The organism is Roseibium sp. (genome assembly GCF_965232425.1).
In the GTDB taxonomy this organism is placed as follows: domain Bacteria; phylum Pseudomonadota; class Alphaproteobacteria; order Rhizobiales; family Stappiaceae; genus Roseibium.
In genome coordinates, this window is sequence record NZ_OZ246971.1 from 5,169,110 (window position 1) to 5,225,696 (window position 56,587).

Below are 56,587 nucleotides of genomic sequence, written 5' to 3' on the forward strand. Positions count from 1 at the left end.
AACGAGCTGACGCTCAGAAACGCCGATCTTCCGGAAATGAACCGCATGGAATTTCGTGTCGGGATCAATCTCGGCGATATCATGGTCGAGGGAGACGACATTTACGGCGAGGGTGTCAACGTCGCGGCGCGGCTGCAGGAACTGGCTCCGCGCGGCGGTATCATGCTGTCGCAATCCGTCTACGATCAGGTGAAGGCGAAAGTGGCGCTCGGGTTCGAACCGCTCGGGCCACAGGTCGTCAAGAATGTCAGCGAACCGGTCGAGACCTACGCGGTGCGGCTCGGAGGGCGCAACGCGCCGGCCGAACCTGTCATGGATCCAGGGGACGCGGAGCCGGAGACCCGGGCAGACAGCCATCCGCAATGGGACAAGGACACCCAGGCGGTTGCCAACGGCTTCGAGCAGGCGCGTCGCTGGTTGCGGATGCAGCCCAGGCGCGTGCGGATGTGTTTTCTTCTGATCGGCTTTTTCTTCGTCTTGAACCTCCTGACAACGGGACTTTCGGCCCTTTGGTTCGTGTGGCCCTCGCTGCCGTTCGCCTTTCTCCTCGTATGGCATTTTTTGGTCGGGCACAGGAATGACGACGTTGACGAAAGCCCGCGTCACGGTAAATGAGCAGCGTAATGCGGCGATGTTCCCAGATTGATAACTCTTTTCGGTCTATTCAGGCTTTCAAGGTTTGCGAGCGGTCGTTTGTTCGCATACACATGGTCAAAACAGGCGCGGGGTGAATGCCCGCGAATCTGCCAGATACTGTCGGTCCAGCCGGCTCAACAGCAAAGGGAGCGTAATCCTGCGCATGAAAAACTACTCAACGAATGTGCCAGCACGTCTTGACGACGATGAAGATGACAAACCCAAGAGCCAGCCTTCGATCCAGGTCGACAAGCATCTGTTCGAAGCCCGCACGGTGCTGATCACCGGTCCGGTCACCCAGGACATGGCGCGCGACGTGTGCGCGCGGATGCTCGCCTTGGCGCAGGTTTCCAACGACCCGATCACCGTGATCGTTTCCTCGCCCGGCGGTCACGTCGAATCCGGCGACATGATCCACGACACCATCAAGTTCATTGCGCCGGAAGTCCGCATTCTCGGCATGGGCTGGGTGGCCAGCGCCGGCGCGCTCATCTACGTATCGGTGCCCAAGGAAAACCGTTTCTGTACGCCGAATACACGGTTCCTGCTGCACCAACCGTCCGGCGGCGCCGGCGGCATGGCAACCGACATCGAGATCCAGGCCAAGGAAATCATCAAGATGCGGGACCGGTTGAACAAGATCTTCGCCGATGCGACCGGCCAGCCGATCGACCGGATCGAGAAAGACACGGACCGGGACTACTGGATGAGCCCCGAAGAGGGTATCGAATATGGTCTTGTGGGGAAGGTTGTCACCAGCGTGCAAGAGCTGGGCTGACACTTTTCGGACTTGCAAAACAAAACGCCGGTGCTTTGTCGCCGGCGTTTTTGTTTGAAAACCTGGATTTCAGGATCAGGCGCTGATCAATTCCTGTTCCACCGAGTAGACCATGATCGGGTCGACCGGCCTCGGATCGAGAACCTGCGGACGCAGGGTTTTCATCAGGTCACGGAGATCTGATTCATCGTCTTCGCTTCTTTTTCCCGCGAACAGCACCATGACCAGATGATCGACGAACCGCTCGTAAACCTCCTTGCATGTGCAAATCGGGGACAGAAGTTCACAGATCGGCTTGCCGTCGTAGAACGGAGCACCGCCAACCAGGAAGATGAGGAATTCCGTGAAGTCTTCCGCGCGCTCGAATTCCTTCTGGAGCCGCGAGAGGTCGAAACAGGGATCCTGTTCAAGTCTGGCACGCAAACGCGGCATTGCCTTCACCATCGCTTCGCGTCCACCGAGTTTCAAATAGAGTGTCATTTGGCTACCCTCGACTGTGTCTTGGTTCAACACACACAGCATGCCTCACTTCTGCTCACGCCCCTGTGACCTCGATCACGGTTATCGCCTTTGTGAAAAACGACAATCATTGCAGGGGAAAACCCGTGGCCGATTCTCATCGTTTCACTTCATGTCAAACCAGGAAATCGACTGCACTTTCGCTGTAAAGTGTGACAATTGATTTACAGATCCGTTCCGCCAGCTTGGAACTTAAGTGTTTGGCTTATTTTGTTTTTTCCAGAACATCCTTATTCGATCTTTTTTTGAAACCACTGTGAAACGAATTTCCGGAGCCACCCGCCACACTCTTGTTTTAGTTATGGAAAACAGTCTCATCCGGATGCGCGGAAACAACAGGTCCGCTTCGCGGAATCGCGATCCGAAGCTAGATTTCAAATGCGAAAAACCAAGGTTGGACTGCCGGAGTGTTCTTTTACATTGCAAAGATCGGCTATTTTTTCATGCAGCCGTCGAATCTCCTGATCGCGGTCGCGCTGATTGGTCTGGTGCTCAAGAGCTTCAACCGGTGGCCGGTGACCGGGATACGTCTGGTCTGGCTGGCTGTGTTCGGATTGGCGGTATGTGGCCTCTCGCCGGCGGCGAACTGGCTCATTCTTCCCCTCGAGGACCGGTTTCCGCGGCCGGACGTGACCAGATCCTACGACGGGATCATCGTTCTGGGCGGGGCCGTCGATACGATCGTGACCGGCGGCCGGGGCGATACGGCACTCACGACATCAGGCGAGAGAATCACGATCGCGGCGCGGCTTGCTGCAGCGCTGCCGGATGCGCGCGTTGTTCATACCGGCGGCAAAGGCGTCATCATCCAGTCCCAGGCGACGGAAGCCGAGGGGGCTGCAAGACTGTTCGAGGATTTCGGCATAGCACCGGATCGGGTCGTTCTGGAAGACGCGTCGAGAAACACCTGGCAAAACGCCGTGCTGACCAAAAAGCTGATAGATCCGCAACCCGGACAGACCTGGCTTCTGGTGACGTCTGCCTATCACATGCCGAGGGCCATGGGCGTTTTTGAGCAGGCCGGCTGGACCGGTGTCACCGCTTATCCGGTCGACTACAGGACGCGTGGGATCGAGGACAGGGGGCTTGGCTTTTCCGGCGCCTCGAAGGGATTGCGGCGCTTTGACCTGGCATTCAGGGAATGGCTCGGACTTCTCGTTTACCGGATCACGGGGCGCACACCTGTGCTCTTGCCCGGGCCGGAGGAAGGAAAACCGGCAAAAGATTAACGCTGTCCGTATTTTGCCTCTTTCACTTTGCGTTGCGACGCACCATATCAGGGATATCTCAGGGAACAAAAGGGCTTGGGCAGATGGTCCTGGAAGCACCGCTTGTCGCGGCAGACGTTGTGCAATGGCTTTATAGCGACGCGTCGTATCTCAACGACACCTTGGAAGTGGTCAGTGAAATGGCCGTCCGTCTTCGCGACGGACATGTGCCGGTGGACAGGGCAACCACCGGGATCTGGGTCGTTCATCCGAATGTCAGGGCGGAAGGCTCCGTCTGGACAAGTGAAGGAACACGCGAGCTGCGTCTCTACACGGCCGAGAACAGCTCGGACGAAGACTATCAGTCCAGTCCCATCAAGCGCGTACACGAGACCGTCAGACCTGTGCGCGTCAGGCTCGCGGAAGCGCCTGACCAGGCAGAGGAGTTCCCGATCACGCTCGAACTGCGCGATGAGGGCTACACAGACTATATCGCGCTGCCGATGCCGTTTTCCGACGGCTCGGTCAAGGTCGTGACATTCGCCACGAAGGCACCCGCAGGCTTCACCAAAACGCATATCGGCGTGTTCGATTCGATCGTCCGGCCCCTGGGGCTCGTGTGCGAGCTCAAGACGTTGCGCCGGACCGCAGAAACGGTTCTCGATACCTATGTGGGCCGGCGCGCGGGCTCGAAGGTTCTCGACGGAACCACCCGCCGCGGACAGGGCGAGACCATCAAGGCGGTTGTCAGTTTCGCCGACATCCGCGGGTTCACCCGGCTTTCCAACACGCTTCCCGCCGACATGATCGTGTCGTTCCTCAACAAGTATTTCGGGGCGATGACGGCGGCTGTCGAGGCACATGGCGGCGAGGTGCTCAAGTTCATCGGCGACGAGGTGATGGCAATCTTCCCGTACGAAACGGAAGAGGAAGCGCGCGATGCGGCCAGGAGGGCGCTGCTTGCGGCACGGGAAACGCTCAAGCGGATCGAGACGATCAATACGAGCAATACCTGTGCGGTCACACCGGATCTGAGTGTCGGGATCGCGCTTCATGCCGGCGACGTCTTTTACGGCAATGTCGGCAGCGAGACACGCCTTGATTTCACGGTCGTCGGCCCGGTGGTCAACCTGGCCGCACGGATCGCCGAGCTTGCGAAAGACCTGCATCGCGAGGTGCTCGTCTCCGACGCGCTTTCTGACATCATGGGCTGCCGGTCGGGTCTATACGGCCGCTACCGGGTGAAAGGCTTCGATGATCCGGTTTCCGTCTATTCTCCGGACTTGTCCGATGACAGCAAGCTCGGGTATTGCCCGGAGAGCACGGCTGCTCTTGCGCGCGAGGCGAACTGACGCCGCAGGAGAACCAGCAGGACGGCAAGCGTGCAGGCCGCAAAGACATAGGGTCCCGCGAACCAGCCCAGAAATCCGATCGCAAAAAACAGGGCTCTCTGGCCGCGGTTGAAATGCCGCCCGGCCAGAACATTCAGCTCTGCGGCCTTGCGTGCCATTTTGCGGACGTCTTCCCGGTTGGCCCTGCCGTGCTCGGGCACCGCGCCCATGACGATGCTGGCATAGTTGAATAGCCTGTACGCCCAGCCGAACTTGAAAAACCCATATGCAAAAATGAGCATGAGGCCGAGCACCTTGATTTCCCACAGGGCTCTGCTGCTTTCCACCGGGATCGAAAGATCGCCGGTAATCTGTACAATCCGGTCCGTCGCCTCCAGAAGCGCAAACCCGCCGCCGATCGCCAGAAGCGCCGTCGAGGCGAAAAACGCCGTTCCCTGCTGCAATCCGGACATGATGGCGGTGTCCATGATGCGCACCTCGCGGTCGCACATGGAGAGCATCCATTCACGCCGGTAGTCATCCATCGCGCTGGACAGCGTCTTGTGCCTCAATGAGGTGACATCGACGACGAGGTTGAAACCGAACCAGGCGACAAGAAACCAGACAGCGGCAGCGATATCCAGGTTCGAAAGAGCATGCATGGTGAAACTTTCTGTTGGGCACAACGAACCCAAATAAGCATAAGCAGCTGAAAAAATGAAAGGAATTCTGCTCTGCAAAAATCGGTTGGCAGCTGCACCTTTTTTGCGCTTGCGAATTGGTAAAGGTTCGTTTACTTCGTCGCCCCAATGGCGCCACATTTGAAAATGCAGGGGATCGGCGCCGCAAAAAAGTGTAGGGCTTGAATGGACGAAAACGTGCAGAAATCCTGTTGGAGCGTCACTCTCTGGACTGTCGCTGCGGTAGGTCTCGCTTTGACTATGATCCTTCTCTTCAATGATGTGGAAAGCGCGAACAACGCCGTCGCCGTCGCACAGTAAGACGCCGGTCGCGTAACCGAATGAAAGGTGTGGTCAGTGACCACGCCTTTTTTGATTCCGCTCCGCAAAAAAACGAGCAGGTATCCTAGTCAGGTCTGTCCCTGGGGCCGGGAACCCGTCTGAACTCCATTTGCCGAACGACTTTCCTGTCCTGCGGATGACTGATCAGGAAACCGACATAGGCATCCGCACCCAGGGGAACGAGCACCAGCCTTGCAACGCCCAATCCCGGCCAGGCCATATCGGCTCCCCACGCCGGGACTTCTCCCGGCAAGAGGGGATGATTGAGCGCCTTGATATCCTTCTCGTGAAGGAGGCTGACCCCTTGCGGGTTCCAGGTCAGGCCTGCAAGGCCGCCTGAAACGGGGTAAAGCACGATTTTCGTGCCGCCTATCGTCAGGCCAAGCCGATCTCCCGTCTGAAAGTCAATGATGGCCTCGGCAGACTGCCGTTCCAGGTCAAGAGACGTTCTTTGACCGTTCCGTTCCGAGAATGCAGCCGTATTGACCATGGAAAACGCACCTTCGGCCCACTCCGCGCAGGCGGGGACAGATCCGAGCGTGATCGTCAGAACCAGAAAAAAGGCCGCAAGTCGTTTCATGTGGCATCCCGTGAATTGGTTGTCCGCATGATATGGGCGACAGGTTGAAAAAGCCTTGTCCCGGATCGGTCTCACTTGGCCCGTTTTGACATGCGCCGTTAACGGGAAAGAGAAACGACGAGATCCTCTATGGTGGCGAATTCCGGCTCCCAGCCGACGGTGCGCCGGGTGTGCGCGGTGTCGACCCGTTGCGACAGCGCGTAGCCCGCGTCGAAGTCGGTTTGCTGATTCTGATCGGTCCCGGTCCCGGCTGTCTCGATTTCCAGCGGTGCGCCGTGACGGGCGGAGATGTGCGACGCCAGGTGTCCGACGGAAATGCCCGGCACGGAGCTTGCCAGAAGCGTCATTCTGAAGCGGGCGTGCTGGAGCGCAAGGCTGTAGAGCGACGCCAGATCATTTGCTTCGACAAGGGGCCACATGGTTTCCGGCCCGGCGCTCGTCCGGAAGGGCACGCCGTCCCTGAGGGCCTGTGTCATCCGGGCAATGGGCCCCTCCGTCAGACTGCAGACCAGCGCGGGATGAATGACCACGAGATTGAGATCGGTCCCGTGAGACAGGGTGCGGATCGTTTCCGCCATGAAGCGGAACGCCGGAATGGGGGCAAATGCCGTCTTCTCGGTGATTGCCTGCGATCCGGTGGTAGAGGGGAACAACCAGATACCGCCGGTATAAACAAGTTTCAGCGGCTGCTTCCTGTGCTTTGCGGCCTGTTTCAGCGAAAGCATGGACAGGCGGTCAATTCGTCCCATGTCGTCGGTGAATGTGGCTCCCGCGTGCACGACGGCATCGCAGGAGGCGGCTCTTTCAACCCAGCTTTCCGGATTTTTCAGATCGCCGGGGAACGCGCTTGCCCCGAGTGCGCGCAACCTGTCCGCGGAAGCCTCGGAGCGCGCAAGCGCAATGACGCGGCATCCTTTCGAGATCAGGTTTTTCACGACGGCTGCGCCGATTGTCCCGGTGCCGCCGGTTACAAACACGTCCATAGACATAATGAGACCCCTGTTCGGTGTGGGGTGCAAGGATTTGCTGTGCGCGCCTGTGCACAATCCACCGAGTTTCGGCGGGTTGGCTTGACGTCGGGAGCAGGCCTGCTAGTTCAGAAGGATGACGTTAAATCTGGTGAAATTATGTGTGGGGGCGGACAGCGCGGAATCTCTGCAGGCGTGGGTCGACTACCGCGTCGAGCAGGCCAGGTGCGCCGGGCGGGAGGAAGTGACCACGCATACCACGCGGATGGTTCCAACCCGCAGGGATGACCTGCTTGACGGCGGATCGCTATATTGGGTCATCAAGGGCAAGATCCAGGTCCGGCAGCACCTCGTCGACATTCGTCCCTTCACCGATGAAGGCGGCATCAAGCGGTGCGACCTGGTGCTTGAACCGCGGTTGATCCTAACGCGCTACCAGCCCAGAAGACCTTTCCAGGGCTGGCGCTATCTGAAGCCGGAAGATGCCCCCGAGGACATGCGCTCCACCGGCGACACGCGCGCTATCCCGGACGCAATGCGGCGCGACCTCGTTGAGCTGTGTCTGCTCTAGGTCATACCCCTGGGAAGTCGGATAAACTTGCCAAGAAGCGCTCGCATGCCCACTTTCTTGGAGAGCGAGCGAGGCAGGGAACAGGCAGGATGGCAAAATCCAAAGACGGTATGGTGGAAACACCTCTCAGGCAGGGCTCGCAAAGCCCGTCCACCGTTGATGATGTTTCCGCTTTTCTGGAAAAAGCGAAGACAATCAAGCCCCAGCCGGGGAGCGGCGGGCGCCTGATTTTTGCCCTGGATGCCACGATGAGCCGCCAGCCGACCTGGGACAGGGCCTGTCACATCCAGGCGGAAATGTTCCAGGAAGCGGGCAAGATCGGCGGGCTGAAAATCAAGCTTGTCTATTTCCGCGGCTTTGGCGAATGCAGGGCATCGAGATGGTTCGAACGGAGTGATGAGCTTGCGCGTGCGATGAGCCGGATCTCCGTCCAGGGCGGGCGCACACAGATCGGCAAGGTCCTCTCCGCCGCGCTCCAGTCCGCGTCGGATGAGAAAATCGCAGCGGTTGTCTATGTCGGCGACTGCATGGAGGAAGATGTGGACATGCTCTGCGACAAGGCCGGTCAGCTCGGCTTGCTCGGCGTGCCCATGTTCTTGTTCCAGGAAGGACGCGACGCCGTCGCCGAGCAGGCCTTCCGCGAAATGGCGCGTTTGACGAAAGGGGCGTATTGCCCGTTTGACGCCGGTTCTGCGCAGCAGCTTGCCGAGCTCTTGAAAGCGGTCGCGGTATTTGCAACTGGTGGGCACAAGGCGCTTCAGGCGCTTGAAAAGAAAGGCGGGCAGGGCGCCCGTCTGCTGTTGCAGCAAATCAAGCCTGGCTGATGTTCTATTTTCTCTTTGGATTGGTCCTGCTTGCGGCCGTCGTTTTCGGCGCCCGCAGCTTTGTTCAGGCGAACCCGGCGGACCTTGCCCGCAAGGTGCGCACCTTGGGCGGCGTCGCGTTGCTGCTGCTCGGGGCTGTTTTTCTCGTGACCGGGAGGTTCATGTTCGCCATTCCGACGATCGGCTTCGGCCTGTCACTGCTCGGACTGGCGGGACTGGGCGGACTGACCGGAACATACAAGCCCAACAAATCGTCCGGTCAACGATCGCGGGTGAGGACGGCAATGATCGAGATGGAGCTGGATCATGATACCGGTGAGATGACCGGCGTTGTTCTGACCGGCAGCCTTCAGGGCCGCAATCTCGACGACCTTACGGAAGAACAGCTTCATGCCTTCTGGCAGGAATGTCTGCAGGACGACCAGAGCCTGAAATTAATCGAAGCTTATCTCGACCGCCGGTTTTCCGGATGGCGTGAACACTTCGAGTCGGATGGAACAGAGGGGCAGGGAAGCCCGGCGAGCTCTGGCCCCATGACAGATGAGGAGGCCTACGAGATCCTGGGGCTTTCTCCCGATGCCGGGGACGCGGAAATTCGAGCCGCGCACCGCAGGCTTATGCTGCGCGTTCATCCCGACAAGGGGGGATCCGGTTTCCTCGCGGCGAAAATCAACGAGGCTAAAGACACGCTTCTCAGAAGACATTGAAGACATCCGTTACGCTGTTACTGATAGATGGCGAAGCAGGCGAATTTTGCCTTTTTGAGGGTTCTGCAGGCCCTGCGGGCTGCAGTCTTGTTTTCGAAGCCGACGAACCGTGCCCGATAGAGCGTTGTTCCGTTGGCATCGACGGGTTCGGTGTAAGGCGAGCGTCCACGCAGCGCCGCGCCGGTTCTGGCCTTTGCCTTCTTCAGAAGAGCGACGGCCTGGTTCTCCGTTTCCGAGGCAGCGATCTGAACCTGCCAGCCCGGTTCGATATCGGGCCTGTCGCTGGTGGCCACGGTCACACTGTCTCCGCGCGTTTCCGGCTCGACCTGCGGAGCTGCCGTCGCCGAAGCGATTGCAATCGCCTGAGGGGCTTCGACGGCTTCGGGCGCCGGGACGGTCTCGATCCGCACCGTTTCGACGGTGATCGTCTTGGCGGGAACCTGGCTGTTGTCGCGTGCCAGTGCGCTGCCGGCTGTCTTTGCCGCTGCGCCTCTCGCCGCCGCCAGCAGGGCCTTGTTGCCGGTCGAGTTCGTCGTCAGGTCAAGCCCGGGGCTCTCACGCGGGATCGGCGGCAAAGCGGTCGCAACCGCAAAGGTTTCGTCAAACCGCTGTTTGACCAACTTCGGCGGGACCGGGACGGCTTCACCGAAGCCCGGGATTGTCTTGGGTGCGGTGTCCGCAACGGTTTTCGTCACCGCCGGAGCGCCGGACGGGGCTGGAACCGGAACAGCGGGTTTCTGGGTTCCGGCGTTGAAGGCCAGAACCATCGGCGCACCTGTTGCAGGCGCCTGTCGGCTGCCCGGTTTGGCTTTAGGCAGCGGCGGCGACTTGAGGGCCGAGGCGACAAAGGTCGGAGCTGCTCCGCCCTTGGCGATCGCCGGAACGGTCTTCTTGCCGCGACTCGCCTTGGAGAGATAGCGGCCGATCAGCTTGGTCATCTGCGCGTTCCTGGAAGCGCCGGAACGTCCGCCCATGACAACGGCTACAATCTGACGTCCGTTGCGGTTGACCGATGTCACGAGATTGAAACCCGACGCGCGGATGTAGCCTGTCTTGATACCGTCCACACCCTTGACGCTGCCAAGCAGTTTGTTGTGGTTGCCGTAGGTCCGGCCTCCATACTTGTAGGAACGCGTCTTGAAGTAGCCGTAGTACTGAGGAAAGTGTTCCTGGATCGCACGTCCAAGGGTCGCCATATCGCGAGCTGTCGTGCGTTGTCCGGAGTTGGGAAGACCGTGCGGGTTGCGGAACGTCGTCTTCTTCATTCCGAGCGCGCGCGCCGTCCGCGTCATGCGCTCCGCGAATTTTTTCTCCGAACCGCCGATGTTCTCGGCAACCACGGTTGCAACATCGTTTGCCGACTTGGTCACGAGCGCGAGGATGGCATCCTTCACCTTGATCGTCTTGCCGGGTTTCAGGCCGAGTTTGGATGGTGGCCTGCCTGCTGCGTATTTCGAAACCTTCAATCTCGAGTTCAGGGACAGCCGTCCCGCCTCGAGCTCTTCGAAAACGACATAGAGCGTCATGATTTTGGTGAGGGAGGCCGGGTAGCGATACGCGTCGGCCGACGACGCGTAAAGGGTCTTGCCCGTTTTGGCATCGACGACGATTCCCGCATATTTCGGGTTGGCATTCGCCGTTGCCGGCAATGCAAGCACCAACGTGCTGAGAGCGAGAATTTTGCCGATCCGAGCCATCGACCGAACAATGCGAAAAGAACGCATACCAAACACTGTTACAATCCCAATCCGGGTCACATATTTCAGTCTGGAGAATTGCTGGCTGAATCTTCCTCCCTGCGATCCAGCGCGATGCTCCGTGATGTCCGGTTTATTTGATGGAATCACGGTTACGAATGTGTAAATGAATTGCAGAAAAACCACTGTGTTTTGTAGTTTTTCGTTAGAGTTAATGCTTCGTTAAATTCAATTTTATTTGTTAATTTCCAATTAATATCAAATGTTGCTTATTCTTATTCTCTCCTCAATAGTAAAAATAGAAAATTAATTGTTAATCTGCGGATCATGCAGCTGTGATGATTAGCACTCGGTCGTGCACTATTCAAACTCCTTGCGGGATATTCTTCAAGTCATGAATTCTGATTTTCCGGTCGACGTGCAATCGGCAATTGAGTCTCGATGATGCGATTCCCTTTATGGGATAGGTGGCATTAAATTCTCGTAAGAGTTGTTGTTGCAATGCAAAATAATCTTGACAGTTATTGTGCAGTGCATTACGAACCCTTTCCTATAGGTAACGCTATACGCGCACCGGACGTCTTATCAAGCCACGCCAAAAGGCTTCTGGATCCGGTCCGCTGGATGAGGTCAGTGAAATGATGAACAACTTTGATGACTTGCAGAAGTTGAGCAAAGACAACATGGACATGGCGATGGAATCCTTCGGTTCCATGAGCAAAGGTTTCCAGGCGATTGCGGCTGAAGTTGCCGACTACCAGAAGAAGTCCTTCGAAGAAGGCACTGCTGCTGTCGAAAAGCTGGTTGCGTCCAAGTCTCTGGACAAGGCTTTCGAAGCCCAGGCCGATTATGTCAAAACCACCTACGAAGGTTTTGTCGGCGAAATGACAAAGCTCGGTGAAATGGTCACCGACATGTCCAAAGACGCCTACAAGCCTTACGAAGGTGTGCTCGGCAAGATGGCGAAATAAGCCAGCACATATTCCGTATTACGACGGAGTGATATGAGAACCCGGCTGACTGCAGCCGGGTTTTTGTTTTATATGCACAGATTTACCCAATTTTCGAACACCGCGCACAAGTGAAATTCCATTGACACCGAATTGTGTGGCATCCGCATCTTTTATTCGAATTTCAGGCACCTACATTCCTGAATGACGGGGACGCTCCTGTCCCAAAAGAGGCGTTCACCTAAATCTTGATGAAATCGACCATTGCGCAAGCGCCGCTTGCGCGGCAGGATTATCAACGAAGATCCAACATCCACGGAAAGATGCCGTGGGTACCCGTGGCCGGACAGCGCGCCATTCGGCGCCTGTCACGAGAAATGATTACTGGTAAATGCCGGAATGAGTGAGGCGATAGATACGGCAATGTCATCGGGCTCCGATCGTGACAACGACGGCGGCGACACCGGAACGGTTGTCGTTACCCGGACAAAAACAGTCACCAAGCGGCCCAATCTCTATCGCGTGCTGCTCTTGAATGACGACTATACTCCCATGGAGTTTGTCATCCACGTCGTGGAAAGCTTCTTCCAGAAGAACCGGGAGGAAGCGACCCGCATCATGTTGCATGTTCATCACCACGGTGTCGGGGAATGCGGTGTATTCTCCTACGAAGTCGCCGAAACCAAGGTGACCCAGGTGATGGACTTCGCGCGCAAGCATCAGCACCCTCTGCAATGCGTCATGGAAAAAAAGTGAGGACCAATCTACGTGCCTTCCTTCTCACGCAGTCTTGAAAAAGCTCTTCATCAGGCTCTTGCTTTCGCAAATGAACGGCAGCAGGAATACGCAACGCTGGAGCACCTGCTTCTGGCCTTGCTTGATGACCAGGACGCGGCGGCCGTCATGCGCGCCTGCAACGTCGATCTGGACACGATCCGCCGGAACCTTCTCGAATACATCGAGACGGAGCTGGACAATCTCGTCACCGACAGCGACGAGGATTCCAAGCCGACGGCTGGCTTCCAACGGGTGATCCAGCGCGCGGTCATCCACGTTCAGTCCTCCGGACGCGAAGAAGTGACGGGCGCCAACGTGCTTGTCGCGATCTTCGCCGAACGCGAAAGCCACGCGGCCTATTTCCTTCAGGACCAGGACATGACCCGTTACGACGCGGTCAATTACATTTCCCACGGTATCGCGAAACGCCCGGGCATGTCGGAAGCGCGCCCGGTCGATGGTGCCGAAGAGGAAGATATCCTGCCGGGCTCCGAAGGGGAGAAGAAGTCCAGCCAGAAAACCGATGCGCTCGAAGCCTATTGCGTCAACCTGAATGACAAGGCGACCAGCGGCAAGATCGATCCGCTGATCGGGCGCGACAGCGAGATTCAGCGCACCATCCAGATCCTGTGCCGCCGGTCGAAAAACAATCCCCTGTTTGTCGGCGACCCCGGGGTCGGCAAGACGGCGATCGCCGAAGGGCTCGCACACCGGATCGTCAACGAGGACGTGCCGGACGTGCTCATGGACGCCACCATCTTCTCGCTCGACATGGGTGCTCTGCTCGCCGGAACACGCTACCGCGGTGACTTCGAGGAGCGTTTGAAACAGGTCGTCAAGGAAATCGAGGATTTCCCGGGCGCCGTGATGTTCATTGACGAGATCCATACGGTGATCGGCGCAGGTGCCACATCGGGCGGCGCAATGGACGCTTCGAACCTGTTGAAACCCGCACTTGCGTCCGGCGCGATCCGCTGCATCGGCTCGACCACCTACAAGGAATACCGGCAGTTCTTCGAAAAGGACCGGGCACTGGTGCGCCGGTTCCAGAAGATCGACGTCAACGAGCCGACGATTCCGGACGCGATCGATATCCTGAAAGGCCTGAAGCCCTACTTCGAGGACTTCCACAAGGTCCGCTACACCAACGACGCCATCAAGACGGCGGTGGAACTGTCGGCGAAGTACATCTCGGACCGCAAGTTGCCCGACAAGGCGATCGACGTACTCGACGAGACAGGGGCATCGCAGATGCTCGTGCCCGAGGCACGCCGGCGCAAGACGATCGGCGTCAAGGAAATCGAAAACACGATTGCCACGATGGCACGCATCCCGCCGAAATCCGTTTCCAAGGATGACGCGGAAGTGCTGGAGAATCTCGGCAAGGACCTGAAGCGCGTCGTCTACGGCCAGGATTCGGCCATCGAGACGCTGGCATCCGCCATCAAGCTTGCCCGTGCAGGTCTGCGCGAACCGGACAAGCCGATCGGCAGCTACCTATTCTCCGGTCCGACCGGTGTCGGCAAGACGGAAGTTGCCCGGCAGCTGGCGTCTTCGCTCGGTGTGGAGCTTATCCGCTTCGACATGTCCGAATACATGGAGCGGCACACGGTGTCCCGCCTGATCGGCGCGCCTCCCGGATATGTCGGCTTCGACCAGGGCGGCCTGCTGACCGACGGCGTCGACCAGCATCCGCATTGCGTGCTCCTGCTCGACGAGATCGAGAAGGCGCATCCGGACCTGTTCAACATCCTGTTGCAGGTCATGGACCACGGCAAGCTCACCGATCACAACGGCAAGCAGGTCGACTTCCGCAATGTCATCCTGATCATGACGACGAATGCCGGTGCTTCGGACATGGCGAAGATGCCGGTCGGCTTCAATCGCATCAAGCGTGAGGGCGACGATACGGAAGCAATCAACAAGCTGTTCACGCCCGAGTTCCGGAACCGTCTCGATGCGATCATTCCGTTCGGCAACCTGCCGATGGAAGTGGTCTACAAGGTTGTCGAAAAGTTTGTCATGCAGCTGGAAGTGCAGCTCGCAGACCGGAACGTGACCTTCGAGCTGACCGACGATGCCGTCAAATGGCTGGCGACAAAAGGCTACGACAACCAGATGGGCGCAAGGCCGCTCGGGCGGATCATCCAGGAGCACATCAAGCGACCGCTTGCCGACGAGGTTCTGTTCGGCAAGCTCAAGAAGGGCGGCATGGTCAAGGTGTCCGTCTCCGAGGACAGCAACGGGCTGTTGCTTGAAAGCGTCGAGGAGCGGGCCTCTCCGCCCAAACCGAAAGCCAAGACGGAAGCCAAGCCCAAGCCGAAACGGCGCCGCAAACCGGCCGCGAAAGCGACGGCGGCAAAGCAGTCAAAGTCGTCCGGCGGCGGCAAGGGCGGATCTTCCAAGAAGAGCCTCGTACCAAAGGTACCGCTGGCAGACTGATCGGCGACAGAAACAAGTCAAAGCCCCGGACCTCGTCCGGGGCTTTTTGTTGAATGACACACTGGCAATTCCCGCCAGTCACCGATTCCACCCGGTAATTTTGTTTGTGGCTCCGCTCACCAACTCCTAGAGCATTTTCCGACCAATTTGGTTCATTTGATGAGGATATTCGGTTCATTCGGCCAGGCGGGTTACGAAGCGCGATGCGGTGCATCGTGCAAGTGGCACAACGCAGCCGAGGGGCTGGATATCCTCACCCGTTGTGGAACGCATTCAAGCGACAAGCATTAAGATTGGCCGGGCCCTTTTACGCTCTTGCATCGTTGGTCCGCCCTTGTGGTGGGCAACACCGCGGCGCGCGAACCGTCTCGCCAGCGCGAAAAAGGGCCTCGGTCAAATGATCCAAATTGGTCGGAAAATGCTCTAGTTTGTGGGCAACAAAAGGAGTCGGACATGACCGAGAAAAAAGTTGCCCTTGTCACCGCAGGCGGTTCCGGAATGGGCGCGGACGCTGCGCGCCGTCTTGCCGCAGACGGTTTCAATGTCGCGATCCTGTCGTCATCCGGAAAGGGAGAAGCTCTCGCGGAGGAGCTTGGCGGTGTCGGGTTTACCGGGTCAAACCTTGAACCCGAAGACTTGAAGTTGTTTGTTGAAAAATCCGTCGAAGAATATGGCCGAGTTGATGTTCTTGTGAATTCCGCGGGACATGGTCCCAAGGGTGATATCCTCGATATTTCCGATGAGGACTGGCACAGGGGCATGGATTACTACCTGCTGAATGTGATCCGTCCAAGCCGGCTGGTTGCGCCGATCATGGCGGAACAGGGCGGCGGAACGATCCTCAACATCTCGACCTTCGCCGTGTTCGAGCCCGATCCCATGTTCCCGACATCCGGCGTGTTCCGGGCGGGTCTTGCAAGCTACACCAAGCTCTTTTCCGACAAGTTCGCCGCGCAGAACGTGCGGATGAACAACATTCTTCCCGGTTTCATCGACAGTCTTCCGGAAAAGGACGGCCGGCGCGCGCGTATCCCGATGGGCCGCTATGGCCGATCCGATGAGGTCTCCGGCCTGATTTCCTACCTGGCCAGCGACGCGGCCGCCTACATCACCGGTCAAAACATCCGGATTGATGGCGGGTTGACGCGGTCGGTCTGATGCCGACCGGCTGCCGTCAGTAGAGACTGCCCAATGCGCGCGGCCGGACAGGGCGTTTGCCCTGGGCGTAGTCGAGTTGCGCGCGCAGCCACAGAAGGCTGTTGAGAAACGGGTCTCTGGAAAGTTCCTCCGGACGGCCCCTTAGAACGCCCGTGACCTTAACGTAGTCCCGGCAACGGGAACGGTCCGTTTCGCTCCCGTCCGGGGCTATCGGGCACCACTGGTTCTGATCGCGCGGCACGCCCCATGCGAGGCCGCGCTGGTAACAGGTCAGGGCAAGGTATCTCGGTTCGATCAGTGTTTCGCCGTCCGGTCCTTTCATGCCCCAGAGCCCGTTTTCCTCGAATCGTTTCAGAACCTTTCCGCAGGTCAGAATTTTTTCCCGCTCCGCCCGGGACGGCGGTTCCTGAAAGACCTCGATTTCGTTGTTCTCGGAATCGATCCAGAATGTGCGCTTGTCCAGATTGACGCGGTATATCGGCGGCGTCTTCGCCCCGTCGTTTTCCTTGGTGGCGACCAGCTTTTTTGACAGTTCCCAAGCAATGTGGTCGTAGATCGGCGGAATGATGTATTCGCCCGCCTTGTTGATGACGCCCGCCTTGCCCTTCAGCGAGACGATGGCTGCTTCCAGACCAAAGTAAACATCGCCGTCGAACCAGCCCGTCGGCGGAAGCACCAGGCCATCCTGGCTGATGACCTTGTACTGATCCTTGCCGAACCTGAGCGAAAGGTGTTTCTCGCAATCGCGGCTGGAATACAAATAGTTTCTGATTGCCTGTCCGGTCACCAGAGGTTTCGGGATTCTCGGATGCGAGACGGCAAGGAACCCGTGTTGTTCGAACAGTTTCAGTCCGCCCGGGCAGGTCAGGTGCACAAATCCGTGCCGCTCGTCGGTCACGAGTTCTCCGGCCGGGGTGAGACTGTGCCACCGGCCTTTTTCAAGAACACGTGGAAGGCGGCCGTCTTTAGGAATTGAGACGCCATCGAAGTACCGACCGGACAGAAGGGCGCCGTTCCGCGAAATGACCCCGAACCTGTCGTTCTCTCTGGGGTGGCGGACGCGCGCGAACTGTTCCGACCAACCGGATATTTTCCCGAACTCCAACGGTATGATCAGTTTCCCGGTGTCGTCCACAGCGCCATAAAGGGCGGGTTCGCCGTCCTTGTCCGGAAAACCCTGCACGACGGCAAGGCCATTGGATAGCTGTGAAACCGAACGGTATCGTGGCGTGACCTGCCATGTGCCGTCGGATCGCAGCAATCCGTATCTGGCTTCCCTGAGCCTGTTTTCGGAAGCCCAGATCAGGCCCCTGGAAAAGTCGTCAAATTTTTCGACGTAGTAGCGTTTGTCCGAAAACCAGCCATTTTCGATGTGGTAGAGACCGACACCGTCAGTGAATTCCTGGTACAACTCCGGTCCCCAGTTAAGCTGATACGCCATCTCGACATTGGGGCGGCGGGGGGTGTCGGTAACGAGAAGCGTGTCGCTTGAGAAATGGTAGACGCGCCCGAACCGGGGTTCGACGACAAAATTCCCGCCGCGGCCGATCACACCGGCCAACGGGCCGACCAAGACCTCTGCCTGTCCGTCTTTGAAACGCCCTGCAAGATCGTAGCGGGGGGTGATCACCATTTCGCCGGTTCGGTCGATATAGCCGTATTTTCCGTCGACCCTGACAGTGGCGAGACCCTCACTGAACTGGCCTGCATCCTGAAAAGTGTTTGGAATTCTTTGTTTTCGAGAACCCCATTCGATATAGCCACATAGTTCGAACGCACCTCCGCAACTTGGTATCAATACCGGTTCCTCTGCTTCCGCACTGCGCGGAGCCAGCAGAAGTGCCGTGCAAAACAGAGTCTTGATCAAGACATTTCCCGCCACCTTGGAACCCTCTGATTGTCACTTCTCGGCTTCAATCTAGTGTGGTGAATTTGGCAAAATGCGGGCAGGGGTTGTGGGTTGGTGCCGCCATCGTTGACAAAGGATAAATGTTCTCCGGCGCTGCGGAATTCCCTTGTGTGATTGGCGGCGGTCTGGACTCGTTGTACGGAAAAATGTAAGGCTTCCTTATTATCTTTGAGTCTCGAGTGCCCCTCCCATGACCGTTCCTGAAGGAACTGCGCAAACGCCCCCGCCTGAGCTTCCGGCGCGAACCGGGAGAGAGTGGTTCTTCTTGGGTATGCGTGCGTCGATTTCGATACCGGCCCTGATCCTGACGGCGGCCTTTGTCGGATTTGCAGGACTGGCGCGCGAGACCGGCTTGTCGCTTGGCGAAACGCTGGCCATGACCGGCCTCATCTGGGCCTTGCCGTCCATCGTGGTTCTCACCGGCGCCCTCACGTCCGGCATGGGACTGGTGCCGGCGGCCATTGCCGTTGCCCTGGCTTCCGTCCGTCTGATGCCGATGACCATGGCGCTTATGCCGATGGTCAAGGTGCCGGGGAAGACCAGAACCTGGCACCTTTTGATCGCCTCGCATTTCGTGGCGGTCACGGCCTGGGTGTTCGCCATGCGCACCTTGCCGGAGCTGCCGCGCGCGGCGCGTCTGCCGTATTTTTCCGGGTTTGGGTCCGGCGTCACGAGTTTTGTTTTCTGCATGACAGGCATCGCCTACATGGCCGTGGAACGGTTGCCGGATGTTGTCGCCGGTGCGCTGGTCCTGGTGACGCCGGTCTATTTCCTGTGCTCGCTGTGGGGGGCTGCGCGGCTCAACGTGGACAAGGCGGCGATGGTGGTCGGGCTCGTGCTGGGACCGGTTGTCTATCTGTACCTGCCGGGCCTTGACCTGTTGTGGACCGGGCTGATCGGCGGGACAGCGGCCTTTTTCGGCATGAAGATCTACCGGAAGGGGCTGTCATGACCGAGGCCCTTGTCCACGACACCTGGTGGTGGCCCTATGTGATGATCCTGGTGGCCGGATGGTTTGCGACGGATGTCTGGCGCTGGATCGGGGTGTTTGCCAGTGGGCGGCTCCGCGAAGACAGCGAATTGCTGATCTGGGTGCGCTGCGTTGCCACTGCGCTGGTTGCCGGCCTGATCTCCAAGCTGATCCTGTTTCCGCAGGGCGTCCTGAGCGAAACGCCGATGTGGCTGCGCGTTGCCGCATCCAGCGCCGGATTCGCGGCGTTCCTCGCGTCGCGGCAGAAGGTCATTGTCGGCGTTCTTGCCGCGGAGGCGTTCCTGATCGGTGGCTGGTGGCTTGTCGATCAGGTAGGCTAGAGGTTACTTGGGGTACGGACCCAAAAAGAAGCCGATTTGGCGGCAGAAATGGCAAAATCTCGCAAGAAAGTGTGCGCAGAGCGGGCTTTATGTCCGGTCAAGCGCGGTGACGCCGCGGGGTGAAGCCATTTTGCCGTCCTTCGGATTTGACCGTTTTGGCCATCTGCCGCGTCGCGAAAGGCTTGAAAATGAACCACATTTCCTGCGCTTCCGCTTCTCGCAGCTGGTCAAAACGATCCAAACCAAATTGACTTCATTTATGAGTCCGTACCCTAGAGTACCGGGACCAGGAGCGCGACATGTCACAGCAAGTGGAACTCTTTTATGCCCCGCAGACCCGCGCGACGGGTGTGCGTGTCCTGCTCGAAGAACTGGGCGCGCCCTACATCCTCAATGTCCTGAATTTCAAGCTGGGAGAGAACAGGAAACCCGATTTCCTGGCGATCAACCCGGCCGGAAAGGTTCCGGCTGTGCGCCACGGCGACACCGTGGTCACCGAGCAGGTGGCCATCTACATCTATCTTGCAGATCTCTTCCCGGAAAGGGGATTGACCCCGGCCGTTGATGATCCGCTCCGGGGTCCATACCTGCGCTGGTTCGTCTACATGGCGTCCTGCTTCGAGCCCGCGCTGGTTGATCGGGCGCTGAAGCGGGAAGAGCCGCCGCAATCGATGTCGCCATACGGGAGTTTCGACACGGTGATGGAAAACATGCGCGAGCAACTGTCGAAAGGACCCTATGTCCTGGGCGACAGTCTGACCGCGCTGGATGTTCTCTGGGCCATGGGGCTTCGATGGGGCATGGTGTTCGGCATCGTGCCGGAGTTCGGCGAGTTCAAGGACTATACGGCGAGTTTCTTCGAGCGGCCGGCCGCCGTGAAGGTACTGCAGGAGGACCAGAACCTGGCCAGAGAACAGGAAGAGGCGGCCAAGGCGGCCGGTGTTTCCTAGCAAATGTGCCTGGACGGCTTTGACGGCAAACTCGTTTGGTCTTCGAAATTTCAACCTTGCATGGCATGATGGTTGCGTTGAAACCAAGTGGGGGCATATCCATGACAACCGAAGAAGTCGTTCGCACGGCGATCGAGTGCTACAACCGCGGAGATGCCGAAACCGTCTCCTCGCTTCTGCACGATGACATCCGGTATCGCATTCACGCCGATGTGGAAACCGGTCCCTATTGCGCCGATTGCACCGGCAAGAACGCTTTCTGGAATACCATCGGGCAGATACAGGCGGACTGGCAGATCGATGAATACCGTCTGACGGACATCATCGTTTCAGGCGATCGGGCGGCAACGCAGATCAGTGTGAAGATGACGAGCCGCCACACCGGCGTCTCCCGTGAAACGGAGTTGGCGCTGTTCTTCACCGTGAAAGACGACCGTGTTGTGGAACTGCACGAGTACCACGACACCGCGGCGGCAGCCCGGGCGAGATGAGCAGTTCACTTGAGGTTGGAAGTAAGGGAAGATGCAACCTCGTGAACGTGGATAGGGTACACGGAGAAACGCTCACGAGGTTGCGAAGCGATTTTGGGGATCGCTAATTAACGTTACGGTACATTTATTAATAAACCACTTAAATTTAACATATCAATCAAGCGGCGGAACCTTCAGCGACTCGACGCTCAAGATCCATTTTTTCAGAACAAATGGCAGGATGGCCTGCGTCGTGTGCGATGGATATTCATCGACCGGACTGCAAGCCAGCCATTTGCCGTCGTCTTCGATCCGTCCGGTCTCGAGACAGGAGAAATAGAGCTCGCACCACGCACCGTAGGAGGTGCGCAGGATCAGGTTCTCAGGAACGCTCAGCTCCAGCGTGACATAATCGGATTGCGAAAGTTCGTGATCGGACAATAGCATCGTCGCGAACAGGTCGAGTTCGCCGGGGTCTGCTTCGAACGTCCAGACAGGCGGCGTCAGGCTGTCCGACAGGCCGATCTCGCACATGTGTCTGCCGACAAATTCATACGCAATTCTGAGCCTGCCGGCGATACCGGTTCCTTGCCAGGTCGGGCGGTAGCATCCATCGGCGTCAAAAAGGTCCAGAACCGGCGTCCGCTGAAAGGTGAACAGCCGGATCGTTTCGCCGGAGCGCGACACGCTCAGGCGAGGACCGCGCGGATCTTTTCCGCGTTGGCGGCAAGCGTGTCGTTGTCGGCCATCTCGCCGGTATGCGGTCTGAGCGAAACACCGTCAAAGCGCGGGATGATGTGGACATGGGTATGAAAGACGACCTGTCCGCCGGCGGGTTCCGAGAACTGCTGGATGGTCGTGCCATCCGCGCCGAAGGCCTCGATGACCGTGCGCGCCATCTTCTGGACCGTTGCCATGACCGCGTTCAGGTCGTCCGGTTCGATATCCAGGATGTTGCGCGATGCGGCCTTGGGGATGACCAGGATGTGTCCGTCGCCGCGCGGCATGATGTCCATGATCACGAGGGTCTTTTCGTCCTCGTAGATCTTGTGGCTCGGAAGTTCGCCCCGCAGGATCTTGGCAAACACGTTCTGGTCGTCATAGGCGGGGGTGGTCATTCGGGACAAATCCTGTTTTGAAATCAATCGAACGGTGCCGGCCACCGCTGGTGGAGATTAGGGTACGGATTCATAATTGAAGCCCATTTGGCGGCAGAAATGGCAAGATCTCGCGAGGAAGCGTACGCAGAGCGGGCTTCATGCCCGGTCAAGCGCGGTGACGCTGCGAGGTAAAGCCATTTTGCCGTCCTTGGGATTTGGCCGTTTCGGCTATCTGCAGCGTCGCGAAAGGCTTGAAAATGAACCACATTTCCTGCGCTTCCGCTCCTCGCAGCTGGTCAAAACGATCCAAACCAAATTGACTTCAATTATGAGTCCGTACCCTAGTCTCAGTTCCCCCGGCGGGGCAAGAGCCGTATGTCCCGGCTGTTCCCGGGACACACTGGCTTGCTGCGTCGGCGCCGGTCAGGCGGCGTCGGGGACGGTTCCTTCACCGGTGACCAGTTTCGTGACACCGCCAAAGTCGATCTTGCCCGTGCCGAGCAGGGGAACCGCATCGACCGTGCGAACTTCTGCCGGGATCATCAGGTCCTGCGCGCCGCGCGCCTTTGCGACCTTGAGGAAATCGTCCCTTGTCGCGTCGGGGCAGTCGGTGATCAGAACCAGCTTCTCGCCCTTGCGCGGATCCTTCACGGCGGCAACGGCTGAAAGGTTGTCCGGCCAGACCTGGGCGGCGACCGCCTCGACGGCTGCCAGCGAGACCATTTCGCCGCCGATCTTGGCGAAGCGTTTTGCCCGTCCCTTGATGGTGATGTAGCCTTCCTCGTCAATGGCGACGATGTCGCCCGTGTCATGCCAGCCGTCGGCGAGCGGCTGGATTTCGCCGGGCTTCTCCGCCTTCAGATAGCCGACCATCACGTTCGGGCCGGAAACAAGCAGCCGTCCGCCGTCCTCGACACCCGGCACGGGCTCCAGGCGTGCCTGCATGCCAGGCATGAGTTTGCCGACCGTGCCCGGCTTGCTGAACATCGGCGTGTTCAGGGCAATGACCGGTGCGGTTTCGGTGACGCCGTAACCTTCCAGAACGCGGACGCCGAAGCGGTCCATGTAGATCTGGCGGGTGGACTGCTTCACCGGCTCCGCGCCTGCAAAGCAATAGCGCAGGGAGCGGAAGTCATAGGCATGCGCCACGCGCGCATAGCCGTTCAGGAACGTGTCCGTGCCGAACAGGATCGTTGCATTGGAGCTGTAGATCAGCTCCGGAATGATCCGGTAGTGCAGGGGAGACGGATAGAGGAATGTCGGCACACCGGAGACGAGCGGCAGGATCGTGCCGGCTGTCAGACCAAAGGAGTGGAACATCGGCAGCACGTTGAACACCTTGTCGGAGGCGGAAAAGTCGATCCGCGAAGCGGCTTGGTTAGCGTTGGCCAGAATGTTCCGGTGTGTCAGCACCACGCCCTTCGGCGTTCCTTCGGACCCGGAGGTGAACAGAATGACGGCCGTGTCGCTGCTGCTCCGCTCCACCAGGGGACGGTTGCGGGTCAGCGCACCGCGCAGCTTTTCGAACAGCCCGATCTCCTTGCGCAATTCGTCCAGCCAGATGAGGTTCACGTGCGGTGCCAGCTTTTCGGTCAGATCCTCCAGTTTCGCCTGTCGGACGAAGGTGCGCGACGTCAGCACGGTCCTGACATTGGCCGTGCGGCAGGCCGATAGCACACTTTCCGGACCAGCGGTGAAGTTCAGCATGGCCGGCACCTTGCCCGCGGACATGGTGGCCAGAACGGTGACTGCCGAACCGTTGGCGTTGGGCAGCATGATGCCGACAGTCTCTTCGCCTTTGGTGTGCGCCATGATCTTGCGGCCGAGGACGGAGACCCCGGTCAGCAGCTTGCCGTAGCTCAAGGGGCCCGACAGCGGATCTTCCAGAGCGGTTTGCGAGCCGCCGCGTTCCTTTGCGGTGGCAATCACCTGATCCACAATGGTCTTGTCTGCTGCAAGGCTGGTTTCGAACATCAACTCTGACATGATCTGATAGAGAGAGCTGCCTGCAGCGGCACGGCGTTTGCGCCCCTTCAGGTCTTCCGGCAATTCCAGACGTTTGGGTTCCATGATGGTCACCTTTACTTTGGGAAACAAGCGTTTGCGGATCTGGTTCGGGTTGAGATAGGAAAAGGGCGTCTTTTCAAGACCGTCGATGCGGATCGGAACGATCATCGCACCGGTCTTGTCGGCGACCATGGCGGCGCCGTCATAGACCTTCATCAGCGATCCGGTGACGGTCAGGCGGCCTTCGGGAAAGATCACCATGGGTTCCCCGGACTTCACCACCTTGATCAGCGACCGTGTGGCAAGCGGTTTGGCCGGGTTGACCGGCAGAGCGTTCGCCAGGGTCAGGAACGGGCGCACCCACCAGCGCTGCGCGATGTTGTAGTCGATGGCGAAGGTCGGGCTGCGATCCGTCAGCGTCAGCGCGAGACCCGCGTCCAGATAGGACACGTGGTTGAGCGCCAGGATGGGGGCGTCGCCCGCCTTCTCGAGGTTTTCCAATCCCTTGATATCGACGCGGAAGATGGCGCGATAGAGAATGGAAATCGCGTCACGCATCGGGTTGGTTGGCAGCGCCTTCAGCATGACCACGGCGACCATTGCGTTCAGACCGCTGAGCATTGCCATGATTGCTGAAACCGAGACACCGGCCCTCTGGGCTGCCGCCAGCATGATGCCTCCCAGCGCCATGAGGGCTGCGCCGAGGGCATTGGAGCCGGCAATGCGGCGCGCACGGGTCTCCGGCTTCGCCCAGGTCTGCAGGGCCGTGAAGGTCGGGACTACCAGCAGTGCGCCGGCGATTGCCAGACCTGCCATGTCGACCGTCAGCCGCAGGGTGCCCTCGCGGCCCAGAAGTTCAAGCAGGCCTGCTGCGGGCGCAGCTTCAGGCAGCGACGAGAGGGTCCATGCAATGTCAGCGCTGAACAGGGCGATCAGCAAGGTGCCGACCGGTGCCGGAAGGAGCACCACGCGGCCTGCGGACAGCCATGCGGCGAGTGCTGAGCCGATACCGATGGAAACGGCAAAAACAGTCAGGAAATAGGTGACGGCGTTTTCGTCGCCGCCCAGGACCTCCTTGACGATCAAGGGCAGCATGGCGAGGACGATCGAGCCGACCAGCCAGAACCAGGCATTCATCAGGGCCACCTTGAACAGCTGCCTGTTGCCGGCCAGGTCGCCGAGGATGCGCCAGGTGGAGGTGAATAGGTTCCAATCCACCTTCAGATCGGGGGACGCCGCGGCCGAGCGCGGGATCTGCCGGCTCATGCCGTAGCAGGCGAAAGCAAGGACAAGCATGGCAGGTGCGAAGATCAGCGACGGGGCGCCGGCGGTGAACACAAGCCCTGCGGAAATCGTCCCGGTGAGAATGGCCAGGAAAGTCCCGGCTTCGATCCAGGCGTTCGCGCGCGGCAGTTCATCGGTCTCCAGATGTTCCGGCAACAGCCCGTATTTGACCGGACTGAAGAGTGCGGACATGGCTCCGAAGAGAAACAGGGCGGCGAAGAGGACGGGCAACGAAGCCGTCAGCATGCCGACAACGGCAATGCCCGCGCCGGCAATTTCGATGGCCTTCGTCCGACGGGCCAGAATGGACTTGTCGTATTTGTCGGCCAATTCGCCGCCAAGGGCCGACAGGAACAGGAAGGGTGCGATGAAAACCGCGCCGGCCAGTGCAATCAGAGCGCCGGTGTTGCCGGTGTCACTGCCTGTTGCAACGACCTGAAACAACACCAGGAATACCATTGTGTTCTTCAGGAAGTTGTCGTTGAACGCGGACAGGAACTGGGTCCAGAAGAGCGGGGCGAACCGCTTAGACGTGATCAGGGGTGTGCGCATGTCTGTTGTTCTCTCCGGTGGCGGGGGCGGCCGGTCCGGCCGCCCGCATTGGCTTTCAGGGTCAGTCCTGATCCGGCCTGCTGATGTCCATCAGCAGTTTCTCAGTCTTGGCGTCTTCGAGCCTGTTGTGCAGTTTCTCCGCTTCGTCCCGGTCCCGGAGTGTCTTGGTCAGGGTCACGGTCGTGTGCACCAGCATGAGGGAGGCCATGGCGTAGAACCCCTTGGCGGAAAAACTGGCCTCCAGATTGTAGATACCGAGCGCCATCATGATGGCCGCAACGCTGAAGCTGACGGCCGTGAAAATCATCCAGTTGCTGGATTGTTTGATCTGCGTGTCCTGCATGGTGTGTCCTTTCTCAGTGCTGGTTTTGAATCATCAGGGGCATGTCGGCTTTCAGCCGGGCGAGGACGTCCTCGGCCTGGGTTCTGACCGGCGCGCCGCAACCCGCATCCGCGAGCTTTTCGATCAGGGCGCCCGGTTTCTCCGCAGGGCAAAGCTCAGCGAATTCCCGGTCTGCAAGCTGGTTGCGCTCCTGGTGTTCGGAGATCACTTCCAGCTGTTCCTCGGCGCGGCTGAGCGCCGATTGTCCTGCGCCGGTGCCAAGGGAATGCGCCTTGTGAATCTGCTCGCGGACTTCGGCGGTACGTTCGCCGCGCTTCAGCGCGCGCAATCTGGCCTGCGTCCGGTGCAACTGGTCGGTCAGGGACAGAAGATCCTGGTCGAAGGAAGTGATCGAGGCTTCAAGCGCGGCCTTTTCGTCTTCCTGAACGGCGATGGCTTCCGCAGCCTCCCGCGCAAGCTGTTCGGCACCTTTCAGAAGGGCGTTGCGTGCGCGGTTTTCCAGGTCCTCAATCGCACCGTTCAATTGTCTCAGACGCTTGCGGTCCATTGCCTGTTCGGCCTTCGCCTTGGCAAGGGCAGCCTGGGCGGTGCGGACGGCGAAGGCCGCGCTGCGAATACTGGCATCCAGGTCCTGCAGGGATCTGCCGTCACGCGGCGCGAAGCCGGTGCCTGCAAACAGGGCCTTCAATTGGCTGATTAGCGGTTCGAGCATGGTGTCTCCTAAAAAATGAACGTTGTTCACTATTTGACAAAACCATACGAGTCAGGGTAGGTCAAGAAAAAAATGAACTGAGTTCACTTTTAAGCGAAGGACGTGGTTAATGGCCGGCATTCAAAAGGCTAAGAGCGAGGAGACGCAGCGGCGGGTTCTGGAAGCCGCGGTCAAGGCCGTCGAGGCAGGGGGGCTGGAGGCGGTGCAGATCCGCAAGATTGCGGCGGACGCTGGGTACTCGGTCGGCTCGGTCTACAAGCACTACGAGGACCAGGACGCTCTGGTAACCGCTGTCGATACAGTCACCCTGGCGCGGATCAAGGCGGCGATGGCAGCGGCCGTGGAGGGGGTCTCAGATCCGCTTGGGCAGTTGAAGGCGCTGGCGCGCGCCTATCTGGCCTTTGCGCAGGAGCATCGTAACCTGTGGCGCACGCTGTTTGCACTCAAGATGGCGGAAGGCGTACCGACCCCGGAGATCCATGTCCAGGAACTCGTCGATCTTCTTGCCTTCATTGCCAGACCCCTGCAGCAGCTGGAAGCCGGTCTCGATGATGACGCACTCGCCGCGCGCACGCGGACCTGTTTCGCGGCTCTTCATGGCCTCGTTGCGATCAGTCTCGAAGACCGGTTTGTCGGCCTCACGGAAGACACGCTGGACAAGGAGATGATGTTTCTTGTCGAACGGCTGGCAGGCCGAAGCTGATTGGTCAGGTCCCGCAAAATGTGCGGTAGGGGCCGAGTTCTGCCGGCGCCGGGCCGGCATAGGCACTCAGTCCATCGCGCTCGGCAAAAGGATCGGCGAGCACGCCCAGCAGCTTATGAACAGGGTCAAAATCTCCGGCCTCCGCCGAAACGAGCGCTTCCTCAACCTTGTGGTTGCGGGGGATGTAGACCGGATTCACGCTGTTCATCCGCTGCCTTGTGTCTGCGGGGCTGCCCGCTTCAAGATCAAGTCTCTGATGCCAACGGGAAAGCCAGGCTTCCATGCCGTTTTCTGACCGGAACAGGCCAAGGACCGGTTTGGTTTCACCGGCGGCAGCGTCGGAGAGCTTGCGGAAGAACCGGGTGTAGTCGATCCCGTGTTCCTGCATTTGCGCCAAAAGCGCGTCTGCCAGATCCTGATCGCCTTCGGCCTCGGTGCGCAGGCCGAGCTTGGCGCGCATTCCGGTCAGCCACGCCGTTTTGAACAGGTCCGGAAAACGACCGAGTTCTTCGCTGACCCGTTCGACGGCCTTGTCCAGATCGTCCGGATCGATCAGGGCGAGCAGGGCCTCGGCGAGACGCGCAAGGTTCCATTGCGCGATCACCGGCTGCCGGCCAAAGGCGTAGCGTCCGCCATGGTCGATCGAACTGAACACGGCCGCCGGGTCGTAGGCATCGATGAAGGCACAGGGGCCGTAGTCGATCGTCTCTCCGGAGATTGTCGTGTTGTCCGTGTTCATGACGCCGTGAACGAAGCCGACCAGGACCCAGCGCGCGATCAGGTCGGCCTGACGCTGCATGACACCGGAAAAGAGTTTCAGGTAGCGGTCGTCCGTTCCCGCCAAGTCCGGATCGTGACGGGCAATGGCATAATCGGCAAGCTGGCGCACCTTGTCGGTCTCGCCACGGGCCGCGAAGAACTGAAACGTGCCGACGCGCAGGTGACTGCTGGCAACGCGTGTCAGGACGGCTCCCGGCTTCGGACCTTCCCGGTAGATCGTTTCTCCCGTTGTCACGGCGGCAAGCGCCCGGGTCGTCGGAATGCCGAGCGCGTGCATGGCCTCGCCGATGATGTATTCGCGCAGCACCGGGCCGACGACCGCCTTGCCGTCGCCGCCGCGCGAAAACGGGGTCGGACCGGACCCCTTCAGCTGGATGTCGCGCCGGTTGCCGTCTCGGTCAATGACTTCGCCGAGCAGGAGGGCCCGTCCATCGCCGAGCTGGGGTGAAAATCCGCCGAACTGGTGACCGGCATAAACCTGGGCAAGCGGGGACGCACCTTCCGGGCTTTCGATGCCCGCAAAGATCCTTGCGCCATAGGGCGTGTCGAGGGACTTCGCATCCAGCCCGAGCTCCTGTGCGAGTTCCGAGTTGAACAGCGCGATGTGAGGCTCCGGGACTTTCGCGCCTTCCCAGGCGACATAAAACCCCTCAAGTTCGCGGGCGTAGGTGTTGTCGAATTGAAAGAGCGGCGGATTGGCGTTCATCACGAGGTCCGAATTGTGGGCGGCGCGGTGCGCGCTGGTTGGACCTATATATAGGCAAACCGATCCCGTTTCCGAGACCGGTCTGTCGATCCGCGTATCAGGCCGCAGATCTATTGCTCGAGACTGGCAACGTTCTCCCGGATCTTTGCCAGGATCTCGGGATTGTCCGAATAGTGCGCACTTGCCCTTGCCATTGCGTCTGCGGCCTTGCCCGTTTCTCCCAGGTGGGAATAGGAGCGCACGAGCATCACCCAACCGTCCGGATTGTCGGGATTGTCGTCCAGCTTGGCCGCAAGACCGGCAACCATGCCCTCGATCATCCGGGCTTGATCTTCGGCGGACATCTCCTGGGCTGCCGCGATGTCCTCCTGGCTGGGTCCGTTGGTGGTGCTGGAGCTTGGAACCAGATCCAGACCCAGGTCAGCCGCAGTCGCATCGAGTTTCGACAGGATGAAAGGGGCCGCGGCAAAGCGGTCTCTGGCGGCTTCAAGAGCAGCCTTGGCTTTCTGCGTATCGCCGAGCGCAGCCCGGATCCCGGCGAGTTCCTGCCACCCTTTGTAATCCGAGGGATCATTCTCCAGCTGTTTATCCAATGTGTCGGCCCGGCGCAGAAGCGCGAACTGGTCGGCGTCGGTCTGTTTTCCGGCCGCCTTGTTGAGCTCCGCACGGCTGGCGTCCGGCAGGTACTCCGAAACATCGCGCTCGGTAAAGCGGGCCATGTTGACGATGTCTCGCCGCACGAGCGGCATCCAGGGGGCATTGGGATCGGATTCGGCAGCGAGCGCTGCCCAGTCCTGAAGCGCACCGTCAAAGTCCTGCGCCTGTGCCTTGGCGAGCGCCAGGTAGTAGCGTGCACGCGGATCGCCCGTTTCGGCGCGGATCTGCTGAAACAGGATCCTGGCCGCCTGGGGCACCTTGTTGCCGTTCGCAAGCGTCATGGCCTCCGCGTAGGCGGACAGGACACCCGGATCATTTCCGGAAAGCTCCGCGGCCCGGCGGTAGGCATCGGCGGCGGAGGCATTGTCGCCGGTCGCCGCGTAGCTCCTTGCCAGCAACCACCAGTCTTCGAAGGAGTCCGGATGTTTCTGCACCGTTTCGACGAGGAGCTCGATCCGGCTGCCGATATCTCCGGCTTGCGCCTTTTGCACAAGTGCCTCCGTTTTGCGGGCAGCCAGCGGACGGTCCCCGGCTCCTGCCGTGCCGAGCCAGGCATAACCGGCTGCAGAGCCGACAATGAGCGTGGCAACAACGACACCTGCTGTCAGAGGGGATCTGCGGGTGACTGACATGCCGCCCACCGAATGGCGCGCGGCTTTCAGCGCCCGGGCCTCGATCTCGCGCTGGGCGGCATCGAATTCCTGTTTTGAAATCAGATCGGCCTCCAGGTCGCGCCGGATTTCGTCGGCCTGGTCCCGGTAGATGGAGAGCGCCGCGTCGGTTTCATCGCGCTCTATCTCCGTTCTCCGCAGGAAGGGATAGGCCAGCCACGCAGCGCACAGAAAAAGAGCGGTTGAAGAGAGTATCCAGAACATGGTCATGGCCGTCCTTCCTGCAGAAGTTTGCGCGCGGCTTCGCGCTCGTTTTCAGTCAAGGAGATGTCCGGGCGGCCCGTGCTGCGCGACTTCAGGTAAAGCAGCATCGCGCCGAGTCCGAACAGCAGGGCCAGGATGGGCGCGGCCCAGAGAATGGCGTTACCGATCGAGAATCTCGGCTGCAGCAGCACGTAGTCGCCGTAGCGGTCGGCGATATAGGAGAGGATTTCGGCATCCGAGTCGCCCTCGGTCATGCGCGTCCTGACCAGAACCCGCAGATCCTTGGCAAGGCCCGAATTGGAATCGAAAATCGACTGGTTCTGGCAGACGAGGCATCGCAGCTGGCGTCCGACATCCCGCGCGCGTGCTTCCCTGACCGGATCGGCGAACATCTCGTCGCCATCGACCGCCAGGGCCGGACCGGACAGCATTGTGAGTATGGCCAGGATCGACAGCAATCCGGCAAGGAATGACCCGAACAGAGTGCGCATCACAACCTCCTATTCCGCCGGTTGGGGGTGCAGGGACGCCTTGCGCGAGGGTGTCGGAACCCCAAGGCGCAGCCGCCGGTCGGCCAGGGAAACAAGACCGGATATCGAAATCAGGAACGCGCCCAGCCACATCCAGGGAACCCCGGGATTGTAGTAGAAGCGGGTCACGAACTGGCCGTTTGCGGCCGGATCGCCCAGTACGGCATAGAAATCGCCATGCCAGCGCGTCTCAATGCCGGCTTCCGTGGTCGGTTTCTGCTCCACCGGGTACCAGCGGCGCTCCGGATGAAGGGTGGTGACTTCCTGGCCGTTTCTGGTGACCGTCACTGTTGCAACGGAGGTGCGGTAGTTCGGTCCCATGCCGTTTTCCACCCCGGCAAGCGTGTACTGATAGGAGCCGACGTCAACCGGAACGCCCGGTGTCACGGTCTGAATTTCCTCGATGCTCCACAGAGAGGCAGCGACCACACCGGCAGAGGCGACAGCTAGACCGAGATGTCCCAGGCAAAGGCCCCATGCGGACAGGGGCAGGCCTGCAAGCCGGCGGGGGATGCTGGACCACCTGGCCGTTCCGGCTCCGGCTCGCCTGGCAAGATCAAAGAGGGTCGCAACACCCAGGAAGATCGCGATGGCAACACCGAAAACGCTGACCGGATCGGGCGCTCCGAACAGCATGAGCAGCATGATACCGACAAGGGCGGTGACCAGGCTCGTAACCAGGACGTCCTTGCGCAGTCTGCGGACATTGGCGCGCTTCCAGGAGAGGAACGGGCCGATCGCCGCAAGAAGGACGACACCGGCGAATATCGGCAGGAACGTCCGGTTGAAGTAGGGAGCACCGACCGTGATCTTGTCACCGGTCGCCACGTCCAGGAAGAGCGGGAACAGCGTGCCGACAAAGACCGTCACCGTGCAGGCGCTCAGGAGGACATTGTTCATGAGCAGCCCGGTTTCGCGCGAAACGGTCGCGAAGGTTCCACCCTCCCTGATCTCCGAGGCCCGGATGGCAAACAGCGTGAGTGCGCCACCGATGGCAAGGGCCAGAAGAAACAGGATAAAGACCCCGCGCTCGGGATCGTTGGCGAAGGCATGTACCGAGGACAGGATCCCCGAACGCACCAGGAAGGTACCGATCAGGCTGAGGGCGAAGGTCAGGATGGCAAGGAGAATTGTCCAGCTCAAAAGCGCAGCGCGCTTTTCGACGACGATTGCCGAATGCAGCAGGGCGGTTCCGAGCAGCCAGGGCATGAACGATGCGTTTTCGACCGGATCCCAGAACCAGAAACCGCCCCAGCCGAGCTCGTAATAGGCCCACCAGCTGCCAAGCGCGATGCCCGCTGTCAATCCGGACCAGGCGAGGAGAATCCAGGGCCTCATCCAGCGCGCCCAGCTCGGATCGACCTGACCGCGCACGAGCGCGGCAATCGCGAAGGAGAACGCCGTCGAAAAGCCGACATAGCCGAGATAGAGCAGGGGCGGATGAAAGGCGACGCCCGGGTCCTGCAGCAGCGGGTTCATGCCCTGACCGTCAAGGGGCGGATTGGCAATGCGTTCGAACGGATTGGATGTCAGCAGGATAAAGGCCAGAAATCCGACACCGATCATGGCCTGCACTGCCAGGACGATGGAACGCACGCTGACCGGGATGGCCTTGCCGAAGAAGGCGATCAGGACGCTGAAGAGCGTCAGGATCAGGACCCAGAGCAGCATCGAACCTTCGTGGTTCGCCCAGACGCCCGTCACCTTGTACAGCATGGGCTTGGCCGAGTGACTGTTCAGGGCGACGTTCAGCACCGAAAAGTCGGAGACGACATAGGCGTATGTCAGCACGGCAAAGGCTGTTGCCGTTGCCAGGAACTGGATTTCGGCCGCGTGGTCCGCAAAGCGCATGGCCGCGGCATTGTCGGTCCTGACACCCCAGAGCGGCACGACGGATTGCAAGACCGCCACGATCAGCGCCAGAACGAGACAGAAATGTCCGAATTCGATGATCATGTGAGTGCTCCATCGCGCGCGGGTTGAGGCGCATTGACCGCAGACAGGAAGTTGCTGACGTGGCTCGTTGATGAAAAATCCGGGATGTCGACCGGCAAACGGCGTTCGAGCGCTTTCGGATCGGGAATGGCGATCGCGCTGCGGGACGGAAACTGAACCAGTCTGCTCTTCTTCAGGCGGGAGAACACACGGCTGATGGTCTCCGTGTTCAGACCCAGATAGTCGGCAATGTCCTCGCGCGTCATGGGCAGTTCGAAATAGAGCGATTGCCCGACGGGACGGCCGATGCGGCTAGCCATGTCGACAAGGAACAGCGTTACGCGTTCGGTGCTGTCGAGCCGTCCAAGGGTGACCAGGTGGGCAGAGCAGGCTTCCAGCCGCTGATGAATGACGGCGAAGAGTTCGGTGATCAGCTGTTGCCCATTCCTGCGAGGGCCGCCCGGATATGCGGCTGTCCCAAGGCATGTCAGGTCTATTTCGCACAGGACGGTTTCGCTCAGGGCTTCGATCCAGGAACCATTCTGACCGCTGCTGTTCATGCCGCACATGATGTGGCCGCTGGTTTCCAGCCCGAGGATCTGCCGTCGGCCGTCAGCGAGCCCGTAGCAGATCGCCGCCATACCCTGAAGGATGATCCAGACCTTCCGGCAGGCACCGTCGTCCAGACCGAGCCGGTCTCCGCGCTGCAGAACCTTGTGCCTCTTTTCCAGATGGCCACCCATGACGTGCTGGCAGAGTCTTGATCGGCACATGGCTTCGCTGCACGCCAGCTTGCCACCCATGGAGATGTCGTGACTGTTCATATGCGCCCCGCTCGTGAGTGCGGCACGGTCTCTCCCACCGGCCCCTGTCACTCAGCTTGGGGGGAGCGTAGAAAAGCCGTTTCATACAGGCCATGACCTAGATCATTTCGTGATTGTGAATATTCGCAATTGAAACTTTAAACGCGTAATCGACCTTTCCTGCGAATTGTCAGGGAACCGGTTCCGTGACCCGTCCTACGGTCTCAAGGCTACGACTAAGCTCAAAAGGAGTCGGGTCCGTGAGATCATTTATTCTGGCGCTGGGCCTTCTGCTGTGCGGAGCGGCCCATGCACAAGAGGTCCCCGAAACGGTCGATCAGGCCGTTGCCGCCGAAAAGGGCTGCATGTCCTGTCATGAAGGGATCGAAAAGTTCACCTCAGGTGCGATGATGGAATCCATTGAGGCCATGGGTCCCGATCTGGGCGACCCCGCGGGTTGCGTGGTCTGTCATGGCGGCAACCCACAGGGGCTGACTGCTGCGGAAGCTCACCAGGGCACTCCGGCCGATCTGGCAGATGCCGGGGGGCCGCACACGTTCTATCCGGACCCGGGAGCGCTCTGGATCGCCGACAAGTCCTGCGGACAGTGCCATGACGGCTATGCCGAGCGTCTGACCAAGTCTCTCATGAACACGGAAGCCGGCAAGTTGCAGGGCAACCTGTGGTCCTGGGGCGTGATCGATACGCATCGCTCCGTCTACGGCAACTATGACCTGGTCGACGAGGACGGCAATGTCCCCTCCGTCGGCACCGATGCATACAAGGACTACATGGTCGCCTTCATCGAGGCCCATCCGGACCAGATGCCGAGTTCTATGGAACAGGTGCCTGAAGTGGATGTGGACGCGATTTCCGAGCATCCCAATTTGGCCGGTATCACCTATTCTCGCCAGCAGTGCCAGAGGTGCCATGTCGGCGTGACCGGCCGTGAGAAGCGCGGTGATTTCCGGGGCGCCGGTTGCTCGTCCTGCCACGTTCCCTATTCGAATGACGGTTTCTACGAGGGCGGTGACCCGACGATCGCCAAGGATCAGCCGGGCAAGCTCCTGACACACCAGATGCAGGGAACGCGCAAGTCGAAGGTGAAAGTCGGTGAGGTCGAGTATTCGGGCATTCCGTCGGAGACCTGCAACTCCTGCCATAACCGCGGCAAGCGGATCGGTGTGAGCTACCAGGGCATCATGGAGTTTCCCTACGGATCGCCGTATAACGAGAAAGGTGGCAAGCAGCCCAAGCTGCACACCAAGAACTACGTCTATGTCAAAGACGATCTTCACCATTCCATCGAATCGCGCGACGGCAACCCGGCCGGCGGCATGCTCTGTCAGGACTGCCACACCTCGATCGATATGCATGGTGACGGCAACCTGCCGGGCACGACCCTGGCCCAGGTGGAAATCGAGTGTGAGGACTGCCACGGAACCGTCTCCAAGTTTCCCTGGGAACTGCCGCTTGGCTACGGGGAAGAACACGCCACCGATATCGGCGATACGGCGCGCGGCCTGGCCGACGACGTGACCGCCGAGCAGTACATGGCGGAAGTTTACGAACCGGAAGACGGATACCTGCTCAGTGCGCGCGGCAACCCGCTCGGCAACGTCATCCGCCGCGGTGACAAGGTCATCCTGCACTCGGCCTCCGGTCTCGACTTCGAGGTGCCGGTCCTGCGCCAGCTCGCGCTTGACGGAAACTGGAAATCGCCGAATGCCGAAGTCGCCATGATGAGCGTCGGCAAGCACATGGAAAGCATGGAATGCTATGCCTGCCATGCCGACTGGGCACCGCAATGCTACGGCTGCCATATCACGGTAGACTATTCTGAAGGCAAGACCGATGTCGACTGGATCAACAATGCCAACTCGCGCGGCGAGAACGGCCTGACTGCCGACAACGCCATGGGCACCAATGGCCTGACCAGCCCCGGCAAGGTCGCCGAGACACGCTCCTACCTGCGTTGGGAAGAGCCGACCCTCGGCATCAACGGGGAAGGCCGCGTCAGCCCGCTGATGCCCGGCTGCCAGGTGATCACCACGGTCATCGACAAGGACGGCAACACGGTTGCGCACAACGAAACCTGGATGACACCGGATGCCGGTGGCACGAAGGGGCTCGATCATGCTGCCGTTCAGCCGCACACCGCAGGCCGTGAAGCGCGCACATGCGAAAGCTGCCACAACAACCCGAAGGCACTGGGTTACGGTATCTCGGGCGGCCGGTTCATGAAGGGCTATGAAAAGGGCTTCGTGGTGGATCTGGAAACGGCGACGGGTGAAATCATCCCGAACCAGACACAGATGCAGTCACAGGCCGTGCCGAGTCTCGATCATGACCTCAGCCGGATCGTGACGGAAGACGGCAAGCAGCTCGTCACCGTCGGATCCCACTGGCCGCTGACAGGTCCGCTGCCGCAGGACATGCGTGAAAAGATGGAGCGCACGGGCCTGTGCATGGGCTGCCACCAGAACATGACGGACGAGGACTTGTGGAACAAGGTCAACAGCCCGGCGTTCCTCAGCAATGAGGAACACCAGGACGTCATGGACCAGGCCGTCCATGCCCTTGCCGACAAGAAGAGCGCGCAATGATGCGCACACGTCCCCCGCACGCGGCCGTGCGGGGGACAGTCCGGCTTATCCTTGGAGCGAACCAATGCGTTTCAGCCTAATTTCCCTTATCGCAGCCACGCTGATGGCTGCACCCGCAGCAGCGGCCCCGGGGTCCGTCCTGCTCATCCACTCGAACTACACCGCCGAAGAACTTCTGTCTCCGTGCCAGGAAGCCGACAACGATGCGCGTTGGGGGCAAGCCGCCGAAATCGAATGCGAACAGTACATTATCGGTTTCGTCGATGCTCTGGAGGTGACCGGTGCCGTCGGTGACGGCAAGGACATCTGTCTGCCGGAACAGAACATTCCGGACGAAGTGCGCTGGGCGTTCATGCGCTGGGTGCACAGCGACTTTACCAAGCGCAAGGCCATGATGGCTGGTGAAGCGCTCATGGAAACCATGAAGCAGGACTTCCCCTGCAAGAACTGAATGCAACAGAGAGCGGCAACGGCGCGGTTTTTCGGAAGTGGAAAGCCGCGCTTGCTACTGGCCGCCGTGCTGACGTATGTGGTCGACAAACAGTCTCAGCGGCACCATCTCGCGATAGGCACGCGGGAAGTACAGAAAAAAACCGGGCACGTCGGGCATGAATTCCTGAAGAACCGGTACCAGGTTGCCACCGAGAACATCTTTCGCGACATAATCCTGCAAGAGGTAAATCAGGCCTTCGCCGCGCCGCGCTGCGTCCACGGCGACGGACAGTGAATTCACGACAAGTGAACCGGTAACCGCGACATCCGACGCCCCGTCCGGTCCCTCGACTTTCCACGGTGCGAAGTCGCCGGAGCTGTGAAACCTGTAGCGGATGCATTCATGGACCAGCAGGTCCTCCGGTGTGCAGGGAACCCCCACTTTTTCGAGATATTCGGGCGATCCAACGACCGCAAGCCGTAGTGGATCTGTCAATCTGATTGCGATCATATCCTGCGCGATCAAATCGCCGAGCCGTATTCCGGCGTGCAGGCCGGTATCCAAGATGTCCTCGAACGCGTCAGCCAGAGAGAGTTCGACGTGTATTTCGGGATAGGCGCTGCGAAATGACGGCAAAAACTCCGCGACAACGAGATCGTAGGCGTATTCGGGCAGCGCGAGTTTCAAACTGCCCCTTGCCGCATGACCGGTCGTGCGCGCGCTTTCGAAGGCCTCCGCGATCTGCTCGAACGCCGGCGACGTGCCGCGCAGGAGGGCGCGGCCCGCCTCCGTCAGGTTGATGCTGCGTGTCGTCCTGATGAAGAGTGCTGTCCCGATCCTGTCTTCAAGGTTCTTAAGCTGATGACTGACCGTTGAAGGCTTCAGGCCAAGAGCGCGCGCCGCGTTCCTCAGTGAGCCGTGATTTGCAATCGCCGTGAAGACCTCCAGGGTCGCGAGCGGCAGACGCATGACGTTGATCCTTGGCTTTTGTTGATTGTTCTATTTGATACATGAATATTGTGGAAGCGGGGGTAATTATCATCTGGTGCACAATATTCTATGTCTGCCTTGTGTCCCGTCGGACCGTGCCCCTGCACGACTTGAGCCGAATTCCCGCCGGACCGATATGGAGGGAAACTGGTTTGCGGCCGAATTCCGGGACCGTAAGGAGAAAAGCGATGAAGACAGTCATTCGATGCGCCGCTTTTGCCGGGGCGCTTCTTGCCGGAGGTCAGGTTATGGCGGCATCGCCGGAAGACAACATCAAGGTGGTTCAGGATTTCTTCGCCGCATACGGCGCCGGGGATCTGGAAGGCATTGCCGCTGTCATGGACGCGGATGTGAAGTGGCACATACCGGGGCGCCACCCGCTGTCGGGAACGAAAAACGGCCGTGATGAAGTGCTTGCCTTCTTCGGGCAACTTGGCGTTGCCGGTTTCAAGGCAGAGCCCATCTATTTCGGTGCAGACGAAACGCACGTTGTCGACATTCACCGGGGCTGGTCCAATGCGGACGGCAAGCCGAATGTCGATACCACCTGGGCGCTGGTCTACCGGATAGAAAACGGCAAGATTGTCGAAGCCACCAATCTGAGTGCCGATCAGGACGCGGCAAACACGTTTTTCTGGTCGCAATACAAGCTGGCTCCCGTGCCGGAAAGGCTGGCGCAATGACGAGAAGACGCGCACTTGTTACCGGTGCCAATCGCGGCATCGGGCTGGCGATCGCAAGGGGGCTGGCAGCCAGGGGCTGTCATGTTTTTTTGGGCGTACGCGACAAGGCCGCAGCGGCTGAAGTCGCGTGCGACCTTGACGCGGACGCGATCGCGCTCGACGTCGCCGATGCTGACAGCATCAAGCGCGCTGTCGAGGAGATCGGTTCGCTCGACATACTCGTCAACAATGCCGGCGTTCTGGGGGCGGGGCGGCTGCTTGATGATCCGGAGGACTTCGAACGATCCATGTCCGTCATGGTGCACGGTCCATACTTGCTGATGCATCTGTTCACGCCTGCGATGGTGCGCAACGGCTACGGCAGGATTGTCAACGTGTCGTCCGGTTGGGGTGCGTTTTCCGACGGTGTTTCGGGCCCCGCCGGTTACGGTGTCGCAAAGGCGGCCCTCAATGCCCTGACCGTGGCCTCGGCCAGAACCTTGCCGGACAGCGTCAAGGTGAACGCGATGTGCCCCGGCTGGGTGCGCACGCGCATGGGTGGGGCGTCCGCGTCGAGATCGCCCGAAGAGGGGGCCGACACGGCCATCTGGCTGGCAACGCTCGATGCGGACGGACCGACGGGCGGTTTCTTCCGCGACCGCAAACATATTGCCTGGTGATCGCCGCAAGAACAAAGCCTCCGGAGACCGGATCCTGGTCCTGGAAAGGGTGTTGCTTGCGGTGCTGCCAAGCGGGCCGGTTCGTTTCAAACTGCGCCCTGCGGCAATAATAAATATCGATTTTTTCCAAATCCATAAGATCTGCTCCAGTCAATGCGGCGTAGTGTCCCTGTAATTCAATCGAAACCAGGAGTAGTTGTCATGAAAAAGAGCCTTGTGGCCCTTGCGGGTGCAGTGTGTCTTTTTGCCGGTCAGGCAAACGCAAATACAATCGTAGATATCGCTGCAGGTGATGAGCGTTTCAGTACTTTGGTTGCTGCAGTACAAGCTGCGGGATTGGCTGACGCACTGCAAGGTCCGGGTCCTTTCACTGTATTCGCTCCGGTCAATGACGCGTTTGCGGCACTGCCGGAAGGTACTGTCGAGACGCTGCTGAAGCCGGAAAACAAGGATCAGCTCACCAATGTTCTTCTGTATCATGTCGACGACCGTGAACTGACGTCCAACAAGATCCCGGTCGGTTCGAACTACTTCAAGCCGCTCCTGACCAGCGAGCGCACCTGCATCACGCGCTCCAACAGCGGCGTCGACATTGCTGACGGCACCGGGTCTACCGCAAACGTGATCATTGCCGACATCAAGGCGGATAACGGCGTTATCCACGTGATCGACAAGGTCCTGCTGCCGGGTCAGCGTCCCGATTGCCACTAAGGCCAAGCATGGCCGGATAGGGCTTCAAGGAGCCTGATCGTTCCAGACACCCGAGCAGGCTCACCGGATCCAGGTGAGCCTGCTTTTCTGTTTTGGTGAGCGTTACGCGTGTTTGTCTTTTGTCTTGCCCGATCAGGTTCCGGCGTCGCACAAATGGTTCAGAAGAGAATCTTGCCTGTCCGGGAGACAAATCATGCGCGCGATCACCTACGACCGGTTCGGACCGGCGACGGACGTTCTAACCCTTGAAGATGTGCCGGTTCCGGCTCCGGCGACCGGCGAAGTTCTGGTCCGGCTGCACATGTCCGGGGTCAATCCGTCGGACATCCGCGCAAGGGCCGGTGGACGCCCCGGCGTGACGGAACCGCCTTTCCCGAAGATCATTCCGCACAGCGATGGCGCCGGCGTGATCGAGGCCGTCGGCGAGGGAGTGCCATCAAACCGCGTCGGGGACCGCGTCTGGATCTGGAACGGCCAATGGCAGAGAGCCTTCGGCACGGCGGCGGACTATATCTCGCTGCCTGCGCAGCAAGCGGTGACGCTGCCGGATCACGTTTCCTTCGAGGAGGGTGCCGTTCTCGGAATTCCCGGTCTCACGGCCTGTCATGCCGTCCTGGGCGGCGGGCCCGTCGCGGGACAGACGGTGCTTGTCAGCGGCGGCGCGGGAACCGTCGGGCGGCTGGCCATTCAGGTGGCCGCGGCGTCTGGTGCGCGGGTGCTGTCGACCGCACGTGGAGACGAGGCAATCGCCGTCGCGAAGAATGCCGGCGCCGAAGAAGTGTTCGACTACACGGATGACCGTCTGGCAGACCGCATTCTCGAAGCGACCGGTGGCCAGACCATCGACCGGATCGTCGAGGTGGAATTCGGCAAGAACGCCGAGACCAACACGAAGATCATTTCCGAACGCGGTACCATCGCGGCCTTCGGGTCGGCGAAGGACATGACACCGGTCCTGCCGTTTTATCCGTTGATGTTCAAGGCGGTGACCATCGATCTGGTTCTCGTCTACATCCTGTCCGCCTCCGAACGCGAAACAACGGTCGCCAACCTCACGGATCTGCTCAACCGCAACGCGCTCAACTTTCAGATATCCGATGTCTTGCCGCTCGAAGATTGCGCAACGGCGCATGACATGATTGCGGGCGGAAACCGGTCCGGGTCCGTTCTGCTCAAGATGTGAGTGGCGCTGCGGCCCGAAGTGACCTTTTGGCGGAATTGCTTCGCTGTTGCGTTCGCGGCAATCTGCCAGACGAAACCAGACCTGAAACCGGCAATGCCCCGGAGTGCGCTGCCCGGTTTCGACGCGGAGGATATGACCCATGAAAGAGATCGTGATTGCAAGCGCTGCGCGCACGGCCGTCGGCAGTTTCGGCGGAGCACTCAAGGACATGCCGCCCTGCGATCTTGCGACGCGCGTCGCGGCGGCTGCTATCGAACGGGCCGGCATTCAAGCCGATCAGATCGAGCAGGCGTTTTTCGGCAACGTGATCCACACCGAGCCGCGTGACATGTACCTGTCACGGGTTGCCTCGCGCCAGGCAGGGGTCCCGGATCACGCGCCCGCGCTGACGATGAACAGGCTTTGCGGCAGCGGGCTGCAGGCCGTCGTCTCCGCCGTGCAGGCTATTTCCATGGGCGACGGCGAGACCGCACTCGTGGGCGGGGCGGAAAACATGAGTCGGGCCGGCTACCAGCTGCCGGGCGCACGCTGGGGGCAGAAGATGGGCGACACCGGGATCGTCGACATGATGATCGGTGCGTTGCATGACCCGTTCGGCATCGGCCACATGGGTGTCACGGCGGAAAACGTCGCCGAGCGCTACGAGATACCCCGTGAACGGCAGGACGCATTCGCGGTTGAAAGCCATCGCCGCGCCAGCGCGGCCATTCAGGACGGCCATTTCAAGGACCAGATCGTTCCGCTGACCGTCGGACGGCGCGGCAAGGAACGTGTCTTCGATACGGATGAACACGTCAGGCACGAAGCCAAGCTTGAGGACATGTCCGGCTTGCGCCCGGTCTTCAAGAAGGACGGGATGGTCACAGCCGGCAATGCGTCCGGTCTGAATGACGGGGCGGCCGCGATCATCCTTGCATCGGCCGACAAGGCTTCCGAACTGGGGCTGAAGCCGCTTGCACGGATCCGCTCCTATGGTGTTGCCGGTGTCGATCCGGCGGTGATGGGCATCGGCCCGGTGCCCGCGATGCAGATTGCGATGAAACGCGCCGGCGTGAGCGCCGATGATCTGGACGTGGTTGAATCGAACGAAGCCTTTGCGGCACAGGCCTGCGCGGTCAACGACCTCCTTGGGCTTCCGTCCGAAAAAGTGAACCCGAACGGCGGCGCTGTTGCTCTCGGGCACCCGATCGGCGCGACAGGGGCAATCCTGATGACCAAGCTTGTTTATGAACTTGGCCGGACCGGCAAGACGCTCGGTGCGGCGACCATGTGCATCGGCGGCGGGCAGGGGATCGCGCTCCTTGTCGAGCGCGTCTAGGGTACGACCCCCGAGGTGACGGCGCCTGAGACCGAGCCACGAGTTTCAGGCGACCGGCGATTGACTTGTACCTGGCGGGGACAGACACTCGCGCACGGCTCCAACACATCCGTCCGGTCGCACCAATGAAACTCAGTCTGATCAAATCGACGCTTGCCGTTCTGATGCTTGGCGTCATGACCACTTCAGCCGGCGCCGTCGATCCGGACGAATGGGACACAAAGCCGCCCGAACCGACACCGACTTCGAAGGAATGCGCCGACGGCGAAGCCTGGGATGAACAGTCGAAGAAATGCGTGAAACTGGATGCTCGTGTCTTAGACGATCAGGATCGTTTCCGGGCGGCACGGGAACTTGCCTATGCCGGCAGGCTTGGAGCCGCGGAGCTTGCGCTTGATGCAATGACGGACCAGACGGGAACGCGTCTTTTGACCTATCGCGGCTTCCTGGCCCGAAAATCCGGAGACTGGGAGGCGGCGCGCGTCTTCTATGACCGGGCGCTTGCCGTTGATCCGGATAATCTCGCGGCGCGCTCTTATCTCGGGATGGGGCTCGTCGAAAGAGGAGAACTTGAGGCGGCGCGACAGCAACTCTCCGAAATCCGATTGCGAGGCGGCCGAGAAACCTGGCCGGAGCGCGCTCTTCTCATGTCGCTGAGAACGGGTGGGGCGGCGTTTTACTGAACCTGCCGGCTTCAGGCCGATACGTGCCGGCCGGACGTCCGGGGGGCTGCAAAGCGCCGGATGAAAAAAACTCTGCCCCACGATGAATAAAACCCGGGCGATGGTGTCTACTGGGTATCGCGAGCCTAATTCGGGAGGAGAATGATCATGAAATTTGTTGTCGCACCTGCTGTTGTCGCCCTCAGCCTCTTCGGGGCACAGGCCCTTGCCGGCGAGACCCCGGCCAATCCGGACGCCAAGGTCTATTTCGTCAATCTGAATGACGGTGACAAGGTCAGCGGACCAGTCACGGTCGTCTTCGGTCTGTCGGGCATGGGCGTTGCGCCGGCGGGCATCGAGAAGGAAAACACGGGGCATCACCATCTCCTGATCAACCGGGCACCGATCGGCGAGGGGGAAGATGGCGCGGACGAGTTCATCTACAACATTCCGGCTGACGACAACCACAAGCACTATGGCGGCGGCCAGACCGAGACCGTGCTTGACCTCGGCCCGGGCGAGCACACGCTCCAATTGGTGCTTGGTGACCTCAACCATGTCCCGCACGATCCGCCGATCTACTCCGACGTGATTACCATCACTGTCGAATAGATCTTGCTTGCTGCCGGCGGCACTGCCGCCGCCGGCCGGCTGGAGTTCAACATGAAATCGCGCTCTGTCAGGGACTTGCTGCCGAAAGCACTGCCGTCGATCTGGCGGTTCGCGCTCAGCCTGACCGGTGACATCGAGATGACAAACGACCTCGCGCAGTCAACGTGTCTGCGGGCGGTCGAAAAAGCCGATCAATTTCGGGAAACGGGAAGTTTCGAAGGCTGGTGCCTGCGGATCTGCCGGTCGATCTGGCTAAACGAACTGCGCAGCCGCGCCCGGCGGCAGGACAAGGCGTTTGCCACGGTCGACATCGACCAGATCGCGGATATCGCCCCGGAGATCGAGACCAACCTTTTTGCCCGGGAGGTGATTGCGCGGGTCATGGCGCTTCCCGATGCACAGCGCAGCGTGGTGGAGCTCATCTTCGTGCAGCAGTTCACCTATTCGGAGGCCGCGGTGATTCTGGATGTGCCCATCGGGACCATCATGAGTCGTCTCCATGCCGCGCGTAAGGTGCTGAGGGCGTTTGCGGACAATCCCGCAGCCGGAAACAGAAAGGAGAAGACATGACCTATACAGATCAGGAGCTTCTCGACTTTCTGAACGGTGACATGGACCCGCGGCGTGCGGAGCAGGTCGAACAGACCATGCGCGTCGACCGGGAACTGGAACACCGGGTGATGGCGCTCGATCCGATTGCCGCGCCGGTACGCGGCGCGATGAGAGGACTGCCCGGCAGGCGGGTGCTTGCCGACCTGGAGCGCTCGGCAATTGATGATGTCAAATGGGGCGGAGCCGGTCCGCAATGGACGAAGCTGGCTGCTATGCTGCTTCTCGGCGCCGTGATCGGCGGCGGAACGATGTGGCTCGGCCGACCGTCTGCGGATGACTGGCGGGGCAGGGTCGCGCAATACCAGTCGCTCTATGTCGCCGACACCGTGAGACTGACCATCGCAAGTGCCGACGTCCTGCAACGTCAGCTCGAAGTTGCCAGCGAAAAACTGGGCCGGCCCCTGGACCAGGCATCGCTTGAAGCGCCGTCCTCGCTCAGGCTGGCACGGGTTCAGGTACTTGGCCTCGACGATGCACCGCTGATCCAGATCGTCTACCAGGACGCGGAGGGAACGCCGTTCGCGCTCTGCGTCACGACGGCCGGCCCGCGCGGTGAAGCCAACGAGCCTTCGTCGGAAATGCTCCACGGCCTTGCAACGACCGCATGGGAGGACGGGTCCTTCCGCTACATATTGGTGGGCGGTGACGATCTTGGCAAAACCGGCAAGGTCGCATCGGAGCTGAAAGGCGTGCTTTGAGCGCGTGTGTTTGGGCCCATCAACTGCCCTTGATGTGCGGCGGCATTTTCAGCCCGTCCGCCTCGAGTTCGTCCGGGTCCCAATAGGCGATGTAGATGCCCTCAGGCTCCCGCGCATCGGTCATTTTTTCGATGATTTCCGGTGCCCGGGTGATACGGCTGTGATGGCGGCGGGCCCAGGTGAAATGCAGGGCTTTCAGCCGCTCGATCTGTTCTTCGTAATCGGGATTGCCGCCCAGATCGTCGAGTTCCCCAGGATCCGCTTGCAGATCAAACAGCATCGGGCGCATGTTCTCGACATGAATGTATTTCCAGCGACCGTCGAAGACCATCACCAGCCGGGCGTCGGCCTGGTCTACACCGACGGCGCGGCGGGCGTCGCGGGTTGCATAATCATATTCGGAGATGCAGTGATCCCGCCAGTTGCCGGTCTTGCCATGCAATAGTGGCTCAAGTGAACGCCCCTCGAACACGTGCGGCTTTTCAGGGCCGCCGAGGAACTGCTGAAAAGTCGGCGCCAGATCGATGCCCTCGACAAGGGCATCGGTGGCCGTTCCGCGCGTGGCGTCGGCCGCCTGCCGGGGGTCGTAGACGATCAGGGGAATGCGCGCCGAGCAATCGTAGAAGAGATCTTTTTCGCCGAGCCAGTGGTCGCCCATGTTGTCGCCGTGGTCGGAGCAGAAGACGACCATGGTGTCCTGCATTCTTCCGCTGGTTTCCAGGTAGTCGAACAACCGGCCCATATTGTCATCGAGTTCCTTGATGAGGCCCATATAGACCGGCGCGACGACATCCCTGACATTGTCGCGCGCGAAGCTCCGGCATATGCGCGTCTCGCTCCAGGCCTTCATGAGCGGATGCGTGTGTTCGCCGTCCCTGCGGTTGACCGGCGGAAGATCGCTCGCCGAATACATGTCGTTGTAAGGGGCAGGGGCGAGATACGGCCAATGGGGCTTTATGTAGCTCAGGTGGCAGAGCCAGGGATCGTCGCCCTGGCTCTCCATAAATTCGATGCCGCGTGTCGTCAGCCAGGCGGTCTCGGAATGTTCCCTGGGGACGCGCGCGGGAAGGGGTGCCGTTTCAAGGAGCCAGCCGGACATGAACTGACCATCCGGCCCAATCGCAGTGTTCGCCCATTCCTCCCAGGGCGTGTCGCCACCCATGCCGTGCGCGCGCAGGTATTCTTCGTAGTCCTCGGCGTGACGGTTCTTGTCGGTGGCCGCGTTCGTGCCGTCATCGCGCACGAAAACATCGAACCCGCATTCGCTGACCAGGGCTCCGATGGTGCTTTCCGGATCGATCCCGAGGCGCTTCATGCCTTCCGCATCTGCGCGCATGTGGGTCTTGCCGACCAGGGTGCTGGTGATGCCGATTTCGCGCAGGTGATCGCCAAGCGTCGGTTCACCGACACGAAGCGGAAAGCCGTTCCAGGTGGCCCCGTGGCTGCGCACGTAACGGCCGGTATAAAAACTCATCCGGCTGGGTCCGCATATCGGCGACTGGACGTAGGCACGGTTGAACCGGACGCCTTTTGCCGCCAGGCGATCGAGGTTCGGTGTCTCGATGTGGGTTGCGCCGTAGCAGCTCAGGTAATCCCAGCGCAACTGATCCGCCATGATCCATAGTACATTCATCTGATGCCCATCACTTTCCTGAAGACGCTGCGCTGATTTACCCTGAAAGACCGATAACGCCGAGACATTGGACCGCCAGTGACCGGGAGCCGCAGTGTCAGCGCGGCGCCCTGTAGAGACCCTCGGATTTGAGCACTTCTATGTTCGTTGCCTCGCGTGCCATCGCGCGCTGCACCGCAGGCCGTTCGTTGTTGAGGTCGAAGTGCCGGCGGATGTTCGGGTAGTTTTCGCCCGGATAGCCGACACCGGTGATCCGGCCCCAGACCCAGTAAAGGTATCCGTCCAGGGCAGACCAGGTGTCGCCGTACCACCAGGGACCATCTTCAAGGCGGGCCTCGATCATGTTCATGATCTTGTTCATGGCCTCGATGCCGACCGGGCGCACGATTTCGAACGACAGCGCCTTGTCCTCGATGAACTTGAGCGGCATCGCCACCCGGGTCACGATCGGGTGCACCGTTGCGGAAAAGAACGACAGGTCCGCGATCTGTTGTGCACTTTCGAAAGCGTCCGACGTTTCCGGCAACAGGTTTGCGTCCGGGTAACGGGCATTCAGCCAGCTGAGAATCGCCACATTCTCGGTCAGCGGAACGCCGTCGACAACCAGGGTCGGCACCTTGCCTTTCGGATTGATTTTCAGGAATTCCGGCGAGTTCTGCTGGTTGGCGGCAGTGCGCACCAGTTCCGTCTCGAAGGGGACACCGATTTCCTCGAGCGCGATGGTCGGCACGCGTGCGCAGGTGTTCGGGGCGACAAAAAGCAAAAATTCAGGCATTGAAACTCTCCATAATACCTCTATTACTATCAAAATAGAAAAAATGTCGATATTTTTGATGCTGTGTCTCGCGTCGCTTGGGAGGGTTGGCCGGCAAAGCGGGGGCAAAGGAAACATCGATCAGGGAGGAAAACGATGTCTCGAATTGTCTTGGGAACCCTTGCCGCAATGTTGTGCCTGACGACCGGTGCACAGGCACAAACAATATTATCCGCGGAGACGGCTGCACCGAACACCACACCGGGAATTTCCATCATTGCGCTGTCCGAGGCAGCGGCAAAAGCCGGGGTCGCGGATATCCAGGTGACCTCCGGACAGACGCTGACGAACTCGGTCCAGAATGTCGCCGAGGGCAAGACCGATATCGCCGCCGCGCCGTTCATTCTACCCTTCCTGTTGTCGAAGGGCGTCGGCCCCTATGCAGGGCTCGGCGCGGAGAAAGGTGCAGAACTCGCAGATGAGCTTGCCGTCCTCTACACCTACCGGATTTCGGTGCAGGGGCTTTTTGCCTTCGACAGCTCCAACATCAGCGGTTGGGACGGACTGGAGGGAAAAACCATTTTCAACGGTCCGCCCCGCGGCGCCGCGCTGACCAACGCGCGGCTGCTCATCAAGACCAATACCGGTCTTGAAGAAGGATCAGGCTATACGGGTGTCCAGGTGAACTGGGGGCAGGCAGTCAAGACGATGCAGGACGGCTCCGCGGATGCCTTCGTGCTGCCCATGTCATTCCCCGATCCGCGTGTGTCCGCGAGCCTTGCATCCGGCAACATGACGATCTTCTCCGTTTCGAAGGAGGTTTATGACAGCGAGGCATTCAACAACGTCGCCAAACTGCCCGGAACCGTGAAGTTCTCCATGCCGATCGAAGACATGGGCTATGGCGACGGAATCACGGTCGTTTCCGAGGACGGAACTTTCCGGGGGCCGGGCACCGTTGGTGCGGACATCGTGAACAAGAGCATGGATTTCGCCCTGGCAAAGTCGCTGACGACCGCGGCCATTGAAAACATCGAGTCGATCTATCATGCGAAAGCGCCGTTCATGCCCGTGACCTGGCATGGCGAGACCGCGATCGAAATCACGGACATGTGCGGACCGAACCCGCTGAAGTACCACCCGGGGGCGGTCGCTGCCTGGGAAGAAGCCGGGTACACCCTTCCTGACTGTGCCAAGTAAGGTCCGGATCAACCGGCCGGGTGCACCTTGCGCCCGGCCGGTGTCCGGCAGGTGAACGGTACAATGGTCGGCTCAAACGATACCCGGGATCGTCGCAGTTTCTCTCTTCAGCTGCTGTATTTCCTTTCGGTTGCGATGGTGCTTGTCGGCCTCGTCAACTCGACGCCCGGCATCCCTGGCTATGACGCCCTGATCGCGAACCTGTCGGGCAACGACGCCGCCAAACTCCGCAAATTCCCGTTCGAATGGTTTTATCCGTTCTTCTTTGCGCTGATGATGCTGATTGTCGTCTTGAAGCATTCCCTTTGGCGCGACTGGCGGGACAAAAGCGTGATCAAGCGCCGGTTCGGCCTTTATCTCGATCTCGCGCTGGTGGTGATGGCGTTCACGGTTTCGCTGACCTACCTCATCGAGATCGAGTCGGTGTGTCTCGTGGACCGGATCACCGGCGACCGGGCCCGCTTGATCGAGGAGAGCCTGGCGGCTGCGGCCGCATTCAGCGAAAGTCTGGGCCTGCCGGCGCCGACAACCGTCGAAGACCCGCAATGTGTGAACACGACCGGCGGCTGGCTCGTGCTGATCGTGGGCCTGGCGATCGTCGTGTTCCTTTCCTACAACGTCAAGGTCTGGGGACTGCCGCTGGTGATCGTCGCGATCCTGGTCTCGGCGTACACGATCCTCACCGTTCTGATCTGGTACGTTTACGGCGCGGACGATATCAACAAGTATTTCGTGACCAAGCTGGCAGGCGAACCGCGCCTCTTGTCGGACGGCCGGCCGCGCGTTCACGATGTCCTTGTCAACAATTCCTCGGGTCTTCTCGGGCGGTTCATGGACATCGTCCTGAACACGATCTTCCCCTATCTGGTTCTCGGTGCGTTGTTCGGAAGTTCAGCCGGAGGAAAATCGCTCATCAAGCTGGCATTCCGCTGGACGCGGCATCTGCGCGGCGGTCCCGCACATGCGGCCATCGTGTCTTCGGCGATGTTCGGCACGATCTCAGGCGGGCCGATCGTCAATGTGCTGTCGACCGGCGTCCTGACCATCCCGATGATGCTCAAACGCGGTTTCAGCAAGGTGTTCGCCGGCGGTGTCGAGGCGGCCGCCTCGTCAGGCGGGTCGATCATGCCCCCTGTGATGGGCGTCGCTGCCTTCATCCTGGCGTCACTCACCGCGATCCCATATTCAAGCGTCATCGTCGCGGCCATCATTCCCGCACTGGCCTATTTCTATTGCCTGTTCCTGTCGGCGATCTTCCAGTCGAGGAAACAGAACATCACCGCGATCGGCAAGATCACGGAAGAGATGACGCTGGAGCGCCAGGACTATCTCAACCTGGTAATGATCTTCGGTCCGATCCTGCTGATCCTGATGCTGTTGCTGACCCCCAAGGATGCGGTTGGCTGCGGGCTGTTCGGCGGACTTCTGGGCGCTGAGCGGGTCTTTACCGATGCCGGCTGTCAGGTGCAGAGCCTGAGCTGGATCCAGCAGGCCATTCAGAACTCCGCCGGCTCTGCCGGGGCGGCAGGGTGGTGGGCGGTGATGCTGCTGCTCGGATTGCTGTTTCTGGATCCCGAAGTGCGCGCGCGGCCCGGCAAGATCGTCGATGCGCTGTCGAATGCAGGTATCCTGATCTCTACGCTTTACCTGATGTTTCTCGCGGTTTCGATCATCGACTTTTGCCTGTCTTTCACGGGGCTGCCGGTGTTCCTCTCACTCGATGTTCTGGCCTGGCTGAACAGTCTTGACCTGGGAGGCAGCGGCTCGACCTTCTTCCAGTTTGTCGCGCTCCTGATGACAATGCTGCTGGCCGTGCTTCTGGGCATGGGCATGCCTGCGGTGCCGGCCTATATCAACGCGGCCCTGCTCATGGGACCCGTTCTCGCCGGTCTCGGTCTGTCGCTGTTCACGTCCCACATGTTCATCTTCTACTTCGCCGTCGCGAGTGCCATTACGCCTCCCGTTGCGCTGGCGGCTTTCGCAGCGGCCACGATCACCAAGGCGGAACCAGTCGCGACGTCGCTCTCCGCGGTGCGGTCCGGGATCGTGATGTTCGTGGTGCCATTCGTCTTTGCCTTCTACCCGGAACTGCTCCTGATCAACGAAGCGCGGCTTGATCCGCAGGCGAGCGGGGGGAACGCCTACCTGCCGGGATATGACGCCGACGTCCATCTTGTCGCGATGCTCCTCCTGCTCGGGCGTCTGCTGGTCGCGCTCTATCTCCTGTCCTCCGCGCTCGCTGCGTTCGACCGGCGCGCGCTGCCGGCCTGGGAGATCGGCTTGCGGCTTGGCCTGGCGGTGATGCTGATGATGAAACTTGAACTGATCTGGATCGGCGCGGCGGTCGCAACCGCGTTGCTCCTGCTCCTGCACAACCGGTCTGCCGCCCATGCCAAAACGGCCTGACTTCATCCTCTTCATGACCGATCAGCACAGGGCCGACTTCCTCGGCTGCACCGGTCACCCGGTCCTGAAGACCCCGCATATTGACGCAATCGCGGCCACCGGAACGGTGTGGGACCGGTTTTACGTTGCCAGCCCGGTGTGCATGCCGAACCGCGCGAGTTTCATGACCTGCCGGGTGCCTTCCAGCCACGGCGTCCGTGCAAACGGTATTCCGCTCGACAAGCGGAATGTCACCTTCGTCGAGCTTCTGCGCGATGCGGGCTACAAGACTGCGCTCATCGGCAAGAGCCACCTGCAGACTTTTTCCGGCAAACCGCCCATGCTTGAGGCACCGGAGACACGCATCGGGTTCCACCTTGCATCGGGCAAGCTGTCACAAGCTGTCCGGCATGATCTCGAAACCTATCTTGCCGAGGACCCGGGCCGGACTTCCTACGACACGCCGCTGCCGTTCTACGGCTTTGACCATGTTGAACTGGTCACGAGGCATGGGGACGCCTGCGGCGGCAACTACCGGGACTGGCTTTTGCAACGGGCTCCCGATGCCGACCGTCTGCTCGGCGCAGAGAACCAGTTGCCGCACGACTATGCGTGCCCGCAAGCCATTCGCACGGCCCTTCCGGAGGAGCTTTACTCCACCCGTTACATTGCCGAACGCGCGTCGGCCTGGCTTACGCAAAACGCGGATGACGGCCAGCCTTTCTTCCTGATGGTGTCCTTTCCGGACCCGCATCACCCGTTCAACCCGCCGGGACGATACTGGGACATGTACGATCCGGCGGACATGCCGATCCCTGCCGTGTTCGAGGTGAATGACTGGAACCCTCCGGCGCATGTGGCAAGCGTGCTTGAAGACCGCGAGACCGGACGGGCAAATCCGGGTTCATTCGCGGTTCTGGGCACCTATGCCCAGGAGGTGAGGGAGGCCCGTGCGCTGACCTGCGGCATGATCTCGATGATCGACGATGCCGTCGGGCAGGTGCGCGCGCAGGCAAAGGCGAAGGATGCCGTGACGATTTTCACGACGGATCATGGCGACCATCTCGGGGACCACAGGATGCTGTTCAAGGGACCTGCAGCCTATGAGGAACTGACCCGTGTTCCGTTCATCTGGTCGGACCCACAGGCAGACGAACCAGGACGGACCGCAGAAATCGGTCAGACCCATGATATCGGGACCACCATTCTGGAGCGGGCCCGTGTCGAACCTGCAATCGGCATGCAGGGGCGTTCGCTGCTGTCGGGCGGGCGGGAGGCAGCTTTCATCCAGTACGACCACCAAAAGACCAATCGTGGCCTCGGCCGCGTTCCGCGCATTCACACGCTGCGAACCGCAGATTGGCGTTTGTCGATGTTCGAGGGGATCGCCTGGGGTGAACTCTATCATCTGCGCGACGATCCCGGAGAATTCCAAAACCTTTGGGACAGTCCTCTTCATGCGCGGCAGCGCGCCGAACTCATGGAGATGCTTGTCCGCCAGGAAATGGCCCATGTGGACCGTGTGCCGTTGCCGACGGCGCAGGCATAGCTGCCAAATGAACCTCGCAGCCGTTTCCCCATCCACTGCCGAGCGATCTTACACTCTGTGATTGCGCGTTGGCTCTCCCAAGGTTAGCGTCGATCGGTCTACAGCGTCCTACCGGTGGAGGGTACCGTGCACTACGTCGACATCCCGACCTTTTCCGACATCAAGAAACTTGCGCGCAAGCGCAATCCGGTTTCCCTGAGTTTCACGCTCCGTACGACACCCGTCACGCAGGACGCGCAGCAGGACCGCACGAAGTTTGCGAACCTTGCGCACGCGGCGGTCCAGGAGGTCAGCGACGGCCGATTGACGAAATCTGAGATCTCGGACCTTGAGGCAAATCTCGCCGACATCGTAGAGGATAACGATTTCTGGGGCCGTCAGTCCGAGAGCCTTGTCGTCTTCGCGACGCCGGAAAACGTCCGCACCTTCAGGCTGCCCAATCATCTGAATGACACCGTTGAAATCTCGGACAGATTTCATCTGACGCCCCTGTTGCGCGCGGTCGCGTTTCCCCACAACGCCGTTGCGCTGGTGCTTGGCCAGAAAAGTGTCCGCGTGATCGAGATCAACGGAGATCGCCCTGCCGGCGAGGTCAAGGTTTCCGGCATGCCGGACGATGCCGCGAGCGTTGCCGGAAAGAGCAGCGTTCTGGGACGCGCACCCAAGGGGCGTCTGCAGGGGAGCGAGGGGCAGAAAGTCCATCTTCTTGCCTATTCAAGACGTGTCGATGCGGCGCTGCGCCCGCTTCTGGCCGGCCGGGATATTCCCCTGGTCCTTGTTGCCCACGAACCGATGCGCTCGATCTTCCTGTCTGTCTGCAGCTACGACAATGTGCTCAACGGCCAGCCTGACGGTGTTTCCGAAGACAGCACCGATGCGGACATCGCATCCGCCTCGCGTCAACTCATCGATACCCACTACGAAGACCAGTTGCAAAATGTCCGGGAGACTTACGCCGGCCGGGTCAATGACAGACGCGCCAGCGACAGCGTCAGTGAAGCCGCCCGGCTGGCAACCTTCGGCGCCGTCGAAACGCTGCTGGTCAACATGGAAGCAGCTGTTCCGGGCACGATAGACGGGGTCACCGGCGAGGCCACGTTCAGCGAAACGGCGGGGCCGGACACCTATGATGTCCTCTCGGAAATCGCGTCCCGCGTCATCCAGACCGGGGGCGACGTTCTGAGTGTCCGGCAGAAGGATCTGCCGGGATCCACACCGCTGGCGGCGCTTCTGCGGTACCCGATCTAGGGTACGGACCCATAAATGAAGCCGATTTGGCGGCAGAAATGGCAAAAGTTCGCGAGGAAGCGTGCGCAGAGCGGGCTTTAGCCCGTTCAAGCGCGGTGACGCTGCGAGCTGAAGCCATTTTGCCGTCCATTGGATTTGGCCGTTTTGTCCATCTGCCACGTCGCGAGGGGCTTGAAAATGAACCACATGTCTCAACCCGACCGGTTCTGTATCCGATCGCTCAGGGCGCGTTGATGCCGGACAAGACTTCAGACACGACACCAGGCAACACCCGAGAAACCCACATGGCGCTCGAAAAGAGAGCCATGAACCTGACGCGGTGGGCCAATCTGGGCATGGGACTTGCCGGGGCGATCGCGGCATGGCTGTCGAACTCGCAGGCGCTCCTCATTGACGGCCTGTTTTCTCTCATCGGCTATATATCGGCCGTCTTTGCCATGCGGATCAGCCAGACCGCCCATCTTGGTCCCGACAGGCAAAGGCCTTTCGGCTATGCAGCCGATGAGGCCCTCTACGCAACATTCCGGAGCCTGGCGCTGATCGGTCTGGTGATTTTCGGCATATCGCAGGCAATTCTGGGAATAAGCGACTATGTCCTGGGTAGAGACGTCGAGACGGTCCGCCTTGAACCCGTGGCGGTCTACACCGTGATTGTTGCGGCGGCCTGCTTCTGGCTTGCGGGCGTTCATCACAGTGCGTGGAAGCGGACCGGACGGCTGAGCGACATGCTGAAGCTGGAAGCCCAGGCATCGGTCTATGACGGTGTCATCACGGTCTTCGCAGGAGCGGGCCTGCTCTGCACACCCTACATGAAGGATACGCCGCTTGAACCGATCGCACCGGTGATGGACTCCATCATGGTGCTGATCCTGTGCAGCATCGCCATCCTGAGTTACTTCAGGGCTTTCAGAAAGGGCATGGCGCAGCTTGCCGGCGCTCCGGCTTCGCCTTCTGATCAACTCGCGGTCTGGCATGCGCTTCGGCGCGCAATCGCGGATGAAGGCGGCGAGATTGTCGACCTTGCCGTGGTGCGTGTCGGGCGGAAACTGGACACGGTCGTTTACTACAATCCACACCGCGCCGTCACCGCGGATGACCTCGATGCCCTGACAGGGAAGATGGCCGGCCAGCTCACTCAGGACGTTGGCCCGAGCGCGGTCATGATCGTCATGTCCAACAAGGGGCGTGACTGACAAACTTATAGGCGGGCCGGATGCGCGATTACTGCTCGCAATTCATGATTCCCGAGATCTACCGGCAGTGCTCAAGCGGCAGAACCACTAGGAAAGCAGTTCTTTTTGTGTTTGAAGTTTAAAAGACCAAGTACGCATCAGTTCTGTGGGGGCGACGATGTTTCAAATTGCTTCGGTTTTCGCCAAGCCGGTTCTCGACAAATTCGGTATCTCAGCCGAGGCGAAGGAACGGTTTGTGGCCCTGCAGAAGGCGGTCACCGGGGATGCCGGGACGGCTTGGATACCGCTGTCGCGGCCTTCTGCCACCCTCGATTTTTCCACTCATCAGCAGACTGAATCCTCGGTGTTCAACACCGGTGCCATTGAAACCAAGAATGGGCCGGTCAACTGGACTGAATTTGTCTGGGACACCGATCAGCACATCAAGGACTGCATCCTTCACAAGGTGTCCTGGCGCTTTTACAGCAACAAGCTGATCTGCCTCGAGATTTGCGCCAGCAAGGACAACGAGGGTTTTGACGGCAGCGACCTGATCGGCCACCGGCTCGAGCTCAGGGACAGGACCGGTTTCCTGATCGGGATCTGGGCGGCCGCGTTCCTGATCGTCAAGGATACGACAAGGCGGAGTTTCCAGACTTCGGCGGAAGACGATCACAAGGTCCTGGATCTGCATTTCGACATGCTGGCCGAAAAACAGAACGGGCTTTCGTTCCGGATCTAGGAATGAACGGCATTTTTCCCTTGCTCAACTTCGGTTGCATGAAGCGGGCCGGCACAAAGGCGTTTGTCGGGATCCGGCCGGAGGCGGCGGTCTCCGGTGCAACGCGGAGCCACTGCGGTCGCGATCGGTGGAGAGCGCTTCTCTCCACCAATCGACTGTCTCACTCGATGGTACCCGGGAGCGAGAGGTCACCCGAGGCGACATCAAAGACATCCGTGACGCACAACAGCGGCGCGTGAATGCTCTCGTTGACCTTCAGCGCCGATGTCACACCGTCATAGGAGGCGCCAGTAACGTCACCATTGACGGCGGCCCTGATCGTGATCTCCGGTCCGTCGAATACGGGCGTGAAGCCCGGACTGTCGAGCAGGATGGGAAAGCCCGGCCAGGTGGCAGGCAATCTGGGGGTCGTGTTTTCCGGGATGTCCTTGACTGCAAGAGCGCCCGGACCGCAGGCCTCGGTCGGGGCGAGAACCACCCAATGGCTGTGCCAGACGCCGCCGTCATTGCCGAGATCGCCGTCAAGGTTTTCGTCGTAAAGCGGTGTGTCGTCGAAGTCGGGGTGATTGGTCGCTGCCATCGCGAGAATGCCGGCGCCTTCCTCGAAACCGACCAGGGAGGGATCAAGCGTCGTCGGCCAGACATAGGACCAGACGGCCGCCCCCGCGACTTCACCGGTCGGCTTCGGCGTGTCGGCACCTGCGACACCGTTGGTGGTCATGTGAAACGTGAGAGCATTGCCATCTGAGTGAATATGCGCGGCGATGATGTCCAGGGACGCCGTCTTGCTCTTCTCCGCCGGCGAATGGATCGCGGTCTCCTGGTTGATCGCGTGGGTGTTTTTGTCATGTGCAAGCGCCGGCCCGAAAGCCAGCAGGGCGCAGGACGTCAGATAAACGATTGAGGGACGCATCGAAAAACTCCTTTCGTGTTTGATGGATG

53 protein-coding genes and 1 pseudogene (1 of these 54 only partly in view) are annotated in these 56,587 nt (G+C 60.1%); 33 read left to right on the forward strand and 21 right to left on the reverse strand.

The window, feature by feature from the left end; all coding sequences use genetic code 11:
- Both ACO08A_RS23650 and ACO08A_RS23655 read left to right on the forward strand, forming a co-directional pair.
- Positions 1–615: the 3' portion of an adenylate/guanylate cyclase domain-containing protein gene (locus ACO08A_RS23650; RefSeq protein WP_422038345.1), read on the forward strand. It extends 234 nt beyond the left edge of the window; 615 of the gene's 849 nt are visible here — the last part of the coding sequence; its start codon lies beyond the left edge, outside the window; the stop codon is at positions 613–615.
- A gap of 184 nt (positions 616–799) precedes the next feature.
- Entirely contained in the window at positions 800–1,414 is a 615-nt protein-coding gene (locus tag ACO08A_RS23655; RefSeq protein WP_422038346.1) for an ATP-dependent Clp protease proteolytic subunit, read from the forward strand.
- A 75-nt stretch (positions 1,415–1,489) separates the two neighbouring features.
- Here ACO08A_RS23655 and ACO08A_RS23660 read toward each other — a convergent pair whose 3' ends face one another.
- A complete protein-coding gene (locus tag ACO08A_RS23660; RefSeq protein WP_422038347.1) occupies positions 1,490–1,894 on the reverse strand; it encodes a Clp protease ClpP in 405 nt (134 codons plus the stop codon).
- A 446-nt stretch (positions 1,895–2,340) separates the two neighbouring features.
- Between ACO08A_RS23660 and ACO08A_RS23665 the strand changes: the two genes are divergently transcribed.
- Together ACO08A_RS23665 and ACO08A_RS23670 are read left to right on the forward strand one after the other, a co-directional pair.
- Positions 2,341–3,162 carry a YdcF family protein gene (locus ACO08A_RS23665; protein ID WP_422038348.1) on the forward strand — a complete coding sequence of 274 codons (822 nt, stop codon included), beginning with the start codon at positions 2,341–2,343 and terminating at the stop codon, positions 3,160–3,162.
- An 83-nt stretch (positions 3,163–3,245) separates the two neighbouring features.
- Positions 3,246–4,493 (forward strand): adenylate/guanylate cyclase domain-containing protein, encoded by a 1,248-nt coding sequence (locus tag ACO08A_RS23670; protein WP_422038349.1) that lies wholly within the window; start codon positions 3,246–3,248, stop codon positions 4,491–4,493.
- On the opposite strand, the gene ACO08A_RS23675 is transcribed toward ACO08A_RS23670, so the two are convergent.
- The 3 genes from ACO08A_RS23675 to ACO08A_RS23685 all read right to left on the reverse strand — a co-directional run bounded on the left by ACO08A_RS23675 (position 4,412) and on the right by ACO08A_RS23685 (position 7,063).
- Complete coding sequence (locus ACO08A_RS23675; RefSeq protein ID WP_422038350.1) at positions 4,412–5,134, reverse strand: DUF599 domain-containing protein; 723 nt, start codon at positions 5,132–5,134, stop codon at positions 4,412–4,414. The genes ACO08A_RS23670 and ACO08A_RS23675 overlap by 82 nt on opposite strands.
- A 424-nt stretch (positions 5,135–5,558) precedes the next feature.
- Positions 5,559–6,074, reverse strand: a complete 516-nt coding sequence (locus ACO08A_RS23680) for a hypothetical protein (RefSeq protein ID WP_422038351.1) — start codon at positions 6,072–6,074, stop codon at positions 5,559–5,561.
- Positions 6,075–6,172: 98 nt separating this feature from the next.
- The gene (locus ACO08A_RS23685) at positions 6,173–7,063 is read right to left on the reverse strand and encodes an SDR family NAD(P)-dependent oxidoreductase (RefSeq protein ID WP_422038353.1); all 891 of its coding nucleotides are present in this window, start codon (positions 7,061–7,063) and stop codon (positions 6,173–6,175) included.
- A gap of 115 nt (positions 7,064–7,178) precedes the next feature.
- Here ACO08A_RS23685 and ACO08A_RS23690 point away from each other — a divergent pair, with 115 nt between their 5' ends.
- From ACO08A_RS23690 to ACO08A_RS23700, 3 genes are all read left to right on the forward strand, one after another.
- Entirely contained in the window at positions 7,179–7,613 is a 435-nt protein-coding gene (locus ACO08A_RS23690; protein ID WP_422038354.1) for a DUF1489 family protein, read from the forward strand.
- An 89-nt stretch (positions 7,614–7,702) separates the two neighbouring features.
- The gene (locus ACO08A_RS23695) at positions 7,703–8,437 is read left to right on the forward strand and encodes a VWA domain-containing protein (protein ID WP_422038355.1); all 735 of its coding nucleotides are present in this window, start codon (positions 7,703–7,705) and stop codon (positions 8,435–8,437) included.
- The gene (locus ACO08A_RS23700; protein ID WP_422038356.1) at positions 8,437–9,144 is read left to right on the forward strand and encodes a DnaJ domain-containing protein; all 708 of its coding nucleotides are present in this window, start codon (positions 8,437–8,439) and stop codon (positions 9,142–9,144) included. Before ACO08A_RS23695 ends, ACO08A_RS23700 begins: the two co-directional genes overlap by 1 nt.
- A gap of 17 nt (positions 9,145–9,161) precedes the next feature.
- Here ACO08A_RS23700 and ACO08A_RS23705 read toward each other — a convergent pair whose 3' ends face one another.
- Positions 9,162–10,841, reverse strand: a complete 1,680-nt coding sequence (locus tag ACO08A_RS23705; protein ID WP_422038357.1) for a serine hydrolase — start codon at positions 10,839–10,841, stop codon at positions 9,162–9,164.
- 638 nt (positions 10,842–11,479) lie between these two features.
- Here ACO08A_RS23705 and ACO08A_RS23710 point away from each other — a divergent pair.
- The 4 genes from ACO08A_RS23710 to ACO08A_RS23725 all read left to right on the forward strand — a co-directional run bounded on the left by ACO08A_RS23710 (position 11,480) and on the right by ACO08A_RS23725 (position 16,168).
- Complete coding sequence (locus tag ACO08A_RS23710) at positions 11,480–11,812, forward strand: phasin family protein (RefSeq protein WP_421984483.1); 333 nt, start codon at positions 11,480–11,482, stop codon at positions 11,810–11,812.
- A gap of 402 nt (positions 11,813–12,214) precedes the next feature.
- Positions 12,215–12,547, forward strand: coding sequence for an ATP-dependent Clp protease adapter ClpS (gene clpS, locus ACO08A_RS23715; protein ID WP_421984482.1), 333 nt, complete (start codon positions 12,215–12,217; stop codon positions 12,545–12,547).
- 12 nt (positions 12,548–12,559) lie between these two features.
- Positions 12,560–15,010 (forward strand): ATP-dependent Clp protease ATP-binding subunit ClpA, encoded by a 2,451-nt coding sequence (gene clpA / locus ACO08A_RS23720; protein ID WP_422038358.1) that lies wholly within the window; start codon positions 12,560–12,562, stop codon positions 15,008–15,010.
- A 453-nt stretch (positions 15,011–15,463) separates the two neighbouring features.
- The gene (locus tag ACO08A_RS23725; protein WP_422038359.1) at positions 15,464–16,168 is read left to right on the forward strand and encodes an SDR family oxidoreductase; all 705 of its coding nucleotides are present in this window, start codon (positions 15,464–15,466) and stop codon (positions 16,166–16,168) included.
- 16 nt (positions 16,169–16,184) lie between these two features.
- Here ACO08A_RS23725 and ACO08A_RS23730 read toward each other — a convergent pair whose 3' ends face one another.
- Together ACO08A_RS23730 and ACO08A_RS23735 are read right to left on the reverse strand one after the other, a co-directional pair.
- On the reverse strand, positions 16,185–17,801 hold the full coding sequence (locus tag ACO08A_RS23730) for a WG repeat-containing protein (protein ID WP_422041799.1): 1,617 nt from the start codon (positions 17,799–17,801) through the stop codon (positions 16,185–16,187).
- Positions 17,802–17,858: 57 nt separating this feature from the next.
- Positions 17,859–18,050, reverse strand: a pseudogene (locus ACO08A_RS23735) (hypothetical protein); the annotation flags it as partial.
- 298 nt (positions 18,051–18,348) lie between these two features.
- Here ACO08A_RS23735 and ACO08A_RS23740 point away from each other — a divergent pair.
- From ACO08A_RS23740 to ACO08A_RS23755, 4 genes are all read left to right on the forward strand, one after another.
- Positions 18,349–19,029: an AzlC family ABC transporter permease gene (locus tag ACO08A_RS23740; protein ID WP_422038360.1), complete on the forward strand. Its 681-nt coding sequence runs from the start codon at positions 18,349–18,351 to the stop codon at positions 19,027–19,029.
- Positions 19,026–19,388 carry an AzlD domain-containing protein gene (locus tag ACO08A_RS23745; RefSeq protein ID WP_422038361.1) on the forward strand — a complete coding sequence of 121 codons (363 nt, stop codon included), beginning with the start codon at positions 19,026–19,028 and terminating at the stop codon, positions 19,386–19,388. The genes ACO08A_RS23740 and ACO08A_RS23745 overlap by 4 nt, the downstream gene beginning before the upstream one ends.
- 299 nt (positions 19,389–19,687) lie before the next feature.
- Positions 19,688–20,338 carry a glutathione S-transferase family protein gene (locus tag ACO08A_RS23750; protein WP_422038362.1) on the forward strand — a complete coding sequence of 217 codons (651 nt, stop codon included), beginning with the start codon at positions 19,688–19,690 and terminating at the stop codon, positions 20,336–20,338.
- A gap of 101 nt (positions 20,339–20,439) precedes the next feature.
- A complete protein-coding gene (locus ACO08A_RS23755) occupies positions 20,440–20,829 on the forward strand; it encodes a nuclear transport factor 2 family protein (protein WP_422038363.1) in 390 nt (129 codons plus the stop codon).
- Positions 20,830–20,982: 153 nt separating this feature from the next.
- Here the strand turns inward: ACO08A_RS23755 and ACO08A_RS23760 are convergent, their stop codons facing one another.
- The 5 genes from ACO08A_RS23760 to ACO08A_RS23780 all read right to left on the reverse strand — a co-directional run bounded on the left by ACO08A_RS23760 (position 20,983) and on the right by ACO08A_RS23780 (position 26,806).
- The gene (locus tag ACO08A_RS23760; RefSeq protein ID WP_422038364.1) at positions 20,983–21,495 is read right to left on the reverse strand and encodes a hypothetical protein; all 513 of its coding nucleotides are present in this window, start codon (positions 21,493–21,495) and stop codon (positions 20,983–20,985) included.
- A 2-nt stretch (positions 21,496–21,497) separates the two neighbouring features.
- Positions 21,498–21,926 carry an HIT family protein gene (locus ACO08A_RS23765; protein ID WP_422038365.1) on the reverse strand — a complete coding sequence of 143 codons (429 nt, stop codon included), beginning with the start codon at positions 21,924–21,926 and terminating at the stop codon, positions 21,498–21,500.
- Positions 21,927–22,331: 405 nt separating this feature from the next.
- Entirely contained in the window at positions 22,332–25,751 is a 3,420-nt protein-coding gene (locus tag ACO08A_RS23770) for an acyl-[ACP]--phospholipid O-acyltransferase (RefSeq protein ID WP_422038366.1), read from the reverse strand.
- 61 nt (positions 25,752–25,812) lie between these two features.
- Positions 25,813–26,094 carry a YiaA/YiaB family inner membrane protein gene (locus ACO08A_RS23775; protein ID WP_319382419.1) on the reverse strand — a complete coding sequence of 94 codons (282 nt, stop codon included), beginning with the start codon at positions 26,092–26,094 and terminating at the stop codon, positions 25,813–25,815.
- Between the two features lie 13 nt (positions 26,095–26,107).
- On the reverse strand, positions 26,108–26,806 hold the full coding sequence (locus tag ACO08A_RS23780) for a PspA/IM30 family protein (RefSeq protein WP_422038368.1): 699 nt from the start codon (positions 26,804–26,806) through the stop codon (positions 26,108–26,110).
- A gap of 109 nt (positions 26,807–26,915) precedes the next feature.
- On the opposite strand from ACO08A_RS23780, the gene ACO08A_RS23785 reads away from it, so the two are divergent.
- Positions 26,916–27,509, forward strand: a complete 594-nt coding sequence (locus tag ACO08A_RS23785) for a TetR/AcrR family transcriptional regulator (protein WP_422038369.1) — start codon at positions 26,916–26,918, stop codon at positions 27,507–27,509.
- A gap of 4 nt (positions 27,510–27,513) precedes the next feature.
- Here the strand turns inward: ACO08A_RS23785 and ACO08A_RS23790 are convergent, their stop codons facing one another.
- The 5 genes from ACO08A_RS23790 to ACO08A_RS23810 all read right to left on the reverse strand — a co-directional run bounded on the left by ACO08A_RS23790 (position 27,514) and on the right by ACO08A_RS23810 (position 33,816).
- Positions 27,514–28,995 (reverse strand): protein adenylyltransferase SelO, encoded by a 1,482-nt coding sequence (locus ACO08A_RS23790; RefSeq protein WP_422038370.1) that lies wholly within the window; start codon positions 28,993–28,995, stop codon positions 27,514–27,516.
- Between the two features lie 110 nt (positions 28,996–29,105).
- Positions 29,106–30,533, reverse strand: a complete 1,428-nt coding sequence (ccmI, locus tag ACO08A_RS23795) for a c-type cytochrome biogenesis protein CcmI (RefSeq protein ID WP_422038371.1) — start codon at positions 30,531–30,533, stop codon at positions 29,106–29,108.
- Entirely contained in the window at positions 30,530–31,018 is a 489-nt protein-coding gene (locus tag ACO08A_RS23800) for a cytochrome c-type biogenesis protein (protein WP_422038372.1), read from the reverse strand. The genes ccmI and ACO08A_RS23800 overlap by 4 nt, the downstream gene beginning before the upstream one ends.
- A gap of 9 nt (positions 31,019–31,027) precedes the next feature.
- On the reverse strand, positions 31,028–33,013 hold the full coding sequence (locus ACO08A_RS23805) for a heme lyase CcmF/NrfE family subunit (protein WP_422038373.1): 1,986 nt from the start codon (positions 33,011–33,013) through the stop codon (positions 31,028–31,030).
- Entirely contained in the window at positions 33,010–33,816 is an 807-nt protein-coding gene (locus ACO08A_RS23810) for a Crp/Fnr family transcriptional regulator (protein ID WP_422038374.1), read from the reverse strand. Before ACO08A_RS23810 ends, ACO08A_RS23805 begins: the two co-directional genes overlap by 4 nt.
- Positions 33,817–34,055: 239 nt before the next feature.
- Between ACO08A_RS23810 and ACO08A_RS23815 the strand changes: the two genes are divergently transcribed.
- Both ACO08A_RS23815 and ACO08A_RS23820 read left to right on the forward strand, forming a co-directional pair.
- Positions 34,056–36,401, forward strand: coding sequence for a hypothetical protein (locus ACO08A_RS23815; protein WP_422038375.1), 2,346 nt, complete (start codon positions 34,056–34,058; stop codon positions 36,399–36,401).
- A gap of 64 nt (positions 36,402–36,465) precedes the next feature.
- A complete protein-coding gene (locus ACO08A_RS23820) occupies positions 36,466–36,852 on the forward strand; it encodes a Rap1a/Tai family immunity protein (protein WP_422038376.1) in 387 nt (128 codons plus the stop codon).
- A 54-nt stretch (positions 36,853–36,906) separates the two neighbouring features.
- Here ACO08A_RS23820 and ACO08A_RS23825 read toward each other — a convergent pair whose 3' ends face one another.
- A complete protein-coding gene (locus tag ACO08A_RS23825; RefSeq protein ID WP_422038377.1) occupies positions 36,907–37,803 on the reverse strand; it encodes a LysR family transcriptional regulator in 897 nt (298 codons plus the stop codon).
- 209 nt (positions 37,804–38,012) lie between these two features.
- Here ACO08A_RS23825 and ACO08A_RS23830 point away from each other — a divergent pair, with 209 nt between their 5' ends.
- The 9 genes from ACO08A_RS23830 (at position 38,013) to ACO08A_RS23870 (ending at position 44,962) form a co-directional block, all read left to right on the forward strand.
- Positions 38,013–38,507 (forward strand): nuclear transport factor 2 family protein, encoded by a 495-nt coding sequence (locus ACO08A_RS23830; RefSeq protein WP_422038378.1) that lies wholly within the window; start codon positions 38,013–38,015, stop codon positions 38,505–38,507.
- Positions 38,504–39,166 carry an SDR family NAD(P)-dependent oxidoreductase gene (locus tag ACO08A_RS23835; RefSeq protein WP_422038379.1) on the forward strand — a complete coding sequence of 221 codons (663 nt, stop codon included), beginning with the start codon at positions 38,504–38,506 and terminating at the stop codon, positions 39,164–39,166. Before ACO08A_RS23830 ends, ACO08A_RS23835 begins: the two co-directional genes overlap by 4 nt.
- Before the next feature lie 201 nt (positions 39,167–39,367).
- Positions 39,368–39,877: a fasciclin domain-containing protein gene (locus tag ACO08A_RS23840; RefSeq protein WP_422038380.1), complete on the forward strand. Its 510-nt coding sequence runs from the start codon at positions 39,368–39,370 to the stop codon at positions 39,875–39,877.
- A 193-nt stretch (positions 39,878–40,070) separates the two neighbouring features.
- Complete coding sequence (locus ACO08A_RS23845) at positions 40,071–41,060, forward strand: NADPH:quinone reductase (RefSeq protein WP_422038381.1); 990 nt, start codon at positions 40,071–40,073, stop codon at positions 41,058–41,060.
- A gap of 139 nt (positions 41,061–41,199) precedes the next feature.
- Positions 41,200–42,378, forward strand: a complete 1,179-nt coding sequence (gene bktB, locus ACO08A_RS23850; protein WP_422038382.1) for a beta-ketothiolase BktB — start codon at positions 41,200–41,202, stop codon at positions 42,376–42,378.
- A gap of 125 nt (positions 42,379–42,503) precedes the next feature.
- Positions 42,504–43,061 (forward strand): tetratricopeptide repeat protein, encoded by a 558-nt coding sequence (locus tag ACO08A_RS23855; RefSeq protein ID WP_422038383.1) that lies wholly within the window; start codon positions 42,504–42,506, stop codon positions 43,059–43,061.
- 147 nt (positions 43,062–43,208) lie between these two features.
- A complete protein-coding gene (locus tag ACO08A_RS23860; protein ID WP_422038384.1) occupies positions 43,209–43,652 on the forward strand; it encodes a DUF4399 domain-containing protein in 444 nt (147 codons plus the stop codon).
- 51 nt (positions 43,653–43,703) lie between these two features.
- Positions 43,704–44,222, forward strand: a complete 519-nt coding sequence (locus ACO08A_RS23865) for an RNA polymerase sigma factor (protein ID WP_422038385.1) — start codon at positions 43,704–43,706, stop codon at positions 44,220–44,222.
- Positions 44,219–44,962: a hypothetical protein gene (locus ACO08A_RS23870; RefSeq protein WP_422038386.1), complete on the forward strand. Its 744-nt coding sequence runs from the start codon at positions 44,219–44,221 to the stop codon at positions 44,960–44,962. Before ACO08A_RS23865 ends, ACO08A_RS23870 begins: the two co-directional genes overlap by 4 nt.
- A gap of 19 nt (positions 44,963–44,981) precedes the next feature.
- On the opposite strand, the gene ACO08A_RS23875 is transcribed toward ACO08A_RS23870, so the two are convergent.
- Together ACO08A_RS23875 and ACO08A_RS23880 are read right to left on the reverse strand one after the other, a co-directional pair.
- Entirely contained in the window at positions 44,982–46,595 is a 1,614-nt protein-coding gene (locus ACO08A_RS23875; protein WP_422038387.1) for an alkaline phosphatase family protein, read from the reverse strand.
- 97 nt (positions 46,596–46,692) lie between these two features.
- Entirely contained in the window at positions 46,693–47,370 is a 678-nt protein-coding gene (locus ACO08A_RS23880) for a glutathione S-transferase family protein (protein WP_422038388.1), read from the reverse strand.
- Between the two features lie 135 nt (positions 47,371–47,505).
- Between ACO08A_RS23880 and ACO08A_RS23885 the strand changes: the two genes are divergently transcribed.
- The 6 genes from ACO08A_RS23885 to ACO08A_RS23910 all read left to right on the forward strand — a co-directional run bounded on the left by ACO08A_RS23885 (position 47,506) and on the right by ACO08A_RS23910 (position 55,645).
- Positions 47,506–48,549, forward strand: coding sequence for a TAXI family TRAP transporter solute-binding subunit (locus ACO08A_RS23885; RefSeq protein ID WP_422038389.1), 1,044 nt, complete (start codon positions 47,506–47,508; stop codon positions 48,547–48,549).
- Positions 48,550–48,612: 63 nt separating this feature from the next.
- A complete protein-coding gene (locus tag ACO08A_RS23890) occupies positions 48,613–50,955 on the forward strand; it encodes a TRAP transporter fused permease subunit (protein ID WP_422038390.1) in 2,343 nt (780 codons plus the stop codon).
- A complete protein-coding gene (locus tag ACO08A_RS23895; protein ID WP_422038391.1) occupies positions 50,939–52,483 on the forward strand; it encodes a sulfatase in 1,545 nt (514 codons plus the stop codon). The genes ACO08A_RS23890 and ACO08A_RS23895 overlap by 17 nt, the downstream gene beginning before the upstream one ends.
- Positions 52,484–52,609: 126 nt before the next feature.
- Entirely contained in the window at positions 52,610–53,731 is a 1,122-nt protein-coding gene (locus ACO08A_RS23900) for a hypothetical protein (RefSeq protein WP_422038392.1), read from the forward strand.
- A gap of 233 nt (positions 53,732–53,964) precedes the next feature.
- Positions 53,965–54,924 carry a cation transporter gene (locus ACO08A_RS23905; RefSeq protein ID WP_422038393.1) on the forward strand — a complete coding sequence of 320 codons (960 nt, stop codon included), beginning with the start codon at positions 53,965–53,967 and terminating at the stop codon, positions 54,922–54,924.
- 157 nt (positions 54,925–55,081) lie between these two features.
- Complete coding sequence (locus tag ACO08A_RS23910) at positions 55,082–55,645, forward strand: hypothetical protein (protein WP_422038394.1); 564 nt, start codon at positions 55,082–55,084, stop codon at positions 55,643–55,645.
- Between the two features lie 160 nt (positions 55,646–55,805).
- Here the strand turns inward: ACO08A_RS23910 and ACO08A_RS23915 are convergent, their stop codons facing one another.
- Entirely contained in the window at positions 55,806–56,558 is a 753-nt protein-coding gene (locus ACO08A_RS23915; RefSeq protein ID WP_422038395.1) for a hypothetical protein, read from the reverse strand.
- Between the last annotated feature and the right edge of the window lie 29 nt (positions 56,559–56,587).

Coding starts and splice junctions, on each gene's coding strand:
- ACO08A_RS23890 (WP_422038390.1), top strand. CDS start 48,613: ATGGTCGGCTCAAACGATACCCGGGATCGTCGCAGTTTCTCTCTTCAG.
- ACO08A_RS23910 (WP_422038394.1), top strand. CDS start 55,082: ATGTTTCAAATTGCTTCGGTTTTCGCCAAGCCGGTTCTCGACAAATTC.
- ACO08A_RS23775 (WP_319382419.1), bottom strand. CDS start 26,094: ATGCAGGACACGCAGATCAAACAATCCAGCAACTGGATGATTTTCACG.
- bktB (WP_422038382.1), top strand. CDS start 41,200: ATGAAAGAGATCGTGATTGCAAGCGCTGCGCGCACGGCCGTCGGCAGT.
- clpS (WP_421984482.1), top strand. CDS start 12,215: ATGTCATCGGGCTCCGATCGTGACAACGACGGCGGCGACACCGGAACG.
- ACO08A_RS23875 (WP_422038387.1), bottom strand. CDS start 46,595: ATGAATGTACTATGGATCATGGCGGATCAGTTGCGCTGGGATTACCTG.
- ACO08A_RS23765 (WP_422038365.1), bottom strand. CDS start 21,926: ATGACCACCCCCGCCTATGACGACCAGAACGTGTTTGCCAAGATCCTG.
- ACO08A_RS23825 (WP_422038377.1), bottom strand. CDS start 37,803: ATGCGTCTGCCGCTCGCGACCCTGGAGGTCTTCACGGCGATTGCAAAT.
- ACO08A_RS23730 (WP_422041799.1), bottom strand. CDS start 17,801: ATGGTGATCACCCCCCGCTACGATCTTGCAGGGCGTTTCAAAGACGGA.
- ACO08A_RS23820 (WP_422038376.1), top strand. CDS start 36,466: ATGCGTTTCAGCCTAATTTCCCTTATCGCAGCCACGCTGATGGCTGCA.
- ACO08A_RS23785 (WP_422038369.1), top strand. CDS start 26,916: ATGGCCGGCATTCAAAAGGCTAAGAGCGAGGAGACGCAGCGGCGGGTT.
- ACO08A_RS23695 (WP_422038355.1), top strand. CDS start 7,703: ATGGCAAAATCCAAAGACGGTATGGTGGAAACACCTCTCAGGCAGGGC.
- ACO08A_RS23885 (WP_422038389.1), top strand. CDS start 47,506: ATGTCTCGAATTGTCTTGGGAACCCTTGCCGCAATGTTGTGCCTGACG.
- ACO08A_RS23870 (WP_422038386.1), top strand. CDS start 44,219: ATGACCTATACAGATCAGGAGCTTCTCGACTTTCTGAACGGTGACATG.
- ACO08A_RS23835 (WP_422038379.1), top strand. CDS start 38,504: ATGACGAGAAGACGCGCACTTGTTACCGGTGCCAATCGCGGCATCGGG.
- ccmI (WP_422038371.1), bottom strand. CDS start 30,533: ATGACCATGTTCTGGATACTCTCTTCAACCGCTCTTTTTCTGTGCGCT.
- ACO08A_RS23755 (WP_422038363.1), top strand. CDS start 20,440: ATGACAACCGAAGAAGTCGTTCGCACGGCGATCGAGTGCTACAACCGC.
- ACO08A_RS23745 (WP_422038361.1), top strand. CDS start 19,026: ATGACCGAGGCCCTTGTCCACGACACCTGGTGGTGGCCCTATGTGATG.
- ACO08A_RS23670 (WP_422038349.1), top strand. CDS start 3,246: ATGGTCCTGGAAGCACCGCTTGTCGCGGCAGACGTTGTGCAATGGCTT.
- ACO08A_RS23830 (WP_422038378.1), top strand. CDS start 38,013: ATGAAGACAGTCATTCGATGCGCCGCTTTTGCCGGGGCGCTTCTTGCC.
- ACO08A_RS23905 (WP_422038393.1), top strand. CDS start 53,965: ATGCCGGACAAGACTTCAGACACGACACCAGGCAACACCCGAGAAACC.
- ACO08A_RS23725 (WP_422038359.1), top strand. CDS start 15,464: ATGACCGAGAAAAAAGTTGCCCTTGTCACCGCAGGCGGTTCCGGAATG.
- ACO08A_RS23700 (WP_422038356.1), top strand. CDS start 8,437: ATGTTCTATTTTCTCTTTGGATTGGTCCTGCTTGCGGCCGTCGTTTTC.
- ACO08A_RS23705 (WP_422038357.1), bottom strand. CDS start 10,841: ATGGCTCGGATCGGCAAAATTCTCGCTCTCAGCACGTTGGTGCTTGCA.
- ACO08A_RS23855 (WP_422038383.1), top strand. CDS start 42,504: ATGAAACTCAGTCTGATCAAATCGACGCTTGCCGTTCTGATGCTTGGC.
- ACO08A_RS23805 (WP_422038373.1), bottom strand. CDS start 33,013: ATGATCATCGAATTCGGACATTTCTGTCTCGTTCTGGCGCTGATCGTG.
- ACO08A_RS23685 (WP_422038353.1), bottom strand. CDS start 7,063: ATGTCTATGGACGTGTTTGTAACCGGCGGCACCGGGACAATCGGCGCA.
- ACO08A_RS23740 (WP_422038360.1), top strand. CDS start 18,349: ATGCGTGCGTCGATTTCGATACCGGCCCTGATCCTGACGGCGGCCTTT.
- ACO08A_RS23880 (WP_422038388.1), bottom strand. CDS start 47,370: ATGCCTGAATTTTTGCTTTTTGTCGCCCCGAACACCTGCGCACGCGTG.
- ACO08A_RS23660 (WP_422038347.1), bottom strand. CDS start 1,894: ATGACACTCTATTTGAAACTCGGTGGACGCGAAGCGATGGTGAAGGCA.
- ACO08A_RS23675 (WP_422038350.1), bottom strand. CDS start 5,134: ATGCATGCTCTTTCGAACCTGGATATCGCTGCCGCTGTCTGGTTTCTT.
- ACO08A_RS23915 (WP_422038395.1), bottom strand. CDS start 56,558: ATGCGTCCCTCAATCGTTTATCTGACGTCCTGCGCCCTGCTGGCTTTC.
- ACO08A_RS23655 (WP_422038346.1), top strand. CDS start 800: ATGAAAAACTACTCAACGAATGTGCCAGCACGTCTTGACGACGATGAA.
- ACO08A_RS23895 (WP_422038391.1), top strand. CDS start 50,939: ATGCCAAAACGGCCTGACTTCATCCTCTTCATGACCGATCAGCACAGG.
- ACO08A_RS23770 (WP_422038366.1), bottom strand. CDS start 25,751: ATGCGCACACCCCTGATCACGTCTAAGCGGTTCGCCCCGCTCTTCTGG.
- ACO08A_RS23800 (WP_422038372.1), bottom strand. CDS start 31,018: ATGCGCACTCTGTTCGGGTCATTCCTTGCCGGATTGCTGTCGATCCTG.
- ACO08A_RS23860 (WP_422038384.1), top strand. CDS start 43,209: ATGAAATTTGTTGTCGCACCTGCTGTTGTCGCCCTCAGCCTCTTCGGG.
- ACO08A_RS23680 (WP_422038351.1), bottom strand. CDS start 6,074: ATGAAACGACTTGCGGCCTTTTTTCTGGTTCTGACGATCACGCTCGGA.
- ACO08A_RS23810 (WP_422038374.1), bottom strand. CDS start 33,816: ATGAACAGTCACGACATCTCCATGGGTGGCAAGCTGGCGTGCAGCGAA.
- ACO08A_RS23840 (WP_422038380.1), top strand. CDS start 39,368: ATGAAAAAGAGCCTTGTGGCCCTTGCGGGTGCAGTGTGTCTTTTTGCC.
- ACO08A_RS23750 (WP_422038362.1), top strand. CDS start 19,688: ATGTCACAGCAAGTGGAACTCTTTTATGCCCCGCAGACCCGCGCGACG.
- ACO08A_RS23710 (WP_421984483.1), top strand. CDS start 11,480: ATGATGAACAACTTTGATGACTTGCAGAAGTTGAGCAAAGACAACATG.
- ACO08A_RS23865 (WP_422038385.1), top strand. CDS start 43,704: ATGAAATCGCGCTCTGTCAGGGACTTGCTGCCGAAAGCACTGCCGTCG.
- ACO08A_RS23690 (WP_422038354.1), top strand. CDS start 7,179: ATGACGTTAAATCTGGTGAAATTATGTGTGGGGGCGGACAGCGCGGAA.
- ACO08A_RS23790 (WP_422038370.1), bottom strand. CDS start 28,995: ATGAACGCCAATCCGCCGCTCTTTCAATTCGACAACACCTACGCCCGC.
- ACO08A_RS23845 (WP_422038381.1), top strand. CDS start 40,071: ATGCGCGCGATCACCTACGACCGGTTCGGACCGGCGACGGACGTTCTA.
- ACO08A_RS23780 (WP_422038368.1), bottom strand. CDS start 26,806: ATGCTCGAACCGCTAATCAGCCAATTGAAGGCCCTGTTTGCAGGCACC.